Here is a 56957-nt window from a genome sequence, read left to right on the forward strand (position 1 = left end):
CAATCTGACAGTCCGGGTGGCGGCTCTTCGCGCTACGAAGCGAACTCAATACCTTCATCTTTTATGCCTCCTTGCCAAAGAAACGGCCAAAGCGCTGCTGGAAGCGCGCCGGGCTGCCTTCTTTATCAAAGGTTCTCTGCTTGCCGGTGTAGTAAGCATGCGAAGCGGAGGACACTTCGATAGTGATATACGGGTAAGTTTGACCTTCAAGCTCAATCTCACGATCGGTCTTAATCGTCGAACCGACTTTAAAGTATTCGTTCGCGCTGGTGTCGTGGAACACCACGGTGCGGTAATGAGGATGAATATCGCGTTTCATTGGCCTTGTCTCGATATGTTATAACATAACAATACGGTAAAAGATGATCGCTAAAAATGCAAGCCTGTTTATTCGCGGGAGGGAAAATAAAGGGTCGGGCGCACCGCAGCGCGCCCGAAAAGATTACAGCCTGAAGCTTGCGACCACGCGCTCAAGCTGCTGAGTTTGCTCAGACATGGAAAGCGACGCGGAGGACACCTGCTGCACCAGCGTGGCGTTCTGCTGGGTCGTATTATCAAGCTGGTTAATCGCGAGGTTCACCTGCTCAATGCCGGTACTCTGCTCGCGGCTTGAGGACATAATCTCCCCCATCAGCGTCGTCACGTTGCGCACGCCCTGCATCAGCTCGTCCATGGTGCTGCCCGCCTGGGTCACCAGATCCGTGCCGAGGTTAACGTTGCTGACCGACGTTTCAATCAGCGACTTAATCTCCCGCGCCGACTGTGCTGAACGCTGCGCCAGGTTGCGAACTTCCGCCGCGACGACCGCAAACCCGCGCCCCTGCTCACCCGCTCGCGCCGCCTCTACCGCCGCGTTCAGCGCCAGAATGTTGGTCTGGAAAGCAATGCTGTCGATAACCCCGATGATATCCACCACCTTGCCGGACGAATTTTGAATCGCGTTCATGGTGGTCACCACCTGCTTCACCACCTCGCCGCCCTTCATCGCAACCCCGGAAGCCTCGTGCGCCAGCTCGTTGGCGTGGGCCGCGTTGTCCGCATTCTGGCGAACCGTGCTGGTCAGCTCCTCCATGGACGCCGCCGTCTGCTCGATGGAGCTGGCCTGCTCCTCGGTTCGCGCCGACAAATCCTGATTCCCGGCGGCAATCTGGTGCGAAGCCGAAGTAATCGCACGCGCGCTGTCCCCAACCTGCCGCAGCATGGTTTGCAGATGGGCAATCACGTCGTTAAAGCTGCCGATAATGGCGTTAAATTCCGGGCTGCTGCTCGGCTCAAGGCGCTGCGTCAGGTCGGCACCGCCGGCGGACAGGCGGCTAATGTTGTGGTTCAGGTCGGCCAGGCGGCGCATAAAGCTGCGGATAAACAGCACCAGCACGCCGAGCAGCAGCAGCGCCATCGGTATCTGCACCATGCTCAGGCGCATCATGATGGTATCGGTCTGTTTGGTCAGCAGCGCGGTCGGCAAATCGACGGCGATAATCCACGGGCTGCCCTTGATCGCCTGCAGCATCACGGTGTGCGAGGTGCCGTCGTTATCGTATTCCTGTTCGCGATCCTGTTTGGCGTCATAGCCCGGCAGGATCTCCTGCACGGCCTTCGCCATCGGCAAATCGCCCATATCAGCAAGATTCTTCAGGCTCGCCGCCTTGCCGATTTGATCCGCGTTGCCAACGATCTTGCCGTCGGCTTCGATAATCAGCACCTTACCGCCGATCCCCTCGCCCATCTGCTGGGCAAGCTGGTTAAAGAAGCCCAGCGTCACGTCGATGGTCGCAACACCCCACGGCTGGCCGTCCTTGCTGATAGCCATCGCGCAGTTGGTGCGCGGCTGCGGGCTGGCATCATCCTGATAGGCGTTTGCCCACGCGCACTGCCCCGCAGGCGCTGCGAGGCCAGATTTATACCAAACCTGCTCGTAATAGTTCGGTGCCGCATCCGAGTTCCAGTAGGTGTTTTCCTCAAGACTGCCGCTGGCGTTGCGCGCGAAGAAAGTGCTGAACTTACTGCGCCCGGCCTCGCGCTTTTCCGGCAGCGGCCAGATACCGCCGCCAAACACGTTCACATCCTGATACTGGTCGACAAGCGCGGGCAGCAGGCGGTTGATGTCGTCGCTTTGCATCGTGGCAACCGACTGGGTGATGCTGCGCATTTGCGCCTGCACGCGGTTCATCTGCTCGACGATATTCACCGCCACGTTCCCCACCTCATAGCGAATCAGCTGCGTTTCATTGCGCTTGATTTGCGGCGTAACGAAATAGTGGATCACAAGCGTGGTGATAAGCGTCAGCAACGCGAAGAAAAGGCATAAAGAAACGATAAAGCGGGACTGTGTTGATCTAAACATGGCGGTGGCACCTGGTTTTCAAAGCGAAGCGCTTGCTGTTGTCTACGGCCCGCCGTCGTCAAACTTGAACGGAGAATATATTTAAGCCCCGGTTAAATATTTCCCTTTGAAATTAATTTCCTGTGAAATCCAGAACATAACAAATCCCCCTGAAACACTTTGACATACTTTCCCCGTTAGCCACTTCCCGGCAATGCTTAGACCCCCGCCCGGCCATAACTTAGAAGATAACAATATTGGGCGGCGCGAAGCCCTTACGGCAATGTTAAATCCATGAGCCGAACGCTCCTTCACCTACAGGGGAAACACCATGATGCAGCGCTGTTGTTGTGCCAAATCGTCAGACCGCGAAACCAAACTACCTGAATTACCTGGAGCTACCCATGAGCACAACCCACAGCACGGCGCTGCCGATACTCGACCTCTCACAGCTTAACGGCACCGCAACCGATCGCGCCGCGTTCCTCGGCCAGCTGCGCCATGCCGCGCGGGAAATCGGCTTTTTCTATCTGATCAATCACGGCGTCAGCCCTGAACTGCAGCAGGCGGTACAGGATGAAGCGCGCCGCTTCTTCGCCCTCCCCGATGCCGAAAAACAAAAAGTCGCCATGATCCACTCGCCGCATTTCCGTGGCTACAACCGTGCCGCCAGCGAATTAACGCGCGGCAAGCCGGACTGGCGCGAACAGTTTGATTTAGGTGCGGAACGCCCCGCTTTGCCCTCAGGCAACGGTGAGCCGGGCTGGCATCGTTTACAGGGGCCAAACCTGTGGCCGCAAGCGCTCCCGGAACTGAAGCCCACGCTTTTACAGTTCCAGCGCGAAATGACCGCCGTCGCCCTGAAGCTGTTGCGCACCTTCGCCGAAGCGCTGGAGCTGCCCACCGACAGCTTCGACCCGCTTTACGGCAGCAGGCCGAACGAACACATCAAGCTGATTCGCTATCCGGGGCAGCAGTCCACGGTTGGCGACCAGGGCGTCGGGGCGCACAAAGATTCCGGCTTCCTGAGCTTCCTGCTTCAGGACCAGCAAAAGGGGTTGCAGGTAGAGGTCACGCCGGATAACTGGGTCGACGCCGTGCCGCTGCCCGGCAGCTTTGTGGTGAACATCGGCGAACTGCTGGAGCTTGCGACCAACGGCTACCTGCGCGCCACCGTGCACCGCGTCGTTTCCCCGCCGTCGAACGCCGAACGCCTGTCCATCGCATTCTTCCTCGGCGCGCAGCTTGACGCCGTCGTGCCGATTTACGCCCTGCCGCCCGAGCTTGCCCGCGAAGCGCTCGGCCCGGAAAGCGACCCGCGTAACCCGCTGCTGCGCGACGTGGGCTGGAACTACCTGAAAGGCCGCCTGCGCTCCCATCCGGACGTGGCGGAACGTTATTACCCGGACGTGCTGCGTAACAGCGCAGAATTAATCGCTTAAAACTAATAAGGAATAACCCATGAAACGTGCCTCTTTTAAACTGGCAGGCGTTGCGCTGTCCTTGACTCTGGCCTTCAACGCCCACGCGGCCGAAACGTTACGCATTGCCGCCGACCCGGTGCCGCACGCGGAAATCCTCGCCTTCGTGCAGAAGCTCGACCCGAATCTGAAGCTGAAAATCGTTGAGCTAAGCAACGGCGTTAACGCCAACGAGCTGCTGGCAAACGGCGACGTGGACGCCAACTACTTCCAGCACGTGCCCTATTTACGCGATCAGGAAAAAGCGCTGGGTAAAACCTTTAGCGTCGCCGCCACCGTGCATATCGAGCCGCTGGGGATCTATTCTCACAAATACAAAGACCTGAAGTCGGTGCCGGAAAACGCCACCGTTGCGGTGCCAAACAACGTCACCAACCTAAGCCGTGCGCTGTACCTGTTGCAGGACAAAGGGCTGATTACGCTCAAGCCGGAATTTAAAGACGCGGCCACCAACCAGGCCACGCCGAAAGATATCGCCAGCAATCCGAAGCACCTGAAAATCGTGGAGGTGGAATCCCCGCAGATCCCCCGCTCGCTTGACGATGTGGATCTGGGCGTGATCAACGGTAACTACGCGCTGGAAGCGGGCTTAACGCCTGCGAAGGACGCGCTAGGCCTGGAAAGCGCCACGCATAACCCGTACGCCAATATTCTGGTAACCAACCCGGATCTCGCCAACGACCCGCGCATCAAAGAGCTGGCGAAAGACCTTGAGTCTCCGCAGGTGGCCGAATACATCCGTAAGCAGTTCAACGGCTCGGTCATTCCGGTGGCAGCGCCGCAGTCATGATTACCCTTGAGCGGCTGAGCAAAGTGTATGCCGGAGAAGGCCAACCGGCGCTGGACAACATCTCCCTGAGCGTGCCCGACGGCGCAATCTACGGCATTCTCGGGCGCAGCGGCGCCGGGAAAAGCACCTTGATTCGCTGTCTCAACCTGCTGGAGCGGCCCACCTCGGGCCGCATCATCATGAACGGCAAAGATATCACCACGCTCAGCCAACGCGAGCTGCGCCAGCACCGCCAGCGCACCGGCATGGTGTTTCAGCATTTCAACCTGATTCACGCCCGAAACGTGGCGGACAACATCGCCGTACCGCTGGAAATAGCCGGTCAGCCACGGCCCGAGCGTGAAAAACGCGTCGCGGAACTGCTCGAACTCGTTGGCCTGTCCGACAAAGCCCGGGCGTTTCCGTCGCAGCTTTCGGGCGGGCAAAAACAGCGCGTCGGCATCGCCCGTGCGCTGGCCGCGCATCCCGATATTCTGCTGTGCGATGAGGCCACCAGCGCGCTGGACCCGGAAACCACCGCCTCGGTGCTGGCGCTACTGGCGGACATCAACCGCAAGCTCGGCCTGACCATCGTGCTCATCACCCACCAGCTGGAGGTCGTGAAAGCCATTTGCGATCACGCCGCGCTGCTGGAAAAAGGCAGGCTGATAGAGGGCGGGCCGCTGTCCGAGCTGCTGGTTAATCCCGCTTCCAGGCTGCGCGGCGCGCTGCTGCCCGACCGGGAAGCGGAACGGGCATTTTTACGCCGACACGGGGTCGAAGGAGTACAGTTATGCGAAGTCGCCTAGCCTGGGAAGACCTTTGGCCGCTGCTGCTGGACGGCACCCTCGACACGCTTTACATGGTTGGCCTGGCGGCGCTGTTCACGGTGATTATCGGCCTGCCGCTTGGCGTGCTGTTGTTTATCACCCGCCAGGGCGGCGTCCTGCCCGCACCGCGCACCAGCCAAATTCTTGGCAGCATCGTTAACGTTGGCCGTTCGCTGCCGTTTATCGTGCTGCTGATCGCGCTGATTCCCCTGACCCGCATCATCGTCGGCACCACGCTTGGCAGCACCGCGGCCGTGGTTCCTATTACCATCGGCGCGTTTCCGTTCTTTGCCCGCGTGGTGGAAAGCGCGCTCGACGAGGTGGACAAAGGCCGCATTGAGGCGATTCTGTCGATGGGCGGCAACGCCTGGCATGTGATAAGCAAAGTGCTGCTGCCCGAAGCGCTGCCCGCCTTGCTGGCAGGTATCACGCTCACGGTGGTGATGCTGATTGGCTTTTCTTCGATGGCGGGCGTTATCGGCGGCGGCGGGCTGGGTGACCTGGCGATTCGCTACGGCTACCAGCGGTTCAATAACCAGGTGATGGTCGGCACCGTCGTGATTTTGGTCGTGATGGTGCAGCTGGTACAAAGCGTCGGCGACCGGCTGGTTAGACGGCTTGCACACCGCAGATAAGCGGTTAGACAGAAAATGCCGGGTGGCGGCTAACGCCTTACCCGGCCTACAAAACCGAAGCCGCAGGGCGGATAAGCGAAAGTGCCATCCGCCATTTATCACCCCTTACCCGGCCTACAAAACCAAAGCCGCAGGGCGGATAAGCGAAAGCGTCATCCGCCATTTATCACCCCTTACCCACCTACAAAACCGAAGCCGTAGGGCGGATAAGCGAAAGCGTCATCCGCCATTTATCACGCCTTACCCGGCCTACAAAACCGAAGCCGTAGGGCGGATAAGCGCAGCGCCATCCGCCATTTTCACACCTTCTCCCGCACCAGCAGCGTCGTCAGCGTAAACGACAGAACCAACGCCAGCGCCACGCCCATCAGCGCAAACACGAAGTACGGCCCGATATACGCCGGCAGGCTAAAGATGCTCGACAGAATGTAGCCGTACAGGCGCACGCCGAAGAACGCGATAAACGCCGATGCCAGAGAGCTTGCGACGGTCGCGGCGATAAAGGCCTTTTTATAGCGCGTCAGTACGCCAAACAGCGCCGGTTCGGTAATGCCCAGCAGCGCGGAAATCCCCGCCGACAGCACAACCGAGCGGTCCTCGCGCGACCGGCTCTGCCGCCAAATTGCAAACGTCGCCCCGGCAATCGCCATGTTCGCCATAAACATCATCGGCATCAGCATGTCGTAGCCACGGTCGGTGAAGTTTTGCAGCGCGATGGGCGTCATGGCGTGGTGCATACCGGTCAAAATCGCCACCGGGCGAATCGCCCCGACCACCAGCCCGGCAAAGCTTGCCGATACGCCAAACAGCCCTTCGATAAACCACGCCAGGCCTTTGCCGAGATAAATCCCCAGCGGGCCGATGACCACCAGCGCCACCAGCGCTGCCAGGAACAGGGTTAACGTCGGCGTAAAGACCGTTTTCAGCACGTCCGGCATGATGCTGTCCACCCAGCGATGGATGTAGCTCAGCGCCAGCACCGAGAAGATCACCGGGATCACGCTTGAGGCGTAGTTGAACACGGAAACCGGAATCACGTTCAGGAAGTAGAACGCGTCAACCGCATCCGGCGCGTGCCCGGCCAGCGCTTTTGCCGCCTCGATAAGCGAGGGATACATAAAACAGGCGGCAACCGCTGCGGCCAGATATTCGTTAGTTTTGAAGATCCGCGCGGCGGAGATCGCAAGGAAGAACGGCAGGAAATAAAACACGCCGCTGGCGATAAGGTCGATGACGATCACCGTGTCGCTTTTGGCGGAGATAACCTTAAGCGCGATAAGCCCGGCCAGCAGGCCTTTGATCATCCCCGCGCCGGCAATCGCGGGCACAATCGGCCCGAACACGCCGGACACCGTGTCCATAAATAGGGAAATCAGGCTCTTACGCTCTTTTTTCTTCTCGGACGCGGCTTCGGAATGCAAAGGAGAACCCAGCGCGGCGGAAAGCTGTTCATACCAGCTATTTACCTGCGGGCCGATAATAATCTGAAACTGATCGCTTTGAATCTGCGCCCCTAAAATACCCGGCAGCTTTTTAATTTCTGGCTGATCGATTTTGCTTTCATCAATAACGTCAAAGCGCAGGCGCGTCATACAGTGCCAGACTTTATTAATATTATCGGCCCCGCCGACCAGGCGGATAATATTAGTGATGGCTTCACGAGTCCCCATTAAATACTCCGGATTGTGTGTTTATTGTTATGTGCTGCATAGCTGAGATGGTAGAGAAACGCCGCATACAAAACAAACCAATAAAATTTGAAGCGCATCACAATTAAGCCCTGCAAAGCCCATTAAACGCAGCAATAACCTAAATTGGTCTGGTTTTTAACGCATAACGCCGCTATTTCCTGACCAATAAAAATTATTAAAAAAAGCGTTTACCCGCACCTAAAAATAAGGTGATAGTAAATAAAGAAAACCCGTTGAATGATGAACAACCGGCCTGATTTTTACGGCTTGTGGAGTTATCTCGTGCTACCGACGCTAATTGAAAATATCGAATGCTTTATTACTAAACCCGACCGCCACAACCTGGTGACGGTGCGCGTCACCACCAACAAAGGCGTAACCGGCCTCGGCTGTGCCACCTTCCAGCAGCGCCCGCTGGCGGTCAAAACCATGGTCGATGAATACCTCAGTCCGCTGCTGCTTGGCCGGGATGCGAACAACATCGAAGACCTGTGGCAGATGATGACCGTCAACGCCTACTGGCGCAACGGCCCGGTGATGAACAACGCCATCGCGGGCGTGGACATGGCGCTGTGGGATATCAAAGGCCAGCTGGCGAATATGCCGCTCTACCAGCTGTTCGGCGGCAAATCGAAAGACGCGATTGCGGTCTACAGCCACGCGGCGAGCGAAACGCTCGACGGGCTGTATGTGGAAGTGGATAAGCTGCTAGAGCAGGGCTATCGCTATATCCGCTGCCAGCTCGGCTTTTACGGCGGCACGCCGCAGGGGCTACACGCCACCAAAAACCCGACGCCGGGCGCCTACTACGATCAGGATGAATACATGGCGAATACCGTCGCCATGTTCAAAGCCCTGCGCGAAAAGTACGGCAATCGCTTCCACATCCTGCACGACGTCCACGAACGCCTGTTCCCGCAGCAGGCCATTCAGCTGGCGAAGGCGCTTGAACCTTACCAGCCGTGGTTCCTTGAGGATATTCTGCCGCCGCAGCACGGCGCCTGGCTTGAGCAGGTGCGCGCCCACTCGTCGGTGCCGCTGGCGATGGGCGAGCTGTTTAACAACCCGGCGGAATGGCACGATCTTATCGTCAACCGCCGCATTGATTTCATCCGCTGCCACGTCTCGCAGATTGGCGGCATTACCCCGGCGCTGAAGCTGGCGGTTCTATGCCAGGCCTTTGGCGTGCGGCTGGCGTGGCACGGCCCGCCGGACATGACGCCTGTCGCCGTAGCGGTGAATACCCATCTGAACATTCACCTGCACAACGCGGCGATTCAGGAATTCATCCCCAATAAGCCGAACACCGAGGCGGTGTTTCCCGGCGCGCCCGCCGCCGAGCAGGGCTACATGTATCCGCTTGAAAAAGCGGGCATCGGCGTCGGCTTCGACCAGCAGAAAGCCGAGAGCTTCCCGGTGGAATATCGCCCGCACGAGTGGACGCAAAGCCGCCTGCCCAACGGCGCGATTCACACGCCCTGATTGCCTTTGCGAAACGCCAGGCTGTCATGGTTGAAGGGAATCACGTAGGTGCAGGAGTAGTTGATATCGACGATCTCGCTGATTTCAAACACCCGGCCGCCTTCCAGAATGCCCCGGTTGATGATGCGCATCGCCGGGCTGCCCTTTTTACACTCCAGCAGTGCGGCCTGCTCTTTGCTGACGCTGACCGCCTGATAGCTGGTCAGCAGGTGCGAAATACGATAGCCCTTGCCGAGCACGTACTGCTGAATAGACTGCTCGATAACCTGCTGGTTAAGATCGGGAAAATCCTTCACCGGCATCCTTGAAATCTCAATCTGCACCTTCTGGCTATCCACGTAGCGCAGGCGGCAAAACTGCCAGATAAAATCATCTTTTCCCAGGCCGAACACCTGCTGTTCTTCCCGGTCGGGCAGTTTCTTGTGCAGGCTGACCATGCGAAACGCTATCTGATCGAAGCGCTTTTCGGTGATCGAGTTGTACACCAGCGGGTTATTCCGCGCCCGCTGGTTAATCCAGATCCCCGATCCCTGCACGATATCGACCACGCCGATGCTCACCAGCTTTTCCAGCGCCTGGCGAATGGTAAAACGAGAAACGCCGTACTCTTCAGCCAGCTGTCGCTCGGGCGGCAACTTGCGCAGCTCCGCCCCGCTTTGCTGATAGATTTTGCTGAGCAAATCCTGGGTCACAAACTCTTTTTTCTTCATGCCGTATAAAACTCACTCACCGGGTTTCATGCGTTGAAACATATCATCCGCCGTGGGGCTGAGCTAGACTTGGCTTAAGTGCTGAAAATAATAAAAAAACCACTCTTTCTTTTTAGGCGACTCAAGATGGCAAACAGAAAAATTGTCGGCCTGGTTAACGGCGTGCTGATCCTGGCGGTGTTGGTCCCTATTCTGCTGAGCGTTTACCTTGCGCACCGCAATGCCACGCAGGTATTTCATGACGAACTTGGCCACTACGCCGACCGGGCGCTGATCCGCACCGGCCGGGTTATCGATCAGGCCACCAGCGCAATTACCGATATCAATCAGTTCACGTTCGATACCTGTACGCTTGCACATCTACACGCCATGCGCGGCACCGCGCTGAGGTATCGCTACGTTAAAGAGGTGCTGTTTCAGAAAAACGATACGATTCTCTGCTCCTCCCTCGAGGAGTTCGGCGGGGGCGAAGCCATCGGCAAGCCCGACAGCGTCGGCAAAGAAGGCTACAGCGCCTGGTACGTCAACACCACCGACCTGGGCTTTAAAAGGCCGATGATCTATATCGGCAAAGGTTCGCACATCACCGCCATCGATCCGCTGTCGTTCATCGACGTGATCCCGTATAGCGGCCGCTCGATCAATATCGCGATGATCGGCCTGAACAGCGGGCTGGTTATCGCCACCAACAGCCCTCTTCCGCAGCAAATCTGGAAAGGCCCGCTGGCAAGGGGGCTGACTGAATTTCAGTATCAGGGTTCTGCCTACGTTATCCGCCGTGAAAAAAACCTTGGCCTCGCGATGATCGCCTGGGCGTCGCTTGCGCCGCTCAGCCAGGCCTGGTATCAGCAGCTGCTTATCTGGCTGCCGATTGGCATGGCCGCGAGCCTTGCCGCAGGATGGTACATCACGCGCGTGCTGCGCAGGCTCCAGTCCCCGCGCGCCCGCATCGCCGACGCCATTAAAAATGATGAATTCACCGTGGTGTACCAGCCGATTGTCAATTTGCAAAACGGCGAAAGCGTCGGCGCGGAGGTGCTGCTGCGCTGGATGCAGCCGGACGGCACCTGGCTCAGCCCGGATATTTTCATTCCGCTGGCCGAAGAAAATGGCCTGATTACGCCTATCACCGAGCAGGTCATCGGTAAACTCTTTAGCGAGCTGGGCGACTGGCTGCATAGCCACCCGAATCACCATATTTCGGTTAATCTCGCCCCCTGCGACCTACGCGACAGCCACGTCCTGGAGGTGATTCGCCCGTATCTGGCGCGCTATTTTGTGAAGCCCGAGCAGATTGCCTTTGAAATTACCGAGCGGGGATTCTCCGACCCGAAAGTTACCGGGCCTGTGATCGCGCAGTTCCGCGAGGCGGGCCATCCGCTGTACATCGACGATTTCGGCACCGGCTATTCCAGCCTCAGCTATCTGGAAAAACTGGACGTGGACGTGCTGAAAATCGACAAATCCTTCGTTGACGCGCTGGAGTACATGAAGGTGACGCCGCACATCATCGAAATGGCAAAAACGCTCAATATCGCGATGGTGGCGGAAGGCATCGAAACGGCGGCCAGGCCGCGTGGCTACGCAGCCAAGGCGTGCAGTACGGGCAAGGCTGGCTCTACAGCAAGGCGCTGCCTAAGAAGGAATTTATCGAGTGGATTGCCCGTAACCGCGCCATCGCTAGCTAACGTCTTTCTTCACCCCTAAACGTTTCGCCAGGCGGTGCAAATTCGCCACGTCGAGCTGCAACTGCCGGGCGGTGGACGCCCACTTCCCGCCGTTGGCGTTCAGCGTTTGCAGGATAATTTGCCGCTGGAAGTCGTCGGTTGCGGCGCGCAGGTTTTCCACCTCCGGCACCGCCTTCGTCCCAACGGGAGCTGTTTTTGGCAGCGCGTCGGCCAGTTGGAAATGGTTGGGTTGCAGCAGCAGTTCGCCTTCCGGGTGCCCGGCTCGCGCCAGTACGATAGCGCGATAAATCGCGTGTTCCAGCTCGCGGATGTTCCCCGGCCAGTCGTAGCGGCGCAGTAAATCCCGCGCGCCGTCGCTTAATACGACCTGCCTGAGGTCCATTTTTACCCGGCTTTGCTCGCAGAAAAAACCGGCCAGTAGCGTGATGTCGTCGCCACGCTCGCGCAGAGGCGGGACGTGCAGCGGGAAAACGCTCAGGCGGTGGAACAGGTCGGCGCGAAACTGCCCTTCCAGCACCTGCTGCTTCAGGTCACGATTGGTTGCCGCCAGCACGCGCACGTTGACCCGCTGGCTGCTGTCGTCCCCTACCCGCTGGATATCGCCGTACTGCAACACGCGCAGCAGCTTGGCCTGTAGCGTCAGCGGCAGCTCGCCGATTTCATCGAGAAACAGCGTGCCGTTATCGGCCATTTCAAACTTCCCGGTGCGGTGGTGGATAGCGCCGGTAAATGCCCCTTTGACGTGACCAAACAGCTCGCTTTCCGCCACGCTTTCCGGCAGGGCCGCGCAGTTGAGATACACCAGCGGGTTGGCCGCCCGCGCCGATCCGCCGTGAATCGCCCGCGCCACCAGCTCTTTGCCGACGCCGGTTTCGCCGGTGATAAGCACATTCAGATCCGATCCCGCGACAATGTCGATCTCCTTTTTGAGCTGTTCGATCCCCGTTGAAAGCCCAACCATTTCCGACCCGCTGGCCATCGCGGTAACGGGCACGGCCGCCGCCGCTGGCGTCTGGTTTTCAAGCTGCTCCATCAGCAGGGCGTTATTGAGCGCCCCCGCCGCCAACACGCTGATTAAGCGCAGCTCTTCGTCGCTGAAGTGGTCGAACTGCGCCGGGTCCATGCCGTCGACGGTCAGGGCGCCGATCAGGTTCTGGTCGGCAAACAGCGGCAGGCCGAGGCAGGCGTGCACCTTCAAATCGCCGTGCTGCGGGATCAGGCCGTCGTAGGGGTCGGGCAGCTCGCTGTCCGCCGGGAAGCGCACCACGTCACCGGCGCGGGCTATCGCCTCAAGGCGGGGATGCGCGTCCAGCGCAAAACGCCGCCCGAGCACGTCCTCTGCCAGGCCGTCGATGGCTAACGGGCGGAACTGACGCGCCTCGTAGCGCAGCAGCGCCGTGGCATCACCGCCCAAAAGCTGGCGCAGGGTGCGAATAAGACGGGCAAAACGATCCTGATGGCTGATGCCGCTTTGCAGGTCGATGGCGATATTGGCGAGAGAGGTGATGGACAGGCTCATGGTCAGGCTCCTAAAAGGAATAAACAAGCCTACTCGCGGATAGTCAAAATGACAAACACAAAGTCATTAAGACTATTTTTAGGGTTGTCATTTTGACAGTAAAAATAACGAGATAAATACATAAAGTCATTTAAAACATATAGATAAAAAGTTGGCACGCGAATTGTAATAGGAATAGCACAAAGTCCTTCGTAGGGCGGGTAAGCAAAGCGCCACCCGCCAACCATCAAGGTGGATGGCGCTGCGCTTATCCACCCTACGCGGGGCACACGACTTGTCACATTTATCGAGGTTCAAAATGGCTATTCTGGTTAAAAACAACATTCAGTGGGTTGGGCAACGTGACTGGGAAGTGCGCGATTTTCACGGTACCGAATATAAAACGCTGCGCGGCAGCAGCTATAACAGCTACCTGATCCGCGAAGAAAAAACCGTGCTGATCGATACCGTCGATCACAAGTTTAGCCGCGAGTTCGTGCAGAACCTGGCGCGCGAAATCGATCTCAGCACGCTCGACTACATCATCATCAACCACGCGGAAGAAGACCACGCGGGCGCGCTGTCCGAGCTGATGTCACACATTCCGAATACGCCGATCTACTGCACCGCCAACGGCATCGATTCCATTAACGGCCACCATCATCACCCGGAGTGGAACTTCCACGTGGTGAAAACCGGCGACAGCCTGGACATCGGCAACGGCAAGCAGCTGATCTTCGTTGAAACCCCAATGCTCCACTGGCCGGACAGCATGATGACCTACATGACCGGCGACGCGGTGCTGTTCAGCAACGACGCCTTCGGCCAGCACTACTGCGACGAGCACCTGTTCAACGACGAGGTAGATCAGGGCGAGCTGTTCGAGCAGTGCCAGCGCTACTACGCCAATATCCTCACGCCGTTCAGCCGCCTGGTGACGCCGAAAATCACCGAGATCTTAGGCTTCAACCTGCCGGTCGATATGATCGCTACCTCCCACGGCGTGGTCTGGCGCGACAACCCAACGCAGATCGTCGAGCTGTACCTGAAGTGGGCGGCGGATTATCAGGAAGACCGCATCACGCTGTTCTACGACACCATGTCCAACAACACCCGCATGATGGCGGACGCCATCGCACAGGGCATTACCGAAGTCGATCCGCGCGTGGCGGTGAAAATTTTCAACGTGGCGCGCAGCGATAAAAACGAAATCCTCACCAACGTTTTCCGTTCTAAGGGCGTGCTGGTCGGCACCTCTACCATGAACAACGTGATGATGCCGAAAATCGCCGGTCTGGTGGAAGAGATAACCGGCCTGCGCTTTCGCAATAAGCGCGCCAGCGCCTTTGGCTCCCACGGCTGGAGCGGCGGCGCGGTAGACCGCCTGTCCACCCGTCTGCAGGACGCCGGTTTCGAAATGTCGCTGAGCCTGAAGGCCAAATGGCGCCCGGACGGCGATGCGCTGGAGCTGTGCCGCGCCCACGGTCGCGAAATCGCCCGCCGGTGGGCGTTAACCCCGCTGCCTGCCGCCGCCTCTGCGGTTGAAGCACAGCAGGAAACGGTGGCCGAAGTGACAACCTGCGCCGATCTCGGCCCGCGCATGCAGTGCAGCGTCTGCCAGTGGATTTACGACCCGGCAACCGGCGAACCGATGCAGGACGTGCAGCCCGGCACCGCCTGGAGCGACGTGCCCGATACCTTCCTGTGCCCGGAATGCTCATTGGGTAAGGACGTATTTGACGTGCTGGCAACGGAGGCAAAATGAACGCAGGCATCGTGATTATCGGCTCGGGCTTCGCCGCCCGCCAGCTGGTGAAAAACATCCGCAAGCAGAACGGCGCGGTGCCCATCCGCATGATTGCCGCCGACAGCATGGACGAGTACAACAAGCCCGATCTCAGCCACGTCATCAGCCTGAATCAGCGGGCGGATGAGATGACCCGGCAGCGCGCCGGGGAGTTCGCCGAGCAGTTCAACCTGACGCTGCACGCCAATAGCTGGGTGTCGGATATTGATACCGACCGTCGCCTGGTGAAATGCGGCGAACGGCAGTGGGCCTATGACAAACTGGTGCTGGCGACCGGCTCAAGCGCGGTGCTGCCGCCGATTGCCGGGCGCGAGCTGATGCTGACGCTCAACAGCCAGCAGGAGTATCTCGCCTGTGAGTCCCAGCTTCGCGACGCACGTCGGGTAATGATCCTCGGCGGCGGCCTGATCGGCAGCGAGCTGGCGATGGACTTCTGCCGCGCGGGCAAGCAGGTCGTCGTGGTGGATAACTCCGCCAGCCTGCTCGCCTCGCTGATGCCCGCCGAGGTGAGCAGCCGCCTCCAGCATCGTTTAAACCAGATGGGCGTGGAGCTGCTGTTCAACCAGCGGCTGGAATCGCTGACCAAAACGCCGCAGGGGATTAGCGCCGCGCTGAGCAACGGGCGGATGCTGGGCGTGGATGCGGTAGTTGCGGCCATCGGCCTGCGTCCGAACGTCGGGCTGGCCCAGCACGCCGGGCTCGCGGTAAACCGGGGGATCGTGGTTAATCGTCAGCTGCAAACTTCGGGCGCGAACGTCTATGCGCTGGGCGACTGCGCGGAGATCGACGGCAAAGTTTTGCCGTTCCTGCAGCCGATTCAGTTCAGCGCCATGACGCTCGCTAAAAACCTGCTCGGCGCGCAGGACGGCCTGTCGCTGCCGGCCATGCTGGTGAAGGTGAAAACGCCCGAGCTGCCGCTGCACCTCGCGGGCGAAACCCAGCGCGCCGATTTAAGCTGGCACATCACCGCCGAGCCGCAGGGGCTAATTGCGAAGGGCTACGATGAGGCCCAGCGGCTCAAAGCCTTTATCGTCAGCGAGGCGCATATGAAGCTGGCGTTTGGGCTGCTGCGGGAGCTGGTGCTGTAGGCAGGTTCGGTGGATGGCGCTAGCGCTTATACACCCTACAAATCATCCGGAGCCGTAGGTCGGGTAAGCGTAGCGCCACCCGACATTTATATCTACTCCTCCAACAACGGCACAAACCCGCCGTAAATCATTCGCTTTCCGTCAAAAGGCATTGAACTACCGAACTCTTTCATGCGAGGGTCGGACATCAGCTTCGCGTTCGCCTCGTCGCGCACCTCTTTGGACGGATATTCAATCCAGCTAAAGACAACCTCTTCGTCCTCTTCGGCTTTTACGGCCATGCGGAAATCCGTCTGCTTGCCGTCGGGCACATCATCGGCCCAGCATTCCACGACGCGCAGCGCGCCAAATTCCTTGAACAGCGGAGCCGCTTTCGCAGCCATCTGTCGGTAAGCTTCTTTATTCGCGGCGGGAACCGCCACCACAAAACCATCGACATAATTCATTGTTGACCTCCACGGGATGGGAAGCACGGGCAGATAGTTTCCGCCCGTGATGATTACGCCAGATAAGTGTAGCGGTTAGGGCGGCATACTGCCCGTTTACAGCTTGAGCAGCATTTCATACTGCATGATGGGGTCCTGCCGGTAGCCGCAGCTCAGGTACAGCGGCGCAACCTGCTCGGGAACGGAGCCTGCGGTGGAAAGCCCGGGGAAACGCTCGTGGAGCAGCGTCAGCAGCTTTTTCGCGTGGCCTTTGCCGCGCGCGGCGGTGTCGACGTAAAGCATGCGCAGCTTGGGCTGCTCGCCGGGGATCACCATCGCGTAGGCTACGTCGTCGAGCACGTAGGCTTTGCCCGGGAGCTTGTAAAGCGTTTCCGCCGCGCTCAGCCAGGGCAACCGCAGGCGGCCGTCGGTCATCATTTTTTTCGCCATGACGAGCGGGTCGATTTCCAGCAGCTCGCCGGTCGGGCGAAACAGCGTGGAACCCGTGGCGTGAAAGCCGACCAGCGTTTGCTGAACGCTGAAGCCCATGCGTTTGTAGAGCGCGAGGCCGCTTTCGTTGCCGACAATCACCTCTAGCCACATTTGCCTGTCGCCCCGCTCGCGCGCGTCGTCAATCAGCTGCTGGATGAACAGCCTGCCGTAGCCCTGCCCGCGCAGCTCTGGGCGAATGGCGAAAGCCGCCAGACGGCTGGTTTGCCCACGGCGCGTAATTACCGCCAGCGCTTTTGGCTCGCCGTCCTGCACCCAGACTTTGCTGCCGTTCAGGCTGATATCCTCGGCGCTAAAGCGGGTGGCAAAGGCTTCGCCGTCGATGGTAAAAGGCACCAGATAGCCTTCAAAACAGTGGGAAAGAATGTGGGCGAGCTGGTGGCTGCTCCAGCGTGATGCCGCCTGGCTGATTACGGTTGTCTGCATTGTTTCCTCGCTCTATTTAGGACCGATCCCTGCGCCCAGAAACCATAGCAGCCCGCGGAAAACATTGCGACCTAAGGCACCACGGTCGGCTCAGCGAGCGGCTTTTCCCGGCGGGCCGCAATGCGGAACCACGGCAGGCAAAGCTGGATCAGCGGGCCGATTGCCAGCGCGTAGAGCACGGTGCCGACGCCCAAAGTGCCGCCCATCGCCCAGCCGGCCAACAGCACGGTGACTTCGATGGCGGTACGCACGCTGCGCACCGACCAGCCGGTGCGGGCGTTGATGCCGGTCATCAGGCCGTCGCGCGGGCCGGAGCCGAAGCCCGCGCCGATGTACATGCCGGTCGCGATAGCGTTAACCACCACGGCGGACAGCAGCAGAACGCTGCGCGCCACCAGCGATTCCAGCGGCGGCATCAGCGCCAGCGCCGCGTCTGCCGCAAGCCCGAGCACAATAACGTTACTGATGGTGCCAAGGCCGGGCCGCTGGCGCAGAGGAATCCACAGCAGCAGCACCAGCACGCCGACCAGAATCATCACCATGCCGATATTCATCGAGAAGATTTTCGCCACGCCGAGGTGAAAAACGTTCCACGGATCGGCACCGAGATCGGCGCGGACGAACATCGCCGTTGAGACGCCGTAGAGCACCAGTCCGATATAAAGCTGTATTAAGCGACGAGCCAACATTTTCTCACTCCGGTCATTCGTAATGGCTATACTCTCGGTCAAAATGGACTGAATATTAAGGTCCAGTTATCACAAAGTGGACTGCTATGAACCAGCGTAGAACGGGCACCGCCTCGCTTATTAAACTTCTTGGGCACTGGCACCAGGCGCTGACGCGCACGCCGGTCTATCGACAGCTCGCCGACGGCCTGCGCCTGCTGATCCAGGACGGCAGACTGCCGCTGGATACCCGCCTGCCGGGCGAGCGGGAGCTTGCAGCCGCGCTTGGCGTCAGCAGAACGACGGTCGCCGCCGCTCTGGCCCTGCTGCGTGAAGAGGGTTACCTGCTGAGCCGCCACGGTTCAGGGTCGATAACCATGCTGCCGGACGGGCCGACTTCCGTCTCGCCTCTGCCCGGCGCGGCCCCGGTGCTGGATCTGTCAACCGCCGCGCTGACCGCAGGGCCGGAAATCCATCGGGCCTATACCAGCGCGCTGATGGCGCTGCCCGAGCATCTTGGATCTACCGGTTACGATCAGCACGGCCTGCCCGAGTTAAGAGAGGTCATCGCCCGCCGCTATGCCGCGCGCGGCCTGCCGACAATGGCGGAACAGATTATGGTGGTGAACGGCGCGGTCAGCGGCTTTGGGCTGATTTTACGGCTGCTGAGCGGCCCGGGCGACCGTGTGGTCATCGATCATCCCACCTACCCGATGGCGCTGGCGGCGATCAAAGGCGCGTCGTGCCGCCCGGTATCCGTTAGCCTGCCGGAACAGGGCTGGGATACGGATGGCCTGGCCGCCACTATCGCCCAGACCGCCCCCCGCCTCGCCTACCTCATTCCAGATTTTCACAACCCCACCGGGCGCTGCATGGACGCCGCAACGCGGGCGGCGGTGGTCGAGATTGCCGAACGAACCCGCACGACCATCGTGGTGGATGAAACGATGGTGGACCTGTGGTTTGACGCGCCTCCCCCGCCGCCGCTCGCCGCGTTTGGCGAGGCGGATACCGTGATAACGCTGGGGTCGGCCGGGAAAAGCTTTTGGGGCGGGCTGCGGCTCGGCTGGATCCGGGCGTCATCAAGAACCATCGCCTCGCTGATTCAGGTGCGCAACTCGCTGGATTTAGGCTCGCCGGTGCTTGAACAGCTGGCGGCGATAAATCTGTTTAACGAAGCGGAATCTTTCTTACCGCAGCGCCGCAAAACGCTGCGGGAATACAAAGACGCCTGCGCGGCGGCGGTTGATGAAATCTTCCCCGACTGGCGAATCACCGGCGAGCCGCAGGGCGGCCTGTCCCTGTGGATCGAGCTGCCGAAGCCGCTGGCCACCGTCTTTGCCGCCAGCGCCGAAGCCATCGGTATTCGCATTGGCGCAGGCCCGCGTTTTGGCACCGACGGCGCTTTCGAACGCTATTTAAGACTGCCGTTTACGCTTGAGCCTGCACAAATGCGGCACGCGCTGGAACGCCTGAAGCCGATATGGGATCGCGTAGCGCAGAATCGCGGCTATGTGGGTCAAAGGATGGTGGTATAGGGCTGGGGGATTTTGGGTACGTCTGAATTGGGTGGGGGCCCTGCCATCAGCCATTAGTACTAAATTGTGTTGGTTAATCAATTGGTTATAGTGGTAGTACTACAACAGTACTGTACCACTCTCGATAGTACCGTCCAGCACAAAATCTTGCAAGTTAACGTGCCGTCAGGGTTGGGGACATGACATGTACTTTTCGAAATTTATAGTGTCGGAAGTGCTCACCCGATGTACATAAAAAAGGGGCGACAAGCCCCTTATTCAGTTACTTCTTATCCTTTGGTGGACAAGGATCGTTACCATGAGAATCTTTTTTTGCGATCCTGCCATCCTTGTTATGGATCACAAGCTCACTTTTTTGATTTGTAGCAATCCCTCTTGCAGCGTCCACCGCAGATTGCTTTGTTGAGTGAACGGAGGTCGCTTTACTGTTTCCTGCCCCCTTAACAGCCCAACCTCCATCATGAGGAACAACATGCTGATCTTTACCCATTATCGAACCCTCTATTTCCATGGAAACATCAGCATATAGCGGCAAAACAAACCACTCAATACCACATATTGTGTTTAAATTGATTTTCCTCACAAAAGTGGGTAGATATCGAAAGGATTCGTTCACTACGAAATTGTAAGTACCCTTCCTTAACCCTATACCGCTATATTCGTTAACAATCTGGCAGTGCTGGCTTACTCTGCCCTTTATTACCCACTATTCTTCTGTAATGGATGAGTTTTTAGCTACCTTTGCGATAGTAGCCCTTGAACAACCGATCAAAGCCTGAATTTTGCTCCAGCTTTTACCGTCAGAAAGTAGTTCCTGTACTTTATGATGCAAGCTCTCATCGACTGGACGACCACGATACTTTTTCTCTCTCTTGGCCTTTTCAATACCCTGCTTTTGTCGTCTGCGGCGATCTTCATAGTCCTTGCGACTGATTGCCGCCAGCATATCGAGCATCATAGAATTCATTGCTTCAAACATACGAGCGGTGAACTCATCCTGAACATGCAAAAGCTGATGGCTCGTAGGCAAATCTAACGATACAACCCTGATCCCTTTAGATTCGATGAGTCCTCGTAAGGTTTTCCAGTCCTCTGCGGTAAGTCGGCTTATACGATCTATTTGCTCACAGAGCAGAATATCGCCACGTTCCGCGATATCTAAGAGTAAAAACAATTGAGGCCGCTGTAGACTTGCACCTGATTCATTTTCCTTAAAGTACTTTGATATTTTCAGATCATGTGAATGAGCAAATGCCTCTAACTCTATCAATGCTCTATCCGCATCTTGCTCTTTCGTCGATGCTCTTAGATATGCCCATACACGCATGACAATCACCATCAGTCTGTTTTATATGGTTCATTATACACAGTCTGTTTTAGGTTGTAAAATCCATTTAATGAACCATTTTGAATGAAGATCTGTGCAGGTCTGCTTGAGGTATACCCAAAAAGATATTTTTGATCGTGCGTTTTTTAGTCAACATAAAGTTGGTGAAAAGTTCAGTACTGAGATCTGAGCACACGGCATTTAGTCGGTGGAGTTGAACCTGATCAGGTCAACGAGATTTTAAATCGTTCAGAAAAATACTGGCTGTACTTTTTCCTGAGTAAAAGATTACTTAAACTTTTTTGTCAGAAAATGGGATGACTGGGATTTTATTATTTTGTGAACTAAAGGCAAGTACCTTAGCGGCATCTTCATTTATGCATACACAAGACCGCTTTCGCGGCCTTGAAGAGAATATGATAACTCACATATACAGTAGATATAATTATGATTTTCTAATGGAAATAAAATATCCAGCCTGCGTTTTTTGAGTTAAGTACTCATTTCCTTCTATTATTTCATGTGCTATTCCATTTTTTTCTGATTTATCCATAAAGTCTACCAGTTTATATGTAGCATTTATTCTCATGGAACGCATAATCTCGCGTAACAGTGGAATGCTGTCATAACTATCATTAGGAATGATTACAGAGATATAGTTAACCCCAGATGTTTTATTGTTAACCAATAAAACCATCATTATATTACCATTTATTTTATAAAGATATGCATCCCTTTTATTAGTGTAAGAAAACTGATCTTTCAAGTCTGGTTGAAAACTTACAGATGACAGCTCACTCATAAATGAATCAAATCTAACATTCATATCTTTTTCACCATCAGGCATAAACTTATTATTAAATGTATTATCAAGCCGATGGTCTAATACTATTTCTGGTGTTGATGAAACAGTAGATTCTATAGTGTTGGTAGGTTTTATTGCATTAGTATTAGTATTAGTATTAGTATTAGTATTAGTATTAGTATTAGTATTAGTATTAGTATTAGTATTAGTAGATACATTATCTGCACCTGAATAAAAAACAGGCACAGCAATTAACATTGCAATAATAAAAACACCAACACCTGACGATATCGACGTTAAAAATGTTCTAAATTTACCTTGAGATTTGTTGCTACATCGTTTAGAAACCTGTTTATAGCAAAACACCGAAATAGCTACACACACAATTATTATTAACAGACCAGTCATATAACTCCCTTAATGTTGAAATTGTCTTATCACTAATATCTTTCAGGCCAAATGACATGTACAGCCACATCTATATAATCGGCAATGATCTTTTCTCCTTTAGGCCAATGCCGTTCAAGTGCGTTATACAACGTTCTTTCATGTAGTCCGTTTTCCCTTGAAAGTTGTGCTAATGATCCTCCTCGTTTCTTGATAGCTGCAAGTATGTCCGCCCGATGCCAGTTCTCAGTACTGGCATTTTTATCCCTTATCTGAGATTCTAACTGATTGTGAATACTCATAATGACCACTCATTACTAACATTGAGAACATGATTGATCATTAAAAAGAATTCGTCAAATAAAAATAAGGAACAAAGTTCCTTTTAATGTGGTGGGTTGTACATGGCTGGCAAAAAAGAAAGCATTGAACGGTTCAGCGAAAGGCTAAAATCGATAGTACCTTCTGGCTCAGGGCGAGATTTCGCCAAAAAAGCAGGCATTGGCTACAGTACTTTCCACAACTATCTACAAGCTGTATCAAGTCCTACGCTTGAGAATCTTGTACTTCTGGCAAAAGCTGGTGGCGTGTCGGTTGAATGGCTGGCGACTGGAAAAGAGTTTTCAAATTCGGCAAACACAGACCAAGCCGAAGAACTGTTGAAAATTCCTTTTATTGATGGTGATAATTTCCTTTTACTGGATTCAGGTGCTTTCCCCGATTTACAGGAAAAGGCCAAGTCTCTTGCTGCATTACGGGTCAGTACAGATGTAATGGCACCAACATTCTTAGTTGGCAGCATTTTGCTTATTGATCAGCATCATAAGCAGCTAAAAGACGGAAAAGTGGTAGCATTCCACAAGGAAGGAAACTACTTGTACAAGCGAGTTCAGATAGTGCCAGATGGATACAATTTAAGCAGTGATAACCCCAAATACTGTGCGATGCTCGTCAATCAGGATTCACTATCTTCCTTTGACGTCCTAGGGGAAGTGCTAGTAGTACTGAACCATCTGTAGTTTTACGCTCTCAGTGTATTTCTGAGGCATTTTCTGACAGGTTCGATACCTGAGTACTGTTTTGAGCTACTTCCACTTCAAGTGGCTTCCAGTGCTTTTGTCCGAAACGCCATCATGAAGGGGGATTAATCGGATCGGAGTCGCTTCGCTCTGGTCAGTACTGGAAGGGTTAACTTATCTGGCGAGGGAAGATGAAATTGCCAGGCTTTATGAAGATGGTTAGTTTTGTGAACAAGAAGAACTCCAGTTTTTTAATACAAGAGCTTGAACGTTGTGATTGGCTATCAGTATACTAAAAAATTTTATAGAACTCTTATATCGTATTTGAGCAACCAATCATGAAAAAAAGCAAAATTGATATTGATAAATTAGTATATTTAGATCAAAGGATAGTAGTTAATGAGTTTCAACAGAAAACAAGCATAACTAAAAAAGATAGAGATTTTACATTATGGGTTGATATTAACAACATCAAACCAATTGATTTATACTGTTATCTTCAAGTTAGATTTGGTAAGCCAAACGGATTACAAAACCTTTTTAGAGCTGATGATTCAGATAACCTCATTCATTGGGATTATATGCTTGATTATGAAGGTTATCGCATTCATATTATGTGCATGACGTACCGTATAGAGATTCATAAATCAATAGACTTTCAGGATCAAAAGGTTGCAAAAGATCAGTTCATAAATGATTTAAAAAGTGATTTTAAAAATTATGGAAAGCAAATATCACAATATCGAACTACAATAGAAACATGGCATTTATTCATCAATCCATTCAAAAGAATCAAGACAGCGATTGATTCTAACCTCACTGAATTAGAAGAATTAAAAATCGCCAATATAAAACACCCTGATTTCAAAAAACTCAACAATAAAATAAAAAAAGAAATGGATATAGTCGGGGCTAAATTTTCCAAAGCTAACACTTTAGGTATAAACATATCTCTAACGTTACCTATATATGCTGAAGCTTTTATTAACTTTATAATTTTCACATTAGCAAAAACAAAAGCTAATGAAGATAGAGAAGAATATGAAAAATACATACGAAGCCCCATAAATGAACGTGTCAAAAATCTACATTTAAAGTGTAATGGCTTCCATTGTGCAGTGGATTATACCAATAATGCGTCCTGTAAAGAATTCCAATCAGTTATGAACATTAGAAATGAAATGCTGCATGGTAATGTTAATCCCAATACCAATCACTTCGATACTGTCTACTTTGAAGGTAAAGTACCTCTTTTCGCAAAATTTACAAGCCTTGCATTTGATTCCTATTTAGCATCACAAACCGGAATTGAGTTTGAGACCCTTTTGAAACGGTACGAGAGTGTACAAAATTTCATATCTTACATTTTAACTTGTATGGAGATACCTGTAGCAAATCAGATTATCATTATGTTAGATGAACCCTTTCCGGGATGGAATCCTAAGACGCACAGGTTAGGTAAGCTATTTGCTGATAAAGCCGTTGATTTTCAGGTTGATATAGGTAAAAAAATAAAAGTTATTTATTGAGTAGGCCCGAAAAATAAAAGTCCCAATAGGGGCTTCTTCTCTTGACACTTTCTTGTAGCTATCGTTTACCAGGTGCTTTTATGTTTTACATTCTATTTGTGTAAGTTTAGCCCACTTACCTTTCGGGACACTCTGACCAGTCTTCTGGTTCACGCCACACCCACACCTTAAATAAACCTACCTATAGTGGGTGGCCGTGACTTCGCGGCTACTCACGAATACTTTACCAGTACTTAGAAAATAATTTTGTGAGGCTTTAACAGCCGAACACCCCGACCAGGGAGTTTACGACCGCGTAGGTACTCACGAAGACTTTAGGCCACAGGCCGACCTAAAAACACTTTGAGTACTTCATTTGTCAGTACTGTTATCTGTCTGAGCGAGAGCGAGTAAGGGCTTTGGCGTTCTTTCGAGTACTGGCGAGAAAAACGCGAAGTTACGATCTAATATTTGGTTTTTATAGAGCCTAACGAGCAAAGCGAGTTAGGCTCTTTAGAGACTGAATATTAGTAAGACAAATACATTTAAAATATCAGGTAAAGGTAATATTATATTAAGTTACGGCTATTCATTTTATTAAATAAATCACGCATAACCCACTGATTTTATTGAGTTTTTCCTGCATAACAATTCACTATTAACCATAATAACCGTATTTTCCAGCTTTATGTTATGGTTATAGTTACGGTTTATCAATGGTTCGTAGATATGCTATTAGAACTTTTGCTGAGGCTTTACTGTTCAATAGTTCCTGTACTGCATTCTGCTGTTCGTCAGTCAATGGCTTACCAGGTACTGCTTTCTTTAATCCACATAACATACCACCCTCTTCTACAAACTTATCCAGTGCAATAGCAACTACGGTACAGGCTAATTTGTACTTCTCGATAGACGATAGGCTTGTTGTTGTCTTCTTCATCTGATTCGCACGGGTTAGGCTTAGATAATACTCTACTTGTGCCTTAGAAAGTTCTGTAGCGTGTTTGACAATGTAGAAGACATCGTTAACAGGTATCTTATACTTACCAAGAGACTTACACTCTTGAATAGTTTGATTGATAATAATCGTTGCTTCTGATGTCAGACCAATATAAGAGACACATTTTAGTGCTTCCTCTAACTTTTTATTGTCATAAATCTTTTCTTTTTTTGCCAATATATATCCCTATGAAAGATGTTAATTGATTTAGCCTAATGTATCCCAAGTACTCAGAATTTTTATTTCAAAAAAATGAGGGGATTATACTCCGCGTACCTTCTTGAACCATTCACTATACTCTGGAACTTTATTTTTGCGTAGATTGCTAATGAAATGTTTATCACAGTTTACTTTTAGTACATTACAAATTCTTGCACTTGTCATATCACTTAGGATGATGTTTTCATACTGTGAGTATGTTAACTGAATGAATTGTACTTTCTCTTTCTTTCGTACTGACTTATTCAATGAACTTCTATTAGTTCTGATTTTATTTTTGGTATGTATTTTACCGTTTTTCTTTGGCATTTTGTTACTCCTCTAAATTAAAATTCATCGCATGGTTAACCTCCTACGGCTGATGTTTTTGTTCAAGTGAACATATGTTAACGGACAGGCTTGATCCAATCAAGGAATATTTGAATTTTTTTATTGACAATGGAATTAACATATGATTAGGGAAGTGATTTGTCAATTTTAGGAGTATTTTTGTACTTTTTTACTAATACATTCATTAATTATTTCAAATGTACTTTGTACTTTTGTACTTTTGTACTTTTGTACTTTTGTACTTTTGTACTTTTGTACTTTTGTACTTTTGTACTTTTGTACTTTTGTACTTTTGTACTTTCCAAGTGGTACGGAAATTTATACAACAGTACGATCCAATGGAATACTGAACTATTATAGATAAAAAAATATATAATCAGTGAAAACACGTTACCTTGCAAGATTTTGTGCTGGACGGTACTATCGAGAGTGGTACAGTACTGTTGTAGTACTACCACTATAACCAATTGATTAACCAACACAATTTAGTACTAATGGCTGATGGCAGGGCCCCCACCAATTTGTATTAAAGTACTTAATTATTAATCAGTTAAGTACTGAAATCCCGCCTCCATAGCCTTAGTGGTACAAAAACTGTGTATCACCAGTAGGCTTCACGATGTCTCTTATGCTCTCCCGTCAATAAGCTGGCTCTTAGCAAAGAGGCTGCTTAGTACGAAATCAAATATGTTCCAATAGATCATATAGTCGCGACACAGCCACTGATTTCCCATATCTTCTGTATGTAATTGAATTATCAGCATGTCCTAAGAATGCAGCAGCATAATGCTCCACTACACCAGCATTTTTCAACTTAGTGGCAATGTAATGTCTCAGAGAATGAAACTCAGGAACGAATAATTTTTTACGATAACCGCTAAACCAACGAGTGAAATAGTGACTATAAGACCCTTTATAGCGAGTTAACTGAGGAAATAATCTGCCCTTTTGTTTCTGCACATAGTCCAAAAATCCTATATCTACCAGTTTATTATGAATTGGTATTGTACGTTTGCTGTTCTCCGTTTTAACCACCTGTCCTTCATAGCGATCATCAACCCTGATGCACCACCTTCCCTCATATTTTAATATATCACTCTGATATAGTTGGCAAATTTCATTAGCTCTCATCCCCGTAAATCGACCAAGCAAAATAATCCACTTCTTCCAGTCAGGTAGAATACTGATCCCTTTCTCAAGATGTTTAACCTGAGTATCTGTATATGCTTCTCTCTTTTGGGATACTGACTCGCGATCCTTCTGGAGCAATCCGTCAAAGGGATTTTGAAAATCATAATCAGTACGATGCTTCAGCCATCGGAAAAAACCGCTGATTTTCTTAACATATTTGTTCTTTGTAGGAATCGCGACATCCAGCCCACTAATGAATTCAGCAGCCCTGCTACGCTTAAACACCTGCTCAGTGAAGCTAAAGTACTTATCAATACAGCGTTTGATAGAAGCGGCTTCCCTCTCGCAAACTTCAAGGCTTTTAAACTCAACATACTGTACAGCCTGTAATTTTAGCTCTTGAAATGACAATTCTGATTGAGGGGTTTGGCTCATACCGATTGTAGGACTGACAGTTTCAGTAATCAGCCAAGAGCGATCTGCAAAGCGTAAAGATCGCTTTGTCGCTTCAGTCTTTGAACGAGTACCTAACGAACGACGAAACTCACGGCGTTTACCACAGGGTAAAACGTTAACTTTACGGTAATACCAGATCCCATGACGGGAGAGCATAAGAGACATCGTGAAGCCTACTGGTGATACACAGTTTTTGTACCACTAAGGCTATGGAGGCGGGATTTCAGTACTTAACTGATTAATAATTAAGTACTTTAATACAAATTGGTGGGGGCCCTGCCAGCTACATCCCGGCACACACGTCACCTGCTGCGGCTGCTTCCTTCCGGATCTGACCGAGTTCACAAGTTAGTGTTGCGGGAGAACCAACAGGGCCCCCATTGAGAGCGCTAGTTACCTAACGCGCTGGCGCATTATCCATGTTGACCCAGGCAATTGCAAGCCGCCCGCGGTCAGGTGTTGGTTTCTTGCGCAAAGGGCGTTTTTCTTTGCCTCAGCCCGCGCGGCGATTATGCTTAGCAGTGCCGTTTCAAGGAGCTGCTCATGGACAATCACGATTCATTCCCGCACCGGGTTTACCAGATTATTGCCGCGATTCCGGAAGGCCACGTTACGACCTATGGCGACGTTGCTCTGCTGGCGGGATCGCCGCGTGCGGCGCGGCAGGTTGGCGGCGTGTTAAAACGCCTGCCGGAAGGCAGCAAGCTTCCGTGGCATCGCGTCGTTAATCGTCATGGCGTTATTTCACTGACCGGGCCAGATTTACAGCGCCAGCGCGAGGCGTTGCTGTCAGAAGGGATTATGGTTTCCGGGGATGGGCATATCGATATGCAGCGTTACCGCTGGAACTACTGACGACGAAAAGAAAAAGCGCCTCGTGAGAGGCGCTCAGATTGCTGACTTACTGAATTTGAGTCGGTGCTGGTACGGCTGAAGACGGGCTTACCTGGGTCGGTGAAGTCGAAGGCACGGTAGTTACCGCACCGCCGCCAGCCTGAACCGGCACGGCCGTCTGCTGTACTGGAACCAGCGTCAGATCCGCCTTGGTGCCGCCCTGATTGATAACCGGCTTCACGGTATCGGTGATAAACACCAGCTTATCGTTCACGGTAATCGCCGCGCTCAGGATAATGCGCGCGTTAGGCTGAACGTCGGACGGATTAAACGGTAGCACAAAGCTAAACGGCGCCTGTTTACCATCGGTACGAGTAGCCTTCTGTGCCAGAACTTTAGACGGTGCATCGGCGAGCGACGCGTCTGACAGGGTGACGGTTAATACCGCATCCGGTGGCAGCGCAACACGCTGACGAATCCACGCCGTACCGGTCACAGAGGGCTGTGCGATGGTCGACTGGGTTGAAGCACTCGACGTTGACGCAGCTGGCGCAGGCGTTGGGATATCTGCAGATTTCTGCGCGCACCCGGCCATAGCAACCGCGACGGCCAAACCACTTAACATGTGCACAATTTTCATTGATTAGTTCTCCTTATTATCAATGCATCCGTGGGCGCTGTGTCCCACAAGTAAGAGTGGTTAAAACATGCTTATCACGCTAAGTGTGGCACATATCACTGAATTCTGCCTGGAACGGCATGAATTATCAGGTCGGGCCAGTACTCGATTGATGTTGATATGATGTTATAATCAGGCCAGTTATGCGCAAATTCCCCCATTATCGAGGACGTTCTATGAGTCAGGCGCTCAGTAATTTATTGGCATTACTCAATCTGGAAAAGATTGAAGAAGGGCTATTTCGCGGCCAGAGCGAGGACTTAGGTTTACGCCAGGTATTCGGCGGGCAGGTAGTGGGACAGGCGCTTTACGCCGCCAAAGAGACCGTACCGGCAGACAGGCTGGTGCACTCTTTCCACAGCTATTTCCTCCGGCCTGGCGACAGCCAGAAGCCTATCGTTTACGACGTCGAAACCCTGCGCGACGGCAACAGCTTCAGCGCCCGCCGCGTGGCCGCCGTGCAAAACGGCAAGCCTATTTTTTATATGACCGCCTCTTTCCAGGCACCGGAATCGGGCTTTGAGCATCAAAAAGCCATGCCGCAGGCACCTTCCCCGGACGGTCTGATTTCAGAAACCGATATCGCACGCTCCGTCGAGAAGTTCCTCCCGCCGCAGGTAAAAGAAAAGTTTCTGTGCGAGAAGCCGCTGGAGATTCGGCCGGTGGAGTTCCATAACCCGCTTAAGGGGCATAAGGCGGAGCCAACCCGCCAGGTGTGGCTGCGCGCCAACGGTAAAATGCCGGACGATCTGCGCGTGCATCAGTATCTGCTCGGCTACGCGTCGGACTTTAACTTCCTGCCAACCGCCCTTCAGCCGCACGGCATTGGTTTCCTGGAGCCGGGCATGCAGGTCGCGACCATCGACCATTCGATGTGGTTCCATCGTCCGTTTGATATGAACGAATGGCTGCTGTACAGCGTGGAGAGCACCTCGGCGTCAAGCGCGCGCGGCTTTGTGCGCGGCGAGTTTTATACTCAGGACGGCGTGCTGGTGGCTTCGACGGTTCAGGAAGGGGTTATGCGCAAGCGTAGCTAGAGCGACGTTCAGGACGCCCTCACCCCGGCCCTCTCCCCCAGGAGAGGGAGAAGATCCCCTCGCCCCTTTGGGGAGAGGGTTAGGGTGAGGGGAATATATTAAGCGTTGTAAGCGTTCTCGCCGTGGCTGTTGACGTCCAGCCCTTCGCGCTCCTGCTCTTCCGGCACGCGCAGCCCGACGGTCAGGTCAGCGATTTTGAAGCCGATGAAGGCGACAACCGCAGACCAAACGATAGTCAGACCGATACTTTCCAACTGCACCAGCACCTGATGGCCCATGGTCACGCCTTCCGCGTAGCCAACGCCGCCCAGGGAAGTCGCGGCGAAGATGCCGGTCATGATACAGCCTACGATGCCGCACACGCCGTGCACGCCGAATACGTCACAGGGGTCATCCACGCGCAGCCATTTCTTCAGCAGCGTCACGCCCCACAGGCCCGCCAGGCCTGCCGCCACGCCAACAATCAGCGCCCCGCCAACGCCGACGTAACCACAGGCTGGCGTAATGCCGACCAGGCCCGCGATAGCGCCGGAACATGCGCCCAACAGAGAAGGTTTACCGCGCAGCGTCCATTCACCGAAGATCCAGCCGAGCACCGCCGCCGCCGTAGCAACAACCGTGTTAACAAAGGCCAGCGCGGCGATTTCATTTGCCGAGCTTGCTGAACCGGCGTTAAAGCCGAACCAGCCGAAGTACAGGATGGCCGTGCCGGTAAAGACCATCGGCAGGTTGTGCGGCTTGAAGGCCTCTTTGCCGTAGCCCACACGTTTGCCCACCAGGTAAGCGCCCACCAGCCCTGCAACGGCGGCGTTAATGTGCACCACCGTGCCGCCCGCGAAGTCCATCGCACCGTGCGTGCCCAGCAGACCGCCGCCCCAGACCATGTGCGCAATCGGCACGTAGGAGAGCGTCAGCCAGACCAGCACGAAAATCAGCACCGCAGAGAATTTGATACGTTCCGCCAGCGCGCCGACGATCAGCCCAACGGTGATACAGGCGAACGAGCCCTGGAACGCCACGTGAATGTACTGGTAGAAAGAGCCCATCAGCGCTTTGAGTTCGATATTTTTCAACATCACCCAGTCGAAGTTACCGAAGAAGCTGCCGCCGGTGCCGAAGGCCAGCGAGTAGCCGTAAACCACCCACAGCACGCAGACCAGCGAGAAGGTTACCGCCACCTGAGTCAGCATAGAAAGCACGTTCTTGGAGCGGATCAGGCCGCCGTAGAACAGCGCGAGGCCAGGGATAGTCATAAACAGCACCAACGCGGTGCAAATCATCATAAAGGCGTTGTCTGCTTTATCAGCAACAGCCGGGGCCGCCATAGCGATGGATGGCGCAACGGCCAGAGCTACGACGCCTAACGCAGAGGCTAATTTCTTCATTTTTTCTATCCCTTTCACGATGGGGGAGGCGTTACAGTGCCGCTTCGTCGGCTTCGCCGGTACGAATACGAATGACACGTTGCAGTTCGGCAACGAAAATTTTGCCGTCACCAATTTTGCCGGTGTAGGCCGCTTTGCTAATGACATCAATCACTTCGTCTAGCTGGTCATCGGCAATAGCGACGTCAATTTTCACTTTTGGCAGGAAATTCACGCTGTATTCCGCGCCGCGGTACAGCTCTGCATGGCCCTTCTGGCGACCGAAGCCCTTCACTTCCGTCACGGTCAGCCCCTGAATGCCGATAGAAGACAGTGCTTCACGAACGTCTTCGAGTTTGAACGGTTTGATTACCACGGTAACCAGCTTCATAGATTTCCCTCCAGTCAGACAATGGGTGATGGCACAGCTTCACGCAGGGAATAAAGCAAGCCCCGTGCCAGAAATGGAAAACGGGCTATTTTCAGCGTCTTAATCAACGGCGTTGCGGGGTTGTTCGAGAAAGAAAAAGCGTGACGGGGATTCAGAATGTTCCTGGAAAGAAAAAACGCACCATGCTGGTGCAGGGCGCGTTTCGAGTTTGCACCAATGGCGATCTCCACCGGTATTATGTGTCTTTATTGCCTGCTGCTGGTGCATCAGGCGATAAGCGATTCCTCGCGCGTGGCGGCGGCCAGCTCTTCGCCCGCGAGCTGAAGCTGATACATCTGCCAGTAGCGCCCTTCTGCCGCCAGAAGTTCGCCGTGCGTGCCGCGCTCAACGGCCTGACCGCGATGCAGCACCAGGATGGTGTCCGCGTCGGTAATGGTCGACAGGCGGTGGGCGATGACCACAAGCGTCGTGTGTTCGCGCACGGCGGCCAGCGCCTGCTGAATCGCCTGCTCGGTGCCGGAGTCGATGTTGGCGGTGGCCTCGTCCAGAATCAGAATCTGCGGGGCATCCACCAGTACGCGGGCCAGCGCCAGCAGCTGCTTTTGCCCAACGGACAGGTTGTTGCCCTGTTCGCCCAGACGGGTGTGAATACCGTCAACCATCGTGCGCGCCAGATCGGCGAGCTGCACGGTTTCCAGCGCCTGCCACACGGCTTCTTCGCTGATGTCACGCCCAAGCGTTACGTTGGTGAAGAATGAATCCGCCATCACCACCGGGTCCTGCTGCACCATCGCAACGCCTCGGCGCAGCGTACCGTGGCTGAGCGTGTCCAGCGGACGCCCGTCGAGGCGGATCTCGCCGCGAGTCAGCGGGTAATAACCCATCAGCAGGTTGGCCAGCGTGCTTTTGCCGCTGCCCGTGTGGCCCACCAGCGCCACAAAGCTGCGCGACGGGACTTCAAGATTGATGTCCTGAAGTACCAGCCGGTCGCCACGATAGGCGAACGAGACGTTATCTACCGAAATGTGACCGCTTTCCAGCGGGCGCTCGTCGTGGCCGTAGTCCTGGCGTTTGCCGTCCATCAGCTCAAAAACGCGCTCGCCGGCGACCACCGCCTGTTGCAGCATTGACTGCTGGGTGGTCAGCTCGATGAGCGGCTCGTTCAGGCGGCCAAGGTAGTTGATGAACGCGTAAAGCACGCCCACCTCAATCGTGCCGACCGAGGTAAAGCCAAACAGCATTAGCAGCCCGCACAGCACCAGCGCGGAGAACAGGCTGAGCAACGGGCGCAGCAGGAAACCGTCCAGCCGCAGCGTTTGCATTCGCGCAAGGTAGTGCGAAAGGCTCGCCTCCCCCATGCGTTCGCCAAAGCGCGCCTGCTGGCGGAACTGCTGGATCACGCCCATGCCGTTGATCACTTCGTTAAAGCCGTCGTTGATATCCGCCAGATAGCTGCGCACGCGGCGCACGATCGGCGTGCTGTAGCGCTGGTAGATCACCATCACGATCAGCACCGCCGGGAAGATGGTGATGGCGACGAGCGCCATGCGCCAGTCGAGGCTGAACATTGCCACCAGCATCGCGCCGATCAGCGCCGCGCTTCGCAGTACGGTCGCAACAACCGTCACGTACAGATCGCGGATCACTTCCGTGTCGTTGGTGACGCGGGAAATTAGCTGCCCGACAGGCTGGGTATCGAAGGCGCTCAGCGGCTGGCGCAGGGCGGCGTCCATTACGTCGGTTCGCAGCTTCTGCACCACGCCAACGGCGGCTTGGTTAAACAGCAGCGCCTGCCAGTAGTGCAGACCGGCGGCGGTTATCGACAGCAGCAGGTAGGCCGTGGCAAGCCCGGCCACCAGCGCAATCGGCATACGGTTCTGCGAAACCATGTTATCGATGAAGTAGCTAACGAGGATCGGGCCGGTGACCTCCGCCGCCGCCGCAATCCACAGCATAACGACCGCGCCCGCGAGCGGCTTGCGCCACGGCGAGCCGTAGGCCAGCAGGCGTTTAATCGTCGGCCACTGCTTCTGTAACTTACGCATTGGCTTGCTCCTCTTCGCTAGCCGCTTCCGGCGCGTCGTCAAGCGCTGCCTCTAACTGCTGATAGCGATACATGTCGCGATACCATCCCGGCTGGGAGGCCAGCGCCTCGTGGTTGCCACGCTGCACAACGTGCCCGTGCTGCATCACCAGAATTTCGCTGGCTTCCGTCAGCGCCGACAGACGGTGCGCGCTGATAATCACCGTGCGGTTTTCACCCCACTGGCGCAGGTTGTGCAGGATCTGGTGCTCGGTGCGCCCGTCCACCGCCGACAGCGCGTCGTCGAGGATGAGGATTTCCGCATCCAGCAGCAGCGCGCGGGCGATGGAAATACGCTGTTTCTGGCCGCCGGAGAGCATAACGCCGCGCTCGCCAACTTCCGTTTCGTAGCCCTGCGGCAGGCGCAGAATGTCCTCATGAACGCTTGCCAGGCGGGCAACGTGTTCGATTTCCTGCTGGGTCGCGTTTGGCTTGCCCAGCGCAATGTTGTTCGCCACCGTATCGGAGAACAGGAACGGCGTCTGGTTAACGACCGCAAGGCGGCTGCGCCAGGCGTCGAGCTGCATCTGCACCAGCGGAATATCGTGGAAACGGATGTCGCCCTGGTCGATATCAAAATGACGCTGTAACAATGACAGGATGGTGCTTTTACCGGCGCCCGTTGGGCCACACAGCCCGAGCATGCCGCCAGGTTTTAGCGTGAAGCTCACGTTTTCAAGGGTGGGCTGCGCCGTTTGCGGATAGTGGAACAGGCGAATATTCGCCTGCAACGTGCCGCGCCCCTGCGGCGCAACTTTATCGCCATCCTTCACGGACGGCGCTTCTTCCAGCATGCTGCGGATGCGGCTGTACGCCGCGCTGCCGCGCTCGACGATGTTAAACATCCACGCCAGCGCCAGCATCGGCCAGATCATCAGGCCAAGATACATCACGAAGCTGGTAAGCTGCCCGAGCGTTAAGGTGCCCTGCATGACCATCCAGCTGCCGCCGCCCACCGCCAGCAGGTTTGCGGTGCCGATGGCGATATAGATTGTTGGGTCAAAACGGGCGTCCACGCGGGCGACGCGCATGTTTTTTGCCCCGGCGTCCTGCGCCTCGGAGGCAAATAGCGCCGACTGGCGATCTTCCAGGCCAAACGCTTTGATCATGCGGATGCTGGTCAGGCTTTCCTGGGTACGGTCGTTGAGCGTGGAAAACGCCGCCTGGGCCAGTTTAAAGCGCTGGTGGAGCTGGTCGCCGTAGCGTTTGATCACCAGCGCCATTACCGGCATCGGCAGCAGCGCCAGCAGGGTGAGCTGCCAGCTAATCTGCGTTGACATAACGATCAGCACCGCGCAGCCCATCACCAGGGAATCCACTAGCGTCAGCACGCCCTCGCCCGCCGCAAAGACCACGCGGTCAACGTCGTTGGTAGCGCGCGCCATCAGGTCGCCGGTGCGGTGGCGGAGGTAAAATTCAGGATGCTGGCGGCTGAGCTGGCGGTAGTAGTCTTCGCGCAGTTCAACGGCGAGCTGGTAGGACGCGCCGAACAGCAGCACGCGCCACACGTAGCGCAGGGCGTAAACCACGATAGCAATGGCGATCATCACCCCGAGCCACATCAGCACCTGCTGGCCTGACATTCGCTGCTGGGTGACGCCATCCACGATCACGCCCACCAGTTTTGGCGGCACGAGCTGCAGAATGGCAATGATGATAAGCAGGGCCACCGCCCCGAGATAGCGTCGCCATTCACGGGTGAAGTACCAGCTTAATTGAGCAAATAATCGCACGCGGTTTTATTCCTGATTAGGTCTGCCGACGAGGGCGGTAAAGAAGTAGCGATAAAAGGCAATGCGCTTAAGGATTAACCGTTTATCGGTAAAGCTGTGGTGTATTTTATCTGTTCCATGGCGAAACTCGAAGTCACATCGCTTAGGCCCGGAATACCGTTGACCAGCCGTTTGTAAAAATCATCGTAGCTTTTCATGTCCGCAACCTGCACGCGCATCAGGTAATCGTACTCACCTGCCATGCGCCAGAAACCAAGGACTTCCGGCATGTCTTGCACCACGGAGACAAATTTGCAGTACCACTCGCTGCTGTGATGCTGGGTTTTGATCAGCACAAAAGCCGTGAGGGCAAGGCCGAGTTTTTCTGGGTCCAGCAGGGCGACTTTCGCTCGCACAATGCCGTCGTCTTCGAGTTTTTTCAGGCGCTTCCAGCACGGAGTGGTGGTCAGATTAACGGCATCCGCCAGCGCCTGCAAAGAGAGGGTGCAGTCTTCCTGCAATAAGGATAACAGCTTACGGTCAATTTTATCTAACATAGCGGCCTACAGGAGAAAGATTTTCTCTATTTAAAGGCTCACAAAGGCTAAATGGCAACTTTTTTATCCTGCTTTTGCTTTACGCTAAGCACAAATAGACAAACGGATCTCGACCATGACCAGCACCTGGGTAAACCACGCTATTAGCGAAATTAACGCCGACTATCAGCGCTCGGCGGACACGCACCTTATTCGCCTCGCCCTGCCCGGGTTTCCCGGCATTCAGCTGTATCTGAAAGATGAAAGCACCCATCCGACGGGCAGCCTGAAGCACCGTCTGGCGCGTTCGCTGTTTCTCTACGGCCTTTGTAACGGCTGGATCAAAGAAGGCACCACGATTATTGAGGCGTCTTCAGGCTCCACCGCCGTGTCGGAAGCCTATTTTGCCCGTCTGCTGGGGCTGCCTTTTATCGCCGTGATGCCCGCCTGCACCGCGAAGCGTAAGGTCGAGCAAATCGAGTTTTACGGCGGCCGCTGTCATTTTGTCGAGAGCGCCTGCGAGATTTACGCCGCATCCGAAATGCTGGCCCGCGAGCTTAACGGCCACTATATGGACCAGTTCACCTACGCCGAGCGCGCCACCGACTGGCGCGGTAACAACAATATCGCCGACAGTATTTTCCGCCAGATGGAGCACGAGCCGCATCCGGTGCCGGATTACATCGTAATGAGCGCCGGTACGGGCGGGACGTCCGCCACCATTGGCCGCTACCTGCGCTATCTCGGTTACCCAACTCGGCTGCTGGTGGTCGATCCGCAAAACTCGGTGTTTATGGATTACTGGCAGCAGCGTGATTGTAGCCTGACCAGCAAAGTCGGCAGCAAAATTGAGGGCATCGGGCGTCCGCGCTGCGAGCCGTCGTTTATCCCTGACGTGATCGACGAAATGCTGCGCGTGCCGGACGCAGCGAGCGTTGCCACCATGCAGTGGCTGGAGTCAATTTTGGGGCGCAAAGTTGGCGCGTCCACGGGCACAAATATGTGGGGAGCGCTGCAAATGGCGGCACGCATGCGCGACGAAGGCCGCACCGGTTCGATTGTGACCCTGCTTTGCGACAGCGGCGAGCGCTACCTGGAAACCTATTACAACGAGGAATGGGTGAAGGCGAATATCGGCGACGTTCTGCCGTGGCGCGCGACGATTGCGGATTTACTGAAATAAAAAAAGCCGGGCAGCTGCCCGGCTGGCTAAAGCCTGGTCATTCGGGGGAATAAGTCAGGTGTGGTGTATCGAGCCAATGCGTCAAATAGTGTGAAACGGCCTGGTTACCGCAGTGACCAATGACCGGCAGATGAGGCAAATCTTCTTTCAGCTGGGCCATCGCGTTGCCCATGATCAAACCGTGACCGACCGAGGAAAGCATTTCGCGGTCGTTCATCGCGTCGCCAAACGCCATGCAATCCTTCATTGACAGGCCGAGATGCTGGCTCAAAATGCCCAGCGCCGAGCCTTTGTTGCAGCCAACCGGCAGCACTTCCAGACAGTCGACCGCCGAGAAGCACAGGAAAGCGCTGTCGCCCAACGCCTCGTCTAGCTGAACCTTTAGGCCGAGCAAATCCTCGTGATCGCCGCAGAAGCAGATTTTGGTCACTTCATCGGTGGGCAGGCTTTTTAGGTCGGTAAGGCGATAGCGGAAGCCGCTGTAAACGTGGGCGTGGAGCAGCTGCGGAATGTCGTACTGCGTCAGCCAGCCGGTGTCGTTGAACACGTGCATGCTGGCCTGGGTAGCCCAGTCGCGGTGAATAACGGTTTCGGCGGCGCTCGGGGCAAGATCCTGACGGTGCATGAGTTCGCCGTCCAGGCTGTGGATACGTGTACCGTTGCCGGTGATCAGGAAGGCTTCGAGGTCGAGCGAACCTAAAACGTGGCGCATTTCGAGCACGTGACGTCCGGTGGCAAAAGCGAGGGTCATCTGCCGCTCTACGCGCAGGCGTTTTAGCGTGCGCAGCGTTTCCTCACCAAGACGGTGGTTGGGCAGCAGCAGCGTGCCGTCCATATCAAATGCAGCCAGACGTGCCATAAAAACTCCCCAATGTGACCTCACCAACATGAGCCACAGTATTGCCTGGCATATACGGAACTAATAGTGAATACTTCGTGAAAATTGTTCCGGGTTTATCCTATGCGTCAGCTAAATCGCCTGAATCAATACCAGAGACTGTGGCAGCCCTCGGCGGGCGAGCCGGTACAGGCAACCGTCGCGGAGCTTGCGGGCCGCTGTTTTTGCAGCGAGCGCCATGTACGAACCCTGCTTAACCAACTACAGGACGCGGGATGGCTGACGTGGCGCGCGCGGTCCGGACGAGGCAAACGCGGCGAGCTGACCTTCCTGGTCACCCCGGAGAGCGTGCGTTCGGGCATGATGGAGGACGTGCTGCACAAAGGGCAGCACCAGAACGCGCTGGAGCTGGCGCAGATTGCCCCCGAACAGCTGCGGCATCTGCTGCAACCTTTTCTTGGCGGCCAGTGGCAGAACGATACGCCGACGCTGCGTATCCCATACTATCGCCCCCTCGAACCGTTACGGCCGGGCTTTATGCCGGGGCGCGCCGAGCAGCATCTTGCCGGGCAAATCTTCTCGGGCCTGACGCGTTTTGACACCCATAGCACGCAGCCACAGCCCGATCTTGCCCATCACTGGCAGGTTTCCGCCGACGGGTTGAGCTGGCTGTTCTTCATTCGCTCGACCCTGCACTGGCATAACGGCGAGGCGGTAGAAACCGCACAGCTGCAGGAGCGGCTGCTGATGCTGCTTACCCTGCCCGCAATGCGCCGTCTGTTTATCAGCGTGAAAACCGTCGAACAGCCGCATGCCCGCTGCCTGCGCTTCGTTTTGCACAATCCGGATTACTGGCTGCCGTACCGTCTGGCGAGCTATTGCAGCCGCTTGGCCCACCCAGTCGATACGCAGATGGGATCGGGCGCTTTCCGCATTGCCAGTTATAAAGAAAACCTCGTGCGCATCGAAAGCCATGAAAGCTATCACCTTAGCCATCCGCTGCTGAAGGCGGTTGAATATTGGATCACCCCGCAGCTTTTTGACACGGCGCTCGGCACCAGCTGCCGCCACCCGGTGCAGATCGCCATCGGCCAGCAGGATGAGCTGGTACACCTCAGGCCGGTGAAGAACAGCATCAGCCTCGGCTTCTGCTATCTGGCGGTGAAACAGCGCGGGCATCTGACGCCGGACCAGGCGCGTACGCTGATGCAGATCGTGCGGCGCTATGAGGTGATCGGCTCGCTGCCGGTAGAAGAGTCGCTGATCGCGCCCAGCACGGAGATGATCCCCGGCTGGACGATGCCGGAGTGGGAAAGCCAGCCCGAGGTGCCATTACCACGTCGGCTGACGCTTATCTACCATCTGCCAATGGAGCTTCACGTGATGGCGCAGCAGCTAAAACAGTATCTGGCCACGCTCGGCTGCGAGCTTACGCTTATTTTCCACGACGCGAAAAACTGGGCGGGCTGCGATAAGCTCGCCGAGGCGGATTTGGTTATGGGCGACAGGCTTATCGGCGAGGCACCTGAATACACGCTTGAGCAGTGGTTGCGCAGCGACATCCTTTGGTCGCACGTGTTAAACGGCGGCCAGTATGCGCATCTTCAGGCGACGCTTGACGCGGTGCAGATTCATCCCGATGACCGGGCGCGCTATGCCGGTTTACGTGAAGTCTTCAGCACGTTGATGGAGGACGCCATAATTACGCCGCTCTTCAACTATCGCTATCAGATTAGCGCCCCGCCGGGGGTGAACGGTATCGAACTAAACGCCTGGGGCTGGTTTGATTTCACTCAAGCATGGCTGCCGCCGCCGTCAATGACGTGAAGAAGCTGGGCAGCCAACCGCGTGGGCGTTACCATAGCGCCGAAACGTTAATTTTTTGATTACAGGATTACTCATGAAACGTGCAGTCGTCGTCTTCAGTGGCGGGCAAGATTCCACAACCTGCCTGATTCAGGCTTTGCAGCAGTACGATGAAGTTCACTGCGTGACGTTTGATTATGGTCAGCGCCACCGCGCCGAGATTGACGTTGCCCGTGAACTGGCGCTGAAGCTGGGTGCCCGCGCCCATAAGGTGCTGGATGTGACCCTGCTGAACGAACTAGCGGTCAGCAGCCTGACCCGCGACAGCATCCCGGTGCCAAATTACGATCCGAGTGAAAGCGGCATCCCAAGCACCTTTGTGCCGGGCCGTAATATTCTGTTCCTGACCCTGACGGCGATTTATGCCTATCAGGTCGAGGCCGAAGCGGTGATCACGGGCGTGTGCGAAACCGACTTCTCCGGCTACCCGGACTGCCGCGACGAGTTCGTTAAAGCGCTGAACCATGCGGTAAGCCTGGGTATGGCTCGCGATATTCGCTTTGAGACGCCGCTGATGTGGCTCGATAAAGCCGAAACCTGGGCGCTTGCTGACTACTGGCAGCAGCTGGATTTGGTGCGCCGCGACACGCTTACCTGCTACAACGGCATTCAGGGCGACGGGTGCGGCGAGTGTGCGGCATGTAACCTGCGTTCCAACGGCCTGAACCATTATCTTGCCGATAAGCCAGGCGTTATGGCGGCGATGAAACGTAAAACCGGCCTTAAATAACGGCAGTAAGGGCGTGGAACCTACCACGCCCCGCCTATCATCCCATCATTTGCTCGAGCTTTTCGCGCAGTTCCCCCTCAATCGGCACCGACTTCTGCGTTTTCAGATCGATACAAACGAAGGTCAGCAACGCGTCGGCCACCGCCTGCCCTTCCGGCTCAAGCGTTACGACCTGGCTTAGCACGCCGCTTTTGCCGTTTAGCTGTTCAAGCTTGCTGGTAATGCGCAGCACGTCACCCAGCACGGCGGGACGGCGATAGCTGATGTTAATGTTGACGACGATAAAGGCGATGTTCCGTTCTGTCATCCACTGAAAACCGGTGGTGTTCTCAAGCCCTTCCCAGCGGGCCTCTTCAAGAAACTCCAGATAGCGTGCGTTATTCACATGTTGATAAACATCCATGTGGTAACCACGGACTTTGATTTGTGTCTGCATAGCGCGATGACCTTCTCATTTTAATAGGCAGGTAAAATGAACGGGCCGCACCAACTGGTACGACCTGTTATTTAGCGTAGCAAATTTTCCTGACTACGCGAGCGGGTGCGCACTATCCCTCAAAGTTTTATGCGCGCGCGGTTGCGTTCTACCAACGCGCTGCCGATCCCTGGCACCTCCTGAAGCTGTTCAAGTTCTTTAAACGGGCCGTATTCATCACGGTAGCTGACGATGGACTGAGCCTTTTTCAAGCCAACGCCGTTCATGACGCGGGCCAGATCCTCCGCGCTTGCCGTGTTGATACTCACCACGCCATCGTTGGCATCATCCGTTTTTGCCTCGCTGGCCTTAAGCCCCGGCGCTTTGGCTGCGCCTGCTTCAGCAGGGGTTGTGACCTGAGCGGTGGCATCAGTTTTGGCACCCGCCGTAGCCGCGTGAGACGGCGTGCAGGTGCTGATACCGATGATGGATAAGGCGAGATATAACGCTTTGATTCCTGATTTCATGCTGTTTCCTCCTTGGGTGTTTTTCAGCGAAGCCACCATACCAGGAGAAAAAAACCGGAACAAATGCCGATGTTAAAATGTGGAAAAGGCCGCGAAAGCGGCCTTTAGTTGTTGCACTACGTTGCAATGATTTGCGAGAGACGCCGAGGATTATTGCTGATCGACGATGTCACCCATTTTGATTTTCGCTTCTTTGCGCAGGTTGGTCATCAGCGCTTCAAAGGCGATTTGGGCATTGTTCTGGGTGATCCCCTGCACCATCGCTTTCTTCTGCTCGGCAGGCATGGTGCCCGCTTTCACTTCGTCGAAAGCTAACAGCACAACGTTGCCCTGCATATCGTTAGCCACGCCGTAGCTTGCTTTGTCTTTCGCAGGGAGTGGCAAGGTGAACGCTGCCTGGCTCACAGGATCCTGACCAGAACGCTTCAGAGTTTTAGCTTCGCCGAAGCTTAGACCGGCAGCTTTCATCGCCGCATCGCCTTTGCCCAGCTTCAGTTCGTTGAGCAGCTTGTCGGCCTGCAGTTTCGCCTGCTGTTCCGCTTTCTGCTGTTTAACCTGGGCAATCACCTGCTCACGCACTTCTGCCAGAGGTTTAACCGCTTCGGCTTTGTGCTCTGTTACGCGCAGAACGAACGCGCGGTCACCGTCAACGGTGATGATGTCAGAGTTGCTGCCCGGCGTGCCGTTTTCGCCAACAAGGCCACCGTTAAAGATAGCGTCAGAGACAGGCTTGAAGTTCAGCTCGGCAGGCAGATTGTCGTGACCGAACCAGCCGGTCTGCACGGCTTTAACGCCCGCAACCTGCTCGGCACCTGCCAGAGATTCATTATCGTTGCTTGCCGCGTCGCTAACTTTCTGCTGCAGCGCGTAGTAGGCATCGACCGCTTTCTCTTGCTTCACTTTGTCAGCGATTGCGTCGTGCACTTCGGTCAGAGGCTTGGTCTGGGCAGGCTGGATATCGTCCAGGCGAACCACGAGGAAGCCAACGGAGGATTTGATAACGCCAGACAGCTGGCCTTTGTCTTTCAGACCGGCGTTTTTCAGCTCGTCCGGCGTCGTGGCAGGCTCCAGCCAGCCCATGTCGCCGCCGTTACGGGCAGAGATAATGTCAGCTGATTTTGCTTTTGCCAGGGCCGCGAAGTCGCCGCCTTTGGTCAGCTCGTCCAGTACCGCTTTTGCTTCCGCTTCAGTTTTGGTCTGAATGACGCTGTAGCGATTACGCTGCGGCTGGGTGAACTCATCCTGATGCTGATCGTAGTAGGACTGGATTTCTGCATCGGTCGCCTTTTCCTGCATGGAGGCCGCATCCAGTTTGATGTAGCTCACCTTGAACTGCTCAGGCGCAATATAGTGGTTCTTGTTCTGATCGTAGCTGCTGGTAATTTCCTGCTCGGAAACTTCCTGCTTAGCAGCCAGCGCGTTGACATCAATGGTTGCTTCACGCACCACGCGTTCTTGTGCGACCAGCGCCGCTAGCTCATCGGTTTCGCCGGTCAGCATGAAGTCAGTGCCCACAACGGCGTTGATCAGCTGCTGCGTGGTCAGCTGGTTACGCAGAGCCTGCGCATACTGATCGGCTGTCATACCCATGTTGCTGATGATGGCGTTATAACGGGCGTTGTCGAATTTGCCGTTACTCTGGAAAGCCGGCTCTTTGAAGATGGCCTGCTTGATTTGTTCATCGCTAATGCCAAGGCCCAAGTGCTTAGCATACTGGTCCATTAAGGCTTCATCGATCAAGCGGGACAGCACCTGCTGGCGCATCTGCTTCATGTAGCCTTCGTTGGCCGCAAGCGCTGAGAACTGATCGCCTAACTGCTGCTGCTGACGATTGCGTTCGCTGGCGACGGCATTTTCATACTGCCCGCGACCGATTTCCTGGCCATTCACTTTTGCGGCATAGTTGGCACCGCCGCCGGTCAGGTATCCACCCACGCCAGTCAAAATGAATGACACGATAATGATACCGAAGATTATCTTGAGTACGACGTGGTTTGCCGCCGTACGTAAATTGTCCATCATGGTGTAACAACACTCCACTGTAGTGTGAATGGTAAACCCTGCGCAGTCGCTAAATGGCATCCCTGATAACGCGTACTGCTGTACCGCTGCGCGCAAGGGGGTATTGTGACAAGAAACCCGCCTCAAATCATCAAGCAAGCGTAAAATTAGGGCACCAAAAACAAAAAAGGCACATCTAACGATGCGCCCCTGACAAAGCTTTACGGTTTAGATCGGTTAACGGGTCAAAAACTCAGTTAACCGCGTCTTTCAGCGCTTTACCCGCACGGAAGCCTGGGACTTTCGCAGCAGCGATGGTGATTTCTTTACCTGTCTGAGGGTTGCGGCCTGTACGGGCAGCGCGCTCTTTAACAGCAAAAGTACCAAAGCCTACCAGCGCTACGTCTTCCCCGGACTGCAGAGATTCGGTAACAGAAGCGATAACAGCATCTAACGCACGTCCAGCCGCAGCTTTAGAAATATCAGCACCTGCGGCAATTTTGTCTATCAGTTGAGATTTATTCACTCTTCTCTTCCTCTCGTTATTATTTATATCGTACCCATATCCTTCAAAGCACGACCGCGCAGCAGTTATATCAGGCCTGTCATGCCCGCACAACATCCGTTGTACGTGACAACCCTTACCGCTGTCTAACTTAGCGACACAAAAAAAAGCTGGCAAGTGACAATTCACCTACCAGCTCCGTTTTTATTGACTGTATTTGCGTCAGGTCACTATTTTGCGGTTACAACCTGCATTCCGTAAGGCTCATTCTGCAAGGCAAGCGCCAGAACTTCTTCAATGCGCTTTACAGGATGGATGTCCAGATCGGCAATAACGTTGTCCGGAATCTCTTCCAGATCGCGCTTGTTTTCGTCCGGAATCAGAACGGTTTTAATACCGCCGCGGTGTGCAGCCAGCAGTTTTTCTTTCAAACCACCGATTGGCAGAACCTGACCACGCAGCGTGATTTCACCGGTCATCGCTACATCTGCGCGCACCGGGTTACCCGTCAGACAGGAAACCAGCGCGGTACACATTGCGATACCCGCACTTGGGCCATCTTTCGGCGTTGCGCCTTCCGGTACGTGAACGTGAATATCACGTTTTTCATAGAAGTCGCCGTTGATGCCCAGTTTTTCAGCACGAGCGCGTACGACTGTCAGCGCGGCCTGAATAGATTCCTGCATCACTTCACCGAGGGATCCGGTGTAGGTCAGCTTGCCTTTGCCCGGAACGCATGCGGTTTCGATGGTCAGCAGATCGCCGCCAACTTCCGTCCACGCAAGGCCAGTCACCTGCCCAACGCGGTTTTCGCTGTCCGCACGGCCATAGTCAAAGCGCTGAACCCCAAGGAAGTCCTTCAGGTTATCGCCGTTGATGGTGATGTGCTTAAGCGTTTTATCCAGCAGCAGCTGCTTCACCGCTTTACGGCACAGCTTGGAAATTTCACGTTCCAGGCTACGCACGCCGGCTTCACGCGTGTAATAACGAATGATGCCGCTAATCGCGCTGTCTTCAACGGTGATCTCACCTTTTTTCAGGGCGTTGCGCTCGATTTGCTTAGGCAGCAGGTGCTGCTTGGCGATGTTCAGCTTTTCATCTTCGGTGTAGCCGGACAGGCGAATCACTTCCATACGATCCAACAGCGGAGCCGGGATGTTCATGGAGTTAGAGGTCGCAACAAACATCACGTCGCTGAGATCGTAATCCACTTCCAGATAGTGGTCGTTGAACGCCACGTTCTGTTCAGGGTCGAGCACTTCCAGTAGTGCGGAAGCCGGATCGCCGCGCATATCCGAAGACATTTTGTCGATTTCATCCAGCAGGAATAATGGGTTTTTAACCCCTACTTTCGCCATTTTCTGGATAAGTTTGCCCGGCATCGAACCAATATAGGTACGACGGTGGCCGCGAATTTCAGCTTCATCGCGCACGCCGCCCAGCGCCATACGGATGTATTTACGTCCGGTTGCTCGCGCAATGGACTGGCCCAAGGAGGTTTTACCCACGCCCGGAGGCCCAACCAGGCACAAAATTGGCCCTTTGAGCTTGTTCACGCGGCTCTGCACTGCGAGGTATTCCAGGATGCGGTCTTTCACGCGTTCCAGGCCGTAGTGGTCGGTATCCAGAACTTCCTGAGCCTGACGCAGGTCTTTTTTAACCTTGCTGCGCGCGTTCCACGGTACCTGAACCATCCAGTCGATATAGCCGCGCACTACGGTTGCTTCCGCAGACATTGGCGACATCATTTTCAGCTTTTGCAGTTCCGCTTCGGTTTTTTCGCGCGCTTCTTTCGGCATTTTTGCCGCGTCGATTTTGCGTTTCAGCGCTTCATTTTCGTCCGGCGCGTCGTCCATTTCGCCCAGTTCTTTCTGAATAGCCTTCATTTGCTCATTCAGATAGTACTCGCGCTGGCTCTTTTCCATCTGCTTTTTAACGCGGTTGCGAATACGTTTCTCAACCTGTAGCAGATCGATTTCAGACTCCATCATCGCCATCAGATATTCGAGACGTTCGTTAATATCTGACATCTCAAGCACGGACTGTTTGTCCGTTAACTTCAATGGCATATGTGCGGCGATGGTGTCTGCCAGACGTGCAGGATCGTCGATGCTGTTGAGCGACGTCAGCACTTCTGGCGGGATTTTTTTGTTCAGCTTGATGTAGCCTTCAAACTGATTAATGGCAGTGCGTACAAGGACTTCCTGCTCGCGCTCTTCAATGACCGGCGAGTCGAGGTATTCGGCCTGTGCGGCAAAATGGTCGCCATTGTCAGACAACGTGGTGATACGCGCACGCTGCAGGCCTTCAACCAGCACTTTTACGGTGCCGTCTGGCAGTTTCAGCATCTGCAAAATGGATGCAACGGTACCCACAGAGAACAGGTCATTAACACCCGGCTCGTCCGTTGAAGCCTCTTTTTGCGCCACCAGCATGATTTTTTTATCGTGGTCCATGGCCGCTTCCAGGCAGCGAATGGATTTTTCGCGCCCGACAAACAGTGGAATAACCATGTGCGGATAAACCACCACATCGCGCAACGGCAATACGGGGATTTCAATGCGTTCAGAACGCTCAGGATTCATAGAGCTCTCTCTTAGTTTAATTTCCGCCAGGTGATGGGGCGATGCCTTCGCTCTCATGTGGCATCACCAGCAAGTAAGTCAGTATATTGGGATGTTTCCCGCACATTCAATGGCAGGAATGAAGGAAAAATAAAAGGGGGATAAAAATCCCCCCTTTTTGACTAACTGACTGGTTATTTTGGCGAATTATTCACCGGATGCTTGTTGAGCTTCCGGCTTACCATAAATTAGCAGCGGCTCAGACTGGCCGTCGATGACGGACTCATCGATAACCACTTTTTCAACGTCTTCCATAGAAGGCAGATCGTACATGGTATCGAGCAGCGCGCCTTCCACGATAGAACGCAGGCCACGAGCACCGGTTTTACGCGCCATGGCTTTCTTCGCGATGGCGTCCAGCGCCTCGTCACGGAATTCCAGCTCAACGCCTTCCAGATTGAACAGCGCCTGATACTGCTTGGTCAGGGCGTTTTTCGGCTCTTTCAGGATTTGAATCAGGGCTTCTTCGCTCAGCTCGCTCAAGGTTGCAACGACCGGCAGACGACCGATGAACTCAGGGATCAAACCGAATTTGATCAGATCTTCTGGCTCAACCTGGCCGAGCAGCTGGCCTTCGCTCGCTTTCTCGGACTTGCCTTTAACCGTTGCGCCAAAGCCAATGCCAGAACCGGTTTCAACACGGTTAGCAATCACTTTGTCAAGACCGGCAAACGCACCGCCACAGATAAACAGAATCTTGGAGGTATCAACCTGCAGGAACTCTTGCTGCGGATGTTTACGGCCACCCTGTGGTGGAACCGCAGCCACGGTACCTTCGATCAGCTTCAGCAACGCCTGCTGCACGCCTTCACCGGATACGTCGCGGGTGATGGACGGGTTGTCAGATTTGCGGGAGATTTTGTCAATCTCATCGATATAGACGATACCGCGCTGCGCTTTCTGCACATCGTAGTCGCATTTCTGCAGCAGTTTTTGAATGATGTTTTCTACGTCTTCACCCACGTAACCCGCTTCGGTCAGCGTAGTGGCATCGGCCATGGTGAAAGGAACATCCAGCAAACGCGCCAGGGTTTCAGCCAGCAGGGTTTTACCGCTACCGGTCGGCCCGATGAGCAGGATGTTACTTTTGCCCAGCTCAATGCCGTTGGTGCTATCGCCGTTGCGCAGACGTTTGTAGTGGTTATAAACCGCCACCGCCAGAACCTTTTTCGCCTGTTCCTGACCGATAACATAGTCATCAAGGTGGTGACGAATTTCGTGTGGAGTTGGCAACGCGCTACGTTCACGGTGCGGTGCCACCTCTTTAATCTCTTCGCGAATGATGTCGTTACATAAGTCGACACACTCATCGCAGATATACACTGACGGCCCGGCAATCAGTTTGCGCACTTCATGCTGGCTTTTGCCGCAAAAAGAGCAGTACAGCAGTTTGCCTGAACCGTCTTTGCGCTTATCTGTCATAAAGTCAAAACCTCTTATCTGTTTCTTTGCACCGTTTCAGGACGACGCAAGTGCCTTTGATGCGGCACAGCCAATCGTATGCGTGAAGTTGAGCCACTACTTTACTATAGCCTATGGCCCACTGTTTTCGGGCATTAGTTACGGTGCGTCAGGATCGAGTCAACTAAGCCATACTCTACCGCTTCACTGGCAGCGAGGAAACGGTCACGCTCGGTGTCTCTTTCTATTTCTTCAAGAGATTTACCCGTATGTTGCGCCATAAGTTCGTTCATGCGCGCTTTCACCTTCAGGATTTCACGGGCGTGGATTTCGATGTCCGTTGCCTGACCCTGGTAGCCGCCCAGCGGTTGGTGAATCATTACGCGCGAGTTCGGCAGGCAGAAACGCTTGCCCTTCGCACCAGCAGTCAGCAGGAAAGCACCCATTGAACAGGCCTGACCCATACAGATGGTGCTGACGTCCGGTTTAATAAATTGCATAGTGTCGTAAATAGACATACCCGCCGTAATTACGCCACCCGGTGAGTTAATGTAGAGATAGATGTCTTTTTCCGGGTTTTCCGCTTCCAGAAACAGCATCTGCGCCACAATCAGGTTAGCCATATGATCTTCGACCTGTCCGGTCATGAAGATGACACGTTCCTTGAGCAGACGGGAATAAATATCGTATGAACGCTCACCACGCGATGTCTGTTCAACAACCATCGGCACCAGGGCCATATGGGGTGCTAATTGATCTCGTTCGCCACTGTATGACATTTCCGTCTCCTGGAGTAATTAAGCCTTCTAACCTACTGTACTGATTCTACTTGAGACGCGAAAAGAAGACTACGCTCCTTGCGCCCGTTACCTGTAATGGACGGATTATCAGTCAGGGTCGTATTGTGGAGCCATGCCCTACTTTATGGGGATGGCTTCGCCCTGTTTCAAGCATAACAACCTTTTCTTGTTACGCTAACCCTGAAACTTCGTTTTATTCAACGTTCAGACTCGGCCTGGGCGATAAAAAAAGCCCGCCACCTGTGGGTGACGGGCTTGATGCAGCGAAATTTTGGCGGTGATGCCAAAAATAATGCTTACGCCTGCTGGTTCATCAGTTCGCTGAAGGAAGTCGCTTTTTCAGAAACTTTCGCTTTCGCCAGAACTGCTTCTACAGCCTGTTCTTCCAGAGCAACATTACGCATGTTGTCCATCAGTTCTTTGTTCTTGCTGTAGAACTCGATAACTTCTTTCGGATCTTCGTAGGCAGAAGCCATTTCTTCGATCAGACCGTTAACGCGTGCTTCGTCAGCTTTCAGCTCGTGGGTACGAATCACTTCGCCCAGCAGCAGACCAACGACAACGCGGCGTTTAGCTTGTTCTTCGAACAGCTCACGCGGCAGTTCCAGAGCCTGCTGCTCGTTGCCACCGAAACGCTGTGCAGCCTGGCGACGCAGAACGTCGATTTCGCCGTCGATAAGCGCAGCTGGCACGTCGATGTTGTTGGCGTTAACCAGACCGTCGATTGCCTGAGACTTGATGCGGTTACGCACCGCGCCTTTCAGCTCGCGATCCATGTTTTTACGCACTTCGGTACGCAGACCAGCAACGGAACCATCTTCAACGCCGAAACGTTTGATGAATTCTTCTGTGAATTCTGGCAGTTCACGCTCTTCAACTTTCTTCAGAACGATGTCGAACTTAGCCGCTTTACCTTTCAGGTTTTCAGCGTGGTAATCTTCCGGGAAGGTCACTTCGATAGTGAACTCTTCGCCAGCTTTGTGACCCACAACGCCGTCTTCGAAGCCTGGGATCATACGACCCTGGCCCATTGCCAGTACGAAGTCAGATGCTTTACCGCCTTCGAATACTTCGCCGTCAACGGAACCGGTGAAGTCGATGGTTACGCGGTCTTCAGCGGTAGCTGCTGCGTCAGTTTCTTTCCAGGTTGCCTGCTGCTTACGCAGGGTGTCCAACATGGTGTCAACGTCTTCATCAGTCACTTCTACAACGGGTTTTTCAACTTCGATTGCTTCCAGACCCTGCAGTTCTACTTCTGGGTACACTTCAAACTCTACGGAGTAGGTGAAGTCTTCGCCCATTTTGTATTCGCCTGGGATGTAGTTAGGCGCGCCTGCTGGATTGATTTTTTCTTTGATGATCGCATCAATGAAGTTGCGGCTCATCAGTTCGCCCAGCACGTCCTGGCGAACAGAAGCGCCATAACGTTGAGCGACAACAGTCATCGGTACTTTGCCCTTGCGGAAGCCGTCAATACGGACTTTTTTTGCCACGTTGACCAGCTCGCTTTTTACAGCGGTTTCGATGCTGTCTGCAGCGATAGTAATCGTGAGACGGCGGCCAAGGCCCTGAGTGGTTTCAACTGAAACTTGCATCTTGTTACCTCAAAAAATCACAGTGCTCGGTCAACTCTGGAAGCCCTCTATATTGCTTCACAGAACCGGGATGCCTTCTGTATCAGAATCACAATCCCTGTCGTCAGAATCGTCCCGAAGACATTCCGAAAAATAAGACGCAGCATTATAGCGGCATCACTTAGGTGAGTCGAGAACGGCGACGTAACGTCGCTGCGGCCTTTTTCACAATTTGTTGGAATATTTTGCCTCAACCCTGCAAAAGTGCCGGGTATCTGAGACAAAACAAAACGGCCCGCAGGCCGTTTCGAGAAATACAGTAAACAGAGAGCAACATAAAGGAAAAGTTCCCTCGGTTGCAAACCCGGAAAGGTTATTTTCAGGCGATGGAGCCAGCCCCACGGCATGGCGGTGATGCAAAAATGGTGTCCTGCAGCCCTTCCCACTCTTTAATGGTGTAGGTATGCAGAGCCAGAGCGTGAACGGTGCTGGCCAATTCTTCACTGAGCGTGCCATAAATCATGCGATGGCGATTAAGAAAACGTTCTCCTACAAAGCGATCGCTGACTAACACAACCTTGAAATGGCTTTCTGAACCAGCCGGGACATTGTGACGATAGCTTTCATCCACGACTTCCAGGAACACGGGTTCGAACGCAGCCCTTAGTTTTGTTTCTATTTGCTCGCGTATCATCATGAACTTTCTCCTCAACTACGCAGAGATGCCACTCATCCCTTTAAATGTTAGCCGCTTTTAACCGTTTTAATAACGTAATTCCAACAATTATTTAGCTTTCGTTCGATTTCCTACGCCAGGCCTCTGTAGCCTAACGTGTTAGGGCACTATTGACGGCTAAAAAGGTCTGATAGCTTTGTTGATGCTTAATAAAAGCGCAACGCGATGAAATTCCGTGCGTTAAGCCCTTCCACTGGGCAACCGCAGTGTTATGATGGCGTGTTTTTTTCTGCCCGCCCTTTTGAGTACATTGAGATAGCGAACATGTTAAAAAAATTATTCTTCCCGCTGGTCGCCATTTTTATGCTGGCCAGCTGTGCAACACCACCAACCACCATTGAAGTGTCACCAACCATCAACCTGCCACAGCAGGATCCAAGCCTGATGGGCGTGACGGTCAGCATCAACGGCGCGGATCAACGCACCGATCAGGCGCTGGCTAAAGTCACCCGTGATAACCAGCTGGTTACCCTGACCCCGTCCCGCGACCTGCGTTTCCTGCTGCAAGAAGTGCTGGAAAAACAGATGACCGCACGCGGCTATATGATCGGCCCAAGCAGCCCGGTTGCTTTGCAGATCGTGGTGAACAAGCTGTATGCAGACGTGTCACAGGGTAACGTGCGCTACAACATCGCCACCAAAGCGGATATCTCTATTATTGCCACCGCGCAGAACGGCAATAAGATGACCAAAAACTACCGCTCCAGCTACAACGTGGAAGGTGCGTTCCAGGCTACCAACAAGAATATCGCCAACGCGGTTAACTCCGTGCTGACCGATACCATTGCCGATATGGCCCAGGACACCAGCGTTCACGAATTTATTAAGTCGAACGCCCGTTAATTTATCCTCATAAGCCCGCTCCATGCGGGCTTTTGTATGCCCGAGCTAAGCATGTCCAATCAGTATTTACGCATCTTCCAGCAGCCGAAATCAGCCATTTTACTGATCCTTGGTTTTGCCTCAGGACTTCCCCTCGCGCTCACCTCCGGCACCTTGCAGGCCTGGATGACGGTCGAAAATATCGATCTGAAAACCATCGGCTTCTTCTCGCTGGTTGGTCAGGCGTACGTGTTTAAGTTCCTTTGGTCGCCGGTGATGGACAGGTACACGCCGCCGCTGCTCGGCCGTCGCCGTGGCTGGCTGCTGATTACGCAAATTCTGCTGCTGATTGCCATTGCCGCGATGGGCTTTCTTGAGCCGGGCAGCCAGCTTCGCTGGATGGCCGCGCTGGCGGTTATTATCGCCTTCTGCTCCGCCTCGCAGGACATCGTTTTCGACGCCTGGAAAACTGACGTGCTTTCTGCCGAAGAACGCGGAGCCGGTGCGGCAATCAGCGTGCTCGGCTATCGCCTGGGGATGCTGGTTTCAGGCGGCCTCGCGCTCTGGCTGGCGGACCGCTATCTTGGCTGGCAGGGAATGTACTGGCTGATGGCGGCGCTGCTGCTGCCCTGTATCGTTGCAACGATTCTTGCCCCAGAACCCACTGATGCCATTCCCGTCCCGCGCAGTCTTGAGCAGGCCGTCGTCGCCCCGCTCAAGGACTTTTTTGGCCGTAACAACGCCTGGCTGATCCTGCTGCTTATCGTCATGTACAAGCTTGGCGACGCGTTCGCCATGAGCCTGACCACCACCTTCCTGATTCGCGGCGTGGGTTTTGATGCGGGCGAAGTGGGCGTAGTGAATAAAACCCTTGGCCTGTTCGCCACCATTCTTGGCGCGCTGTACGGTGGCGTACTGATGCAACGTCTGACCCTGTTCCGCGCGCTGCTGATTTTCGGCATTTTGCAGGGCATTTCAAACGCCGGTTACTGGCTGCTGTCCATTACCGACAAGCACATTTTCAGCATGGCCGCCGCCGTATTCTTTGAAAACCTGTGCGGCGGGATGGGCACCGCGGCGTTCGTCGCGCTGCTGATGACGCTGTGCAACAAATCGTTTTCCGCCACGCAGTTTGCGCTGCTTTCCGCGCTTTCCGCCGTTGGCCGCGTGTACGTTGGGCCGATTGCGGGCTGGTTTGTGGAAGCGCACGGCTGGCCAACATTTTATTTGTTCTCGGTCTTTGCGGCGGTGCCGGGCATTTTGCTGCTGCTGTTATGCAAATCTACCCTCGAATACACCCAGAAAACCGAAAGCTTTATGCCGCGCAGCGAGTTCGCTCCGGCCTATCGTTTTGCGCTACGTGCGCTAACCTTAGGCTGCTGTCTGCTCGCCGTATGGCTGGTTATCCTGATTACCAACTCGACGGGCCTGACAGACTGGGCGTTCAGCATCCAATTTTTGGAATGGGGCGCGCTGTTTGCCATCGGTGGTGTCGTTCTAGGCGCGCTGTTGGACTATCTGGCGCTGCGCAAAACGGCGCTGATCTAAGGCGTGGGAACAGGTTACCGCGCCTTATTTATTTAGCACCGTTATTATTGCGGCCAAATAAACGACAACACATTCGAACCGTGAATTATTAATTCACACTTAACTCTGTTTTTTAAAATTATTAGCAGGGTGGTAATCGCACGTTTTCACTTTAACGATTCAGCCCGGTACGAAATTAATTTGATAATTTTTCGTTTCTCAATTGATACCAATTTGTTAATTCATGGTTCATTAAAGGATTGGTTATACCAATTGACCCTGCATATTTCTGCTAAAATAGGTTTTTGTTATAAATCGCTGGAGAAGGCGTCGGATGCGCGATTTTACAAATTTGTTGCATTTCGTGTGACATTGACGGCAGAAGCCAGTAACACCCCACTGACACTATGCCATTCATGTTTACAGTAATGTAACCTTCCCGTAAAATGCCGGCACACTTTAAACGACAATAGAGCTCCCTGGAATTGAGGTCGTTAAATGAGACTCAGGAAATACAATAAAAGTTTGGGATGGTTGTCATTAATCGCAGGTACTTTTTTACTTAGTGGCTGTGATTCTGCACTGCTTGACCCCAAAGGACAGATTGGACTGGAACAACGTTCACTGATACTGACAGCTCTCGGGCTGATGTTGATTGTCGTTATCCCAGCTATCGCGATGGCTATCGGTTTTGCCTGGAAGTATCGGGCATCAAACAAAGACGCCAAATACAGCCCCAACTGGTCACACTCCAACAAAGTTGAAGCTGTAGTCTGGACGATTCCCATCCTCATCATCATTTTCCTCGCGGTTCTGACCTGGAAAACCACTCACGCCCTTGAGCCTAGCCGTCCGCTGGTTCACGAAGCGAAGCCGGTGACCATTGAAGTTATCGCTATGGACTGGAAATGGTTCTTCATCTATCCGGAGCAGGGTATCGCCACGGTTAATGAAATCGCCTTCCCGGCCAACACCCCGGTGGAATTCAAAATCACCTCTAACTCGGTGATGAACTCCTTCTTTATTCCGCGCCTGGGTAGCCAAATCTACGCAATGGCAGGTATGCAGACCAAACTGCACCTGATTGCCGACGAAGCGGGCACCTACGACGGTATTTCGTCTAACTACAGCGGTAAAGGTTTCTCCGGCATGAAGTTCAAGGCAATCGCCACGCCGGACATGGACACCTTTAACCAATGGGTAGCCAAAGCCAAGCAGTCTCCGGAAGTCATGAACGATATGGCGACCTACGAGAAGCTGGCCGCACCAAGCGAATACAACAAAGTCGAATACTTCTCCGCTGTTAAACCTGATTTGTTCAAAGCCGTTATCGACAAATTCATGGGGCACGGGAAGAGCATGGACATGACCCAGCCAGAAGGTGAGCACGCAGCACACGAAGGTATGGAAGGCATGGACATGAGTCACGCGGAAACCTCTCACTAAGGGGCCGAGGAATAAAAATGTTCGGAAAACTTACACTGGATGCAGTCCCATACCATGAACCCATTATCATGGTTACGGTGGCGGCAATTATCGTCGGGGGACTGGCGCTAGTTGCAGCTATCACTTACTTCGGTAAGTGGGAATATTTATGGAAAGAGTGGCTCACCTCGGTTGACCACAAACGTCTTGGCGTGATGTACGTCATCGTCGCTATCGTCATGCTGCTGCGCGGCTTTGCCGACGCCATCATGATGCGTAGCCAACAGGTGCTGGCCTCGGCTGGCGAAGCGGGCTTCCTGCCACCTCATCACTACGATCAGATCTTTACCGCCCACGGCGTAATCATGATCTTCTTCGTGGCGATGCCATTTGTTATCGGCCTGATGAACCTCGTCGTGCCGTTGCAGATTGGTGCGCGTGACGTTGCCTTCCCGTTCCTGAACAACCTGAGCTTCTGGTTCACCGTTGTAGGCGTGGTGCTGGTTAACCTTTCTCTTGGGGTGGGCGAATTTGCTCAGACCGGTTGGGTTGCCTATCCGCCGCTTTCGGGCATTGAGTACAGTCCGGGGGTCGGCGTCGACTACTGGATCTGGGCACTTCAGCTCTCAGGGATTGGTACGACGCTGACGGGTATTAACTTCTTCGTTACTATCCTGAACATGCGTACCCCTGGCATGACGATGTTCAAAATGCCGGTGTTTACCTGGGCTTCGCTGTGTACCAACGTTCTGATTATCGCTGCGTTCCCAATCTTCACCGTGACCGTCGCGCTGTTAACCCTTGACCGCTACCTTGGCACCCATTTCTTTACCAACGATATGGGTGGCAACATGATGATGTACATCAACCTCATCTGGGCATGGGGCCACCCGGAAGTTTATATCCTGGTGCTGCCGGTGTTTGGTGTGTTCTCAGAAGTGGTTGCGACGTTCTCTAAAAAGCGCCTGTTCGGTTACACCTCTCTGGTGTGGGCGACTATCGCTATTACCGTACTGTCGTTCATCGTTTGGCTGCACCACTTCTTCACCATGGGTAGCGGCGCGAACGTAAACGCCTTCTTCGGTATCGCCACGATGATTATCGCCATCCCAACAGGGGTGAAGATCTTCAACTGGCTGTTCACCATGTATCAGGGCCGTATCGTCTTCAACTCCGCGATGCTGTGGACCATTGGCTTCGTTGTCACCTTCTCTATTGGTGGCATGACCGGTGTTCTGTTAGCCGTACCGGGTGCTGACTTCGTACTGCACAATAGCCTGTTCCTGATTGCCCACTTCCATAACGTTATTATCGGTGGTGTGGTATTCGGTTGCTTCGCAGGCCTGACCTACTGGTGGCCGAAAGCCTTTGGCTTTACCCTGAACGAAACCTGGGGCAAACGCGCCTTCTGGTTCTGGATCATCGGCTTCTTCGTGGCGTTTATGCCGCTGTACGTGCTGGGCTTCATGGGTATGACCCGTCGCCTGAGCCAGCAGATCGATCCACAGTTCCACACCCTGCTGGTTGTTGCAGCCTGCGGTGCGGCGCTGATTGCTCTGGGTATCCTCTGCCAGCTGATTCAGTTCTACGTCTCTA

Annotated in this window: 51 protein-coding genes and 1 other RNA gene (2 of these 52 cut by a window edge); 20 read left to right on the forward strand and 32 right to left on the reverse strand. The window is 54.0% G+C overall.

Annotated features, from left to right (window positions below):
* The 3 genes from ykgO to ACSPHG_RS18150 all read right to left on the reverse strand — a co-directional run.
* A protein-coding gene (gene ykgO, locus ACSPHG_RS18140) for a type B 50S ribosomal protein L36 (protein ID WP_435954874.1) crosses the window boundary here: on the reverse strand, positions 1 to 58 show its 5' portion. 83 nt of this gene lie to the left of the window's left edge; only the first 58 of its 141 coding nucleotides appear in the window; the start codon lies at positions 56 to 58; its stop codon lies off the left edge, out of view.
* A gap of 3 nt (positions 59 to 61) precedes the next feature.
* On the reverse strand, positions 62 to 319 hold the full coding sequence (locus ACSPHG_RS18145) for a type B 50S ribosomal protein L31 (RefSeq protein WP_435954875.1): 258 nt from the start codon (positions 317 to 319) through the stop codon (positions 62 to 64).
* A 123-nt stretch (positions 320 to 442) separates the two neighbouring features.
* A complete protein-coding gene (locus ACSPHG_RS18150) occupies positions 443 to 2344 on the reverse strand; it encodes a methyl-accepting chemotaxis protein (protein ID WP_435954876.1) in 1902 nt (633 codons plus the stop codon).
* A gap of 383 nt (positions 2345 to 2727) precedes the next feature.
* Here ACSPHG_RS18150 and ACSPHG_RS18155 point away from each other — a divergent pair, with 383 nt between their 5' ends.
* Genes ACSPHG_RS18155 through ACSPHG_RS18170 form a run of 4 tightly spaced genes read left to right on the forward strand, consistent with a single transcriptional unit; the run spans position 2728 to position 6038 of the window.
* Positions 2728 to 3765 carry an isopenicillin N synthase family dioxygenase gene (locus ACSPHG_RS18155; protein WP_435954877.1) on the forward strand — a complete coding sequence of 346 codons (1038 nt, stop codon included), beginning with the start codon at positions 2728 to 2730 and terminating at the stop codon, positions 3763 to 3765.
* Positions 3766 to 3784: 19 nt separating this feature from the next.
* On the forward strand, positions 3785 to 4594 hold the full coding sequence (locus tag ACSPHG_RS18160; RefSeq protein WP_435954878.1) for a MetQ/NlpA family ABC transporter substrate-binding protein: 810 nt from the start codon (positions 3785 to 3787) through the stop codon (positions 4592 to 4594).
* Positions 4591 to 5382 (forward strand): methionine ABC transporter ATP-binding protein, encoded by a 792-nt coding sequence (locus tag ACSPHG_RS18165; RefSeq protein ID WP_435954879.1) that lies wholly within the window; start codon positions 4591 to 4593, stop codon positions 5380 to 5382. Before ACSPHG_RS18160 ends, ACSPHG_RS18165 begins: the two co-directional genes overlap by 4 nt.
* The gene (locus tag ACSPHG_RS18170; protein WP_435954880.1) at positions 5367 to 6038 is read left to right on the forward strand and encodes a methionine ABC transporter permease; all 672 of its coding nucleotides are present in this window, start codon (positions 5367 to 5369) and stop codon (positions 6036 to 6038) included. The genes ACSPHG_RS18165 and ACSPHG_RS18170 overlap by 16 nt, the downstream gene beginning before the upstream one ends.
* A gap of 299 nt (positions 6039 to 6337) precedes the next feature.
* On the opposite strand, the gene ACSPHG_RS18175 is transcribed toward ACSPHG_RS18170, so the two are convergent.
* Positions 6338 to 7708 carry a PTS transporter subunit EIIC gene (locus tag ACSPHG_RS18175; protein ID WP_435954881.1) on the reverse strand — a complete coding sequence of 457 codons (1371 nt, stop codon included), beginning with the start codon at positions 7706 to 7708 and terminating at the stop codon, positions 6338 to 6340.
* 303 nt (positions 7709 to 8011) lie between these two features.
* Here ACSPHG_RS18175 and ACSPHG_RS18180 point away from each other — a divergent pair, with 303 nt between their 5' ends.
* On the forward strand, positions 8012 to 9211 hold the full coding sequence (locus ACSPHG_RS18180) for an enolase C-terminal domain-like protein (protein WP_435954882.1): 1200 nt from the start codon (positions 8012 to 8014) through the stop codon (positions 9209 to 9211).
* Here the strand turns inward: ACSPHG_RS18180 and ACSPHG_RS18185 are convergent.
* A complete protein-coding gene (locus ACSPHG_RS18185; protein ID WP_435954883.1) occupies positions 9199 to 9921 on the reverse strand; it encodes a GntR family transcriptional regulator in 723 nt (240 codons plus the stop codon). The genes ACSPHG_RS18180 and ACSPHG_RS18185 overlap by 13 nt on opposite strands.
* A 126-nt stretch (positions 9922 to 10047) precedes the next feature.
* Here ACSPHG_RS18185 and ACSPHG_RS18190 point away from each other — a divergent pair, with 126 nt between their 5' ends.
* Complete coding sequence (locus ACSPHG_RS18190) at positions 10048 to 11628, forward strand: EAL domain-containing protein (RefSeq protein WP_435954884.1); 1581 nt, start codon at positions 10048 to 10050, stop codon at positions 11626 to 11628.
* On the opposite strand, the gene norR is transcribed toward ACSPHG_RS18190, so the two are convergent.
* Positions 11602 to 13128 carry a nitric oxide reductase transcriptional regulator NorR gene (norR, locus tag ACSPHG_RS18195; RefSeq protein WP_435954885.1) on the reverse strand — a complete coding sequence of 509 codons (1527 nt, stop codon included), beginning with the start codon at positions 13126 to 13128 and terminating at the stop codon, positions 11602 to 11604. The two genes, ACSPHG_RS18190 and norR, sit on opposite strands and share 27 nt — an antisense overlap.
* Before the next feature lie 298 nt (positions 13129 to 13426).
* On the opposite strand from norR, the gene norV reads away from it, so the two are divergent.
* Positions 13427 to 14872, forward strand: coding sequence for an anaerobic nitric oxide reductase flavorubredoxin (gene norV / locus ACSPHG_RS18200; RefSeq protein ID WP_435954886.1), 1446 nt, complete (start codon positions 13427 to 13429; stop codon positions 14870 to 14872).
* Complete coding sequence (norW, locus tag ACSPHG_RS18205) at positions 14869 to 16002, forward strand: NADH:flavorubredoxin reductase NorW (RefSeq protein ID WP_435954887.1); 1134 nt, start codon at positions 14869 to 14871, stop codon at positions 16000 to 16002. The genes norV and norW overlap by 4 nt, the downstream gene beginning before the upstream one ends.
* A gap of 92 nt (positions 16003 to 16094) precedes the next feature.
* Here norW and ACSPHG_RS18210 read toward each other — a convergent pair whose 3' ends face one another.
* From ACSPHG_RS18210 to yczE, 3 genes are all read right to left on the reverse strand, one after another.
* On the reverse strand, positions 16095 to 16448 hold the full coding sequence (locus ACSPHG_RS18210) for a DUF1428 domain-containing protein (RefSeq protein WP_435954888.1): 354 nt from the start codon (positions 16446 to 16448) through the stop codon (positions 16095 to 16097).
* 96 nt (positions 16449 to 16544) lie between these two features.
* Positions 16545 to 17363: a GNAT family N-acetyltransferase gene (locus ACSPHG_RS18215; protein ID WP_435954889.1), complete on the reverse strand. Its 819-nt coding sequence runs from the start codon at positions 17361 to 17363 to the stop codon at positions 16545 to 16547.
* Between the two features lie 71 nt (positions 17364 to 17434).
* Positions 17435 to 18049, reverse strand: a complete 615-nt coding sequence (yczE, locus tag ACSPHG_RS18220) for a membrane protein YczE (protein WP_435956058.1) — start codon at positions 18047 to 18049, stop codon at positions 17435 to 17437.
* Positions 18050 to 18138: 89 nt separating this feature from the next.
* Between yczE and yczR the strand changes: the two genes are divergently transcribed.
* A complete protein-coding gene (yczR, locus tag ACSPHG_RS18225) occupies positions 18139 to 19569 on the forward strand; it encodes a MocR-like transcription factor YczR (protein ID WP_435954890.1) in 1431 nt (476 codons plus the stop codon).
* Between the two features lie 262 nt (positions 19570 to 19831).
* Here the strand turns inward: yczR and ACSPHG_RS18230 are convergent, their stop codons facing one another.
* The 4 genes from ACSPHG_RS18230 to ACSPHG_RS18245 form a co-directional block, all read right to left on the reverse strand.
* The gene (locus tag ACSPHG_RS18230; protein WP_024183738.1) at positions 19832 to 20059 is read right to left on the reverse strand and encodes a DUF2188 domain-containing protein; all 228 of its coding nucleotides are present in this window, start codon (positions 20057 to 20059) and stop codon (positions 19832 to 19834) included.
* A gap of 216 nt (positions 20060 to 20275) precedes the next feature.
* Complete coding sequence (locus ACSPHG_RS18235; protein WP_032181884.1) at positions 20276 to 20896, reverse strand: recombinase family protein; 621 nt, start codon at positions 20894 to 20896, stop codon at positions 20276 to 20278.
* Positions 20897 to 21341: 445 nt separating this feature from the next.
* Positions 21342 to 22109, reverse strand: coding sequence for a hypothetical protein (locus ACSPHG_RS18240; protein ID WP_435954891.1), 768 nt, complete (start codon positions 22107 to 22109; stop codon positions 21342 to 21344).
* Positions 22110 to 22141: 32 nt separating this feature from the next.
* A complete protein-coding gene (locus ACSPHG_RS18245; protein WP_435954892.1) occupies positions 22142 to 22390 on the reverse strand; it encodes a helix-turn-helix domain-containing protein in 249 nt (82 codons plus the stop codon).
* 102 nt (positions 22391 to 22492) lie between these two features.
* Here ACSPHG_RS18245 and ACSPHG_RS18250 point away from each other — a divergent pair, with 102 nt between their 5' ends.
* Positions 22493 to 23107 (forward strand): XRE family transcriptional regulator, encoded by a 615-nt coding sequence (locus ACSPHG_RS18250; RefSeq protein WP_435954893.1) that lies wholly within the window; start codon positions 22493 to 22495, stop codon positions 23105 to 23107.
* 338 nt (positions 23108 to 23445) lie between these two features.
* Complete coding sequence (locus ACSPHG_RS18255; protein WP_408557702.1) at positions 23446 to 24636, forward strand: hypothetical protein; 1191 nt, start codon at positions 23446 to 23448, stop codon at positions 24634 to 24636.
* Positions 24637 to 25318: 682 nt separating this feature from the next.
* Here ACSPHG_RS18255 and ACSPHG_RS18260 read toward each other — a convergent pair.
* From ACSPHG_RS18260 to ffs, 3 genes are all read right to left on the reverse strand, one after another.
* Positions 25319 to 25792: a hypothetical protein gene (locus tag ACSPHG_RS18260; protein ID WP_435954894.1), complete on the reverse strand. Its 474-nt coding sequence runs from the start codon at positions 25790 to 25792 to the stop codon at positions 25319 to 25321.
* A gap of 1053 nt (positions 25793 to 26845) precedes the next feature.
* Entirely contained in the window at positions 26846 to 27916 is a 1071-nt protein-coding gene (locus ACSPHG_RS18265; RefSeq protein WP_435954895.1) for a tyrosine-type recombinase/integrase, read from the reverse strand.
* A 109-nt stretch (positions 27917 to 28025) separates the two neighbouring features.
* Positions 28026 to 28122, reverse strand: an RNA gene (ffs, locus tag ACSPHG_RS18270) — signal recognition particle sRNA small type.
* A 172-nt stretch (positions 28123 to 28294) separates the two neighbouring features.
* Between ffs and ACSPHG_RS18275 the strand changes: the two genes are divergently transcribed.
* Entirely contained in the window at positions 28295 to 28606 is a 312-nt protein-coding gene (locus ACSPHG_RS18275) for an MGMT family protein (RefSeq protein WP_435954896.1), read from the forward strand.
* Between the two features lie 46 nt (positions 28607 to 28652).
* Here ACSPHG_RS18275 and ACSPHG_RS18280 read toward each other — a convergent pair whose 3' ends face one another.
* A complete protein-coding gene (locus tag ACSPHG_RS18280) occupies positions 28653 to 29225 on the reverse strand; it encodes a YbaY family lipoprotein (RefSeq protein ID WP_435954897.1) in 573 nt (190 codons plus the stop codon).
* Between the two features lie 215 nt (positions 29226 to 29440).
* Between ACSPHG_RS18280 and tesB the strand changes: the two genes are divergently transcribed.
* Positions 29441 to 30301, forward strand: a complete 861-nt coding sequence (gene tesB / locus ACSPHG_RS18285; RefSeq protein ID WP_435954898.1) for an acyl-CoA thioesterase II — start codon at positions 29441 to 29443, stop codon at positions 30299 to 30301.
* A 98-nt stretch (positions 30302 to 30399) separates the two neighbouring features.
* Here tesB and amtB read toward each other — a convergent pair whose 3' ends face one another.
* From amtB to ACSPHG_RS18310, 5 genes are all read right to left on the reverse strand, one after another.
* On the reverse strand, positions 30400 to 31686 hold the full coding sequence (amtB, locus tag ACSPHG_RS18290; RefSeq protein WP_435954899.1) for an ammonium transporter AmtB: 1287 nt from the start codon (positions 31684 to 31686) through the stop codon (positions 30400 to 30402).
* Between the two features lie 31 nt (positions 31687 to 31717).
* The gene (glnK, locus tag ACSPHG_RS18295; RefSeq protein WP_002891893.1) at positions 31718 to 32056 is read right to left on the reverse strand and encodes a P-II family nitrogen regulator; all 339 of its coding nucleotides are present in this window, start codon (positions 32054 to 32056) and stop codon (positions 31718 to 31720) included.
* Between the two features lie 266 nt (positions 32057 to 32322).
* Positions 32323 to 34101, reverse strand: a complete 1779-nt coding sequence (locus tag ACSPHG_RS18300; protein ID WP_435954900.1) for a SmdB family multidrug efflux ABC transporter permease/ATP-binding protein — start codon at positions 34099 to 34101, stop codon at positions 32323 to 32325.
* Positions 34094 to 35872, reverse strand: a complete 1779-nt coding sequence (locus tag ACSPHG_RS18305) for a SmdA family multidrug ABC transporter permease/ATP-binding protein (RefSeq protein WP_435954901.1) — start codon at positions 35870 to 35872, stop codon at positions 34094 to 34096. The genes ACSPHG_RS18300 and ACSPHG_RS18305 overlap by 8 nt, the downstream gene beginning before the upstream one ends.
* Positions 35873 to 35946: 74 nt before the next feature.
* Positions 35947 to 36408 carry an Lrp/AsnC family transcriptional regulator gene (locus ACSPHG_RS18310; RefSeq protein ID WP_435954902.1) on the reverse strand — a complete coding sequence of 154 codons (462 nt, stop codon included), beginning with the start codon at positions 36406 to 36408 and terminating at the stop codon, positions 35947 to 35949.
* 115 nt (positions 36409 to 36523) lie between these two features.
* On the opposite strand from ACSPHG_RS18310, the gene ACSPHG_RS18315 reads away from it, so the two are divergent.
* Positions 36524 to 37570 carry a PLP-dependent cysteine synthase family protein gene (locus ACSPHG_RS18315; RefSeq protein WP_435954903.1) on the forward strand — a complete coding sequence of 349 codons (1047 nt, stop codon included), beginning with the start codon at positions 36524 to 36526 and terminating at the stop codon, positions 37568 to 37570.
* Between the two features lie 37 nt (positions 37571 to 37607).
* On the opposite strand, the gene cof is transcribed toward ACSPHG_RS18315, so the two are convergent.
* Positions 37608 to 38429, reverse strand: coding sequence for an HMP-PP phosphatase (gene cof, locus ACSPHG_RS18320; protein ID WP_435954904.1), 822 nt, complete (start codon positions 38427 to 38429; stop codon positions 37608 to 37610).
* 102 nt (positions 38430 to 38531) lie between these two features.
* Between cof and ACSPHG_RS18325 the strand changes: the two genes are divergently transcribed.
* Both ACSPHG_RS18325 and queC read left to right on the forward strand, forming a co-directional pair.
* Positions 38532 to 40235 carry an SgrR family transcriptional regulator gene (locus tag ACSPHG_RS18325; RefSeq protein ID WP_435954905.1) on the forward strand — a complete coding sequence of 568 codons (1704 nt, stop codon included), beginning with the start codon at positions 38532 to 38534 and terminating at the stop codon, positions 40233 to 40235.
* 73 nt (positions 40236 to 40308) lie between these two features.
* Positions 40309 to 41004 carry a 7-cyano-7-deazaguanine synthase QueC gene (gene queC / locus ACSPHG_RS18330; protein ID WP_435954906.1) on the forward strand — a complete coding sequence of 232 codons (696 nt, stop codon included), beginning with the start codon at positions 40309 to 40311 and terminating at the stop codon, positions 41002 to 41004.
* Between the two features lie 37 nt (positions 41005 to 41041).
* Here the strand turns inward: queC and ACSPHG_RS18335 are convergent, their stop codons facing one another.
* The 9 genes from ACSPHG_RS18335 to bolA all read right to left on the reverse strand — a co-directional run bounded on the left by ACSPHG_RS18335 (position 41042) and on the right by bolA (position 51548).
* Positions 41042 to 41440, reverse strand: coding sequence for a YbgC/FadM family acyl-CoA thioesterase (locus ACSPHG_RS18335; protein ID WP_435954907.1), 399 nt, complete (start codon positions 41438 to 41440; stop codon positions 41042 to 41044).
* Between the two features lie 119 nt (positions 41441 to 41559).
* Positions 41560 to 41946: a ComEA family DNA-binding protein gene (locus ACSPHG_RS18340; protein ID WP_435954908.1), complete on the reverse strand. Its 387-nt coding sequence runs from the start codon at positions 41944 to 41946 to the stop codon at positions 41560 to 41562.
* 150 nt (positions 41947 to 42096) lie between these two features.
* Positions 42097 to 43968, reverse strand: coding sequence for a peptidylprolyl isomerase (gene ppiD / locus ACSPHG_RS18345; RefSeq protein WP_435954909.1), 1872 nt, complete (start codon positions 43966 to 43968; stop codon positions 42097 to 42099).
* A gap of 232 nt (positions 43969 to 44200) precedes the next feature.
* On the reverse strand, positions 44201 to 44473 hold the full coding sequence (gene hupB / locus ACSPHG_RS18350) for a nucleoid-associated protein HU-beta (protein WP_008454620.1): 273 nt from the start codon (positions 44471 to 44473) through the stop codon (positions 44201 to 44203).
* A gap of 209 nt (positions 44474 to 44682) precedes the next feature.
* Positions 44683 to 47037: an endopeptidase La gene (lon, locus tag ACSPHG_RS18355; protein ID WP_435954910.1), complete on the reverse strand. Its 2355-nt coding sequence runs from the start codon at positions 47035 to 47037 to the stop codon at positions 44683 to 44685.
* A 186-nt stretch (positions 47038 to 47223) separates the two neighbouring features.
* Positions 47224 to 48498, reverse strand: a complete 1275-nt coding sequence (gene clpX, locus ACSPHG_RS18360; protein ID WP_435954911.1) for an ATP-dependent protease ATP-binding subunit ClpX — start codon at positions 48496 to 48498, stop codon at positions 47224 to 47226.
* Positions 48499 to 48632: 134 nt separating this feature from the next.
* On the reverse strand, positions 48633 to 49256 hold the full coding sequence (gene clpP, locus ACSPHG_RS18365) for an ATP-dependent Clp endopeptidase proteolytic subunit ClpP (RefSeq protein WP_167612148.1): 624 nt from the start codon (positions 49254 to 49256) through the stop codon (positions 48633 to 48635).
* A gap of 317 nt (positions 49257 to 49573) precedes the next feature.
* Positions 49574 to 50872 (reverse strand): trigger factor, encoded by a 1299-nt coding sequence (gene tig, locus ACSPHG_RS18370; protein ID WP_435954912.1) that lies wholly within the window; start codon positions 50870 to 50872, stop codon positions 49574 to 49576.
* Between the two features lie 358 nt (positions 50873 to 51230).
* Positions 51231 to 51548: a transcriptional regulator BolA gene (bolA, locus tag ACSPHG_RS18375; RefSeq protein ID WP_435954913.1), complete on the reverse strand. Its 318-nt coding sequence runs from the start codon at positions 51546 to 51548 to the stop codon at positions 51231 to 51233.
* Positions 51549 to 51851: 303 nt separating this feature from the next.
* On the opposite strand from bolA, the gene ACSPHG_RS18380 reads away from it, so the two are divergent.
* The 4 genes from ACSPHG_RS18380 to cyoB form a co-directional block, all read left to right on the forward strand.
* Entirely contained in the window at positions 51852 to 52430 is a 579-nt protein-coding gene (locus ACSPHG_RS18380; RefSeq protein ID WP_435954914.1) for a lipoprotein, read from the forward strand.
* A gap of 51 nt (positions 52431 to 52481) precedes the next feature.
* Entirely contained in the window at positions 52482 to 53957 is a 1476-nt protein-coding gene (gene ampG / locus ACSPHG_RS18385) for a muropeptide MFS transporter AmpG (RefSeq protein WP_435954915.1), read from the forward strand.
* A 477-nt stretch (positions 53958 to 54434) separates the two neighbouring features.
* Complete coding sequence (cyoA, locus tag ACSPHG_RS18390) at positions 54435 to 55382, forward strand: cytochrome o ubiquinol oxidase subunit II (protein WP_435954916.1); 948 nt, start codon at positions 54435 to 54437, stop codon at positions 55380 to 55382.
* A gap of 17 nt (positions 55383 to 55399) precedes the next feature.
* Positions 55400 to 56957 carry the 5' portion of a cytochrome o ubiquinol oxidase subunit I gene (cyoB, locus tag ACSPHG_RS18395; RefSeq protein WP_435954917.1) on the forward strand. Its footprint extends 434 nt past the window's final position, so the window shows 1558 of its 1992 coding nt (coding positions 1-1558); its start codon is at positions 55400 to 55402; its stop codon lies off the right edge, out of view.

This window comes from Dryocola baronae (assembly GCF_051297175.1).
In the GTDB taxonomy this organism is placed as follows: domain Bacteria; phylum Pseudomonadota; class Gammaproteobacteria; order Enterobacterales; family Enterobacteriaceae; genus Dryocola.

What these genes read in the sequence shown, in the direction of transcription:
- ACSPHG_RS18170 (WP_435954880.1), top strand. Translation starts at nt 5,367, where the DNA reads ATGCGAAGTCGCCTAGCCTGGGAAGACCTTTGGCCGCTGCTGCTGGAC.
- ACSPHG_RS18265 (WP_435954895.1), bottom strand. Translation starts at nt 27,916, where the DNA reads ATGTCTCTTATGCTCTCCCGTCATGGGATCTGGTATTACCGTAAAGTT.
- ACSPHG_RS18175 (WP_435954881.1), bottom strand. Translation starts at nt 7,708, where the DNA reads ATGGGGACTCGTGAAGCCATCACTAATATTATCCGCCTGGTCGGCGGG.
- ACSPHG_RS18190 (WP_435954884.1), top strand. Translation starts at nt 10,048, where the DNA reads ATGGCAAACAGAAAAATTGTCGGCCTGGTTAACGGCGTGCTGATCCTG.
- ACSPHG_RS18300 (WP_435954900.1), bottom strand. Translation starts at nt 34,101, where the DNA reads ATGCGTAAGTTACAGAAGCAGTGGCCGACGATTAAACGCCTGCTGGCC.
- ACSPHG_RS18250 (WP_435954893.1), top strand. Translation starts at nt 22,493, where the DNA reads ATGGCTGGCAAAAAAGAAAGCATTGAACGGTTCAGCGAAAGGCTAAAA.
- ACSPHG_RS18275 (WP_435954896.1), top strand. Translation starts at nt 28,295, where the DNA reads ATGGACAATCACGATTCATTCCCGCACCGGGTTTACCAGATTATTGCC.
- clpX (WP_435954911.1), bottom strand. Translation starts at nt 48,498, where the DNA reads ATGACAGATAAGCGCAAAGACGGTTCAGGCAAACTGCTGTACTGCTCT.
- ACSPHG_RS18380 (WP_435954914.1), top strand. Translation starts at nt 51,852, where the DNA reads ATGTTAAAAAAATTATTCTTCCCGCTGGTCGCCATTTTTATGCTGGCC.
- tesB (WP_435954898.1), top strand. Translation starts at nt 29,441, where the DNA reads ATGAGTCAGGCGCTCAGTAATTTATTGGCATTACTCAATCTGGAAAAG.
- ACSPHG_RS18280 (WP_435954897.1), bottom strand. Translation starts at nt 29,225, where the DNA reads ATGAAAATTGTGCACATGTTAAGTGGTTTGGCCGTCGCGGTTGCTATG.
- clpP (WP_167612148.1), bottom strand. Translation starts at nt 49,256, where the DNA reads ATGTCATACAGTGGCGAACGAGATCAATTAGCACCCCATATGGCCCTG.
- ACSPHG_RS18150 (WP_435954876.1), bottom strand. Translation starts at nt 2,344, where the DNA reads ATGTTTAGATCAACACAGTCCCGCTTTATCGTTTCTTTATGCCTTTTC.
- ACSPHG_RS18245 (WP_435954892.1), bottom strand. Translation starts at nt 22,390, where the DNA reads ATGAGTATTCACAATCAGTTAGAATCTCAGATAAGGGATAAAAATGCC.
- ACSPHG_RS18255 (WP_408557702.1), top strand. Translation starts at nt 23,446, where the DNA reads ATGAAAAAAAGCAAAATTGATATTGATAAATTAGTATATTTAGATCAA.
- ACSPHG_RS18215 (WP_435954889.1), bottom strand. Translation starts at nt 17,363, where the DNA reads ATGCAGACAACCGTAATCAGCCAGGCGGCATCACGCTGGAGCAGCCAC.
- ACSPHG_RS18340 (WP_435954908.1), bottom strand. Translation starts at nt 41,946, where the DNA reads ATGAAATCAGGAATCAAAGCGTTATATCTCGCCTTATCCATCATCGGT.
- norR (WP_435954885.1), bottom strand. Translation starts at nt 13,128, where the DNA reads ATGAGCCTGTCCATCACCTCTCTCGCCAATATCGCCATCGACCTGCAA.
- queC (WP_435954906.1), top strand. Translation starts at nt 40,309, where the DNA reads ATGAAACGTGCAGTCGTCGTCTTCAGTGGCGGGCAAGATTCCACAACC.
- ACSPHG_RS18325 (WP_435954905.1), top strand. Translation starts at nt 38,532, where the DNA reads ATGCGTCAGCTAAATCGCCTGAATCAATACCAGAGACTGTGGCAGCCC.
- ACSPHG_RS18145 (WP_435954875.1), bottom strand. Translation starts at nt 319, where the DNA reads ATGAAACGCGATATTCATCCTCATTACCGCACCGTGGTGTTCCACGAC.
- ACSPHG_RS18155 (WP_435954877.1), top strand. Translation starts at nt 2,728, where the DNA reads ATGAGCACAACCCACAGCACGGCGCTGCCGATACTCGACCTCTCACAG.
- ACSPHG_RS18230 (WP_024183738.1), bottom strand. Translation starts at nt 20,059, where the DNA reads ATGGGTAAAGATCAGCATGTTGTTCCTCATGATGGAGGTTGGGCTGTT.
- ACSPHG_RS18310 (WP_435954902.1), bottom strand. Translation starts at nt 36,408, where the DNA reads ATGTTAGATAAAATTGACCGTAAGCTGTTATCCTTATTGCAGGAAGAC.
- norW (WP_435954887.1), top strand. Translation starts at nt 14,869, where the DNA reads ATGAACGCAGGCATCGTGATTATCGGCTCGGGCTTCGCCGCCCGCCAG.
- norV (WP_435954886.1), top strand. Translation starts at nt 13,427, where the DNA reads ATGGCTATTCTGGTTAAAAACAACATTCAGTGGGTTGGGCAACGTGAC.
- bolA (WP_435954913.1), bottom strand. Translation starts at nt 51,548, where the DNA reads ATGATGATACGCGAGCAAATAGAAACAAAACTAAGGGCTGCGTTCGAA.
- cof (WP_435954904.1), bottom strand. Translation starts at nt 38,429, where the DNA reads ATGGCACGTCTGGCTGCATTTGATATGGACGGCACGCTGCTGCTGCCC.
- ppiD (WP_435954909.1), bottom strand. Translation starts at nt 43,968, where the DNA reads ATGATGGACAATTTACGTACGGCGGCAAACCACGTCGTACTCAAGATA.
- ACSPHG_RS18335 (WP_435954907.1), bottom strand. Translation starts at nt 41,440, where the DNA reads ATGCAGACACAAATCAAAGTCCGTGGTTACCACATGGATGTTTATCAA.
- ACSPHG_RS18160 (WP_435954878.1), top strand. Translation starts at nt 3,785, where the DNA reads ATGAAACGTGCCTCTTTTAAACTGGCAGGCGTTGCGCTGTCCTTGACT.
- ACSPHG_RS18235 (WP_032181884.1), bottom strand. Translation starts at nt 20,896, where the DNA reads ATGCGTGTATGGGCATATCTAAGAGCATCGACGAAAGAGCAAGATGCG.
- tig (WP_435954912.1), bottom strand. Translation starts at nt 50,872, where the DNA reads ATGCAAGTTTCAGTTGAAACCACTCAGGGCCTTGGCCGCCGTCTCACG.
- ACSPHG_RS18240 (WP_435954891.1), bottom strand. Translation starts at nt 22,109, where the DNA reads ATGACTGGTCTGTTAATAATAATTGTGTGTGTAGCTATTTCGGTGTTT.
- ACSPHG_RS18315 (WP_435954903.1), top strand. Translation starts at nt 36,524, where the DNA reads ATGACCAGCACCTGGGTAAACCACGCTATTAGCGAAATTAACGCCGAC.
- ACSPHG_RS18185 (WP_435954883.1), bottom strand. Translation starts at nt 9,921, where the DNA reads ATGAAGAAAAAAGAGTTTGTGACCCAGGATTTGCTCAGCAAAATCTAT.
- lon (WP_435954910.1), bottom strand. Translation starts at nt 47,037, where the DNA reads ATGAATCCTGAGCGTTCTGAACGCATTGAAATCCCCGTATTGCCGTTG.
- glnK (WP_002891893.1), bottom strand. Translation starts at nt 32,056, where the DNA reads ATGAAGCTGGTTACCGTGGTAATCAAACCGTTCAAACTCGAAGACGTT.
- ampG (WP_435954915.1), top strand. Translation starts at nt 52,482, where the DNA reads ATGTCCAATCAGTATTTACGCATCTTCCAGCAGCCGAAATCAGCCATT.
- ACSPHG_RS18165 (WP_435954879.1), top strand. Translation starts at nt 4,591, where the DNA reads ATGATTACCCTTGAGCGGCTGAGCAAAGTGTATGCCGGAGAAGGCCAA.
- yczR (WP_435954890.1), top strand. Translation starts at nt 18,139, where the DNA reads ATGAACCAGCGTAGAACGGGCACCGCCTCGCTTATTAAACTTCTTGGG.
- cyoA (WP_435954916.1), top strand. Translation starts at nt 54,435, where the DNA reads ATGAGACTCAGGAAATACAATAAAAGTTTGGGATGGTTGTCATTAATC.
- ACSPHG_RS18210 (WP_435954888.1), bottom strand. Translation starts at nt 16,448, where the DNA reads ATGAATTATGTCGATGGTTTTGTGGTGGCGGTTCCCGCCGCGAATAAA.
- amtB (WP_435954899.1), bottom strand. Translation starts at nt 31,686, where the DNA reads ATGAAGAAATTAGCCTCTGCGTTAGGCGTCGTAGCTCTGGCCGTTGCG.